Genomic DNA, 56,817 nt, shown 5'->3' on the forward strand with positions numbered 1-56,817 from the left:
AACACTTTTACACAAAAATATGGACTTGACTGGATAAGTGACTTTGTTTGGGCAAAATCGAGAAAGGAAGTCACCCAAATCAGGATAAGTGACTTTGTTTGGGCAAAACTCGGAAAGGAAGTCACTCAACTCAGGATAAGTGACTTTGTTTGGGTCAAACCCGGAAAGGAAGTCACTCATATCAGGATAAGTGACTTTGTTTGGGTCAAACCCGGAAAGGAAGTCACTCATATCAGGATAAGTGACTTTGTTTGGGTCAAACCCGGAAAGGAAGTCACTCATATCAGGATAAGTGACTTTGTTTGGGTCAAACCCGGAAAGGAAGTCACTCATATCAGGATAAGTGACTTTGTTTGGGTCAAACCCGGAAAGGAAGTCACTCATATCAGGATAAGTGACTTTGTTTGGGCAAAACTCGGAAAGGAAGTCACTCAAATCAGGATAAGTGACTTTGTTTAAGCGAAAACCGGAATTGAAGTCACTCAAATCAAGATGAGTGACTTTGTTTTGGGTAAAACCAGTTTGGTTGGCACATAAAGCCTGAAACGAATATAATAAAAAAACTGCGGTACCAATCAGGTACCGCAGCCACTCTTAAACTATTTTTTTCCGCCGACTTCCTTCCAGCCAGTTACAAATTTCGCAGCCTGGTCAGTGAACTCAGTACGTTTATTTCTTCCGAAAATATTTTCCCCGATGCCGTTGGTAATGACTCCCATTAAAGCAGTAATTCCAACTACCAAAACAGTGACAATAGCTAAATCAGTTAAGTATCCTGCCATGTATGCTTCTCCTGCCCCTCTCTTCGGAAACACTTATTAACTTGCCTTATAGTTCTATTTTAAAAGAAACAACCAGAGATTAAAAGGAAAAGAATCGACATTCTGGCAAACAATCGGAAAATATTTGTGTTTTTCATTTACAAAAAATTAAATGAGAATCCAAAAAATTTAAAAAAATATGTTTAACTCTCTCCGGTGGCGGGTATATGATTGTATGTTTTAATTTTTTCCAGATGACGTACATAAAATAACTACGACCTACGAAAATTATAATAGTTTTAGGAGGCTGAGTAATTATAAAAATCAATTATTTTATAAATTCTGTGAAACTTTTTCGTTTATGATTCGTCTTATATTACGTATGGCAGAAAAGAGAGCCTTTTTTTACAAAATATTATTTTCAAAAAGTGATACCGCTTTTATCGATACTACTGTATAATTAATAATAGATATTCCTTAATTGTAGTTATTTTAATTTATACTATTGAAATCGTATTTCTCATTTAAACCATATAGATGGCCTTTATTTTTAGAAGGAGTGTGAAAACCTATGGTAACGCTATACACTTCACCAAGCTGCACATCATGCAGAAAAGCTAAAGCATGGTTGGAGGAGCATGAAATTCCATACACAGAACGGAATATCTTTTCCGAACCGCTTTCCATTGATGAAATCAAGGAAATTCTGAGGATGACCGAAGATGGGACGGATGAAATCATTTCGACCCGCTCGAAAACGTTCCAGAAGCTTGAAGTAAATCTGGAAACGATGCCATTGCAAAACCTTTTTGAACTAATCAAGGATAACCCAGGACTTTTGCGCCGCCCAATCATCCTCGATGAGAAGAGGTTACAGGTCGGCTACAACGAGGATGAAATCCGCCGCTTCCTTCCAAGGAAGGTACGTACATTCCAGCTTCGCGAAGCACAACGCATGGTCAACTAAACAAACATCGGGACCTCCAGAGCTTGGGGGTCCTTTACAATCCCTTGATTCCTTGCAGCATTTCCCCCGCCACCTGCCCTTACTTTTCCCAGTAAAAAATGGTTGTTAACAGGACGAGCCTTTGTTAAACTATAATGTAACCCTTCATTCGGATTGCATATCCGATTTTGGAAACTGAATCCTTAGTGTCTCGCCACGCTTGTAAATTAAGCCTGAGGCATTTGCTCATTTTTATTGAAAATGGTATGTTTTGTTTCCCTAAATGCCTGCTTTATCATAAAATAAAGGTACAAGGCGCCAGCCGGAATAAACAGCCCGGATAAGGGTAATAGATAAGTAATATCATCTGCATGGGGGTAAACAGTCCCTTCACTCTTGCTACCGGAAGGGAGAGTTAAAGATGGAGATAGAACGGATTAATGAGAATACTGTTAAGTTTTACATCTCGTATATTGATATAGAAGAAAGAGGCTTTGATCGGGAGGAAATATGGTATAACCGCGAACGGAGCGAAGAGCTTTTCTGGGAGATGATGGACGAAATCCATCAGGAAGAGGAATTCACGGTGGAAGGGCCGCTCTGGATTCAGGTGCAGGCGCTCGACAAAGGCCTTGAGGTTCTCGTAACTAAGGCGCAGCTCTCCAAGGACGGACAGAAGTTCGAACTGCCAATCCCGAATGACAAGCTAAAGGACATTCCTGTGGATGAGCAAATTGAAGATATGCTCGACCAGCATTTCGGGCATGGAATCGAGGAAAATACCGAGGATGAGGAAATACTTGATTTCCTTCTCTCCTTCAATGACTTCGAGGACTTGATACAGCTTTCAAAGCGTTTCGGGCTTGACGGGATCGCAACCAGGCTGTTCCACTGGGAAAATAAATATTATCTCTATACCGAGTTTCCTGAAGATGTCTTCACTGAGGATCAAGTCGATGACTTGCTAAGCATCCTTCTTGAATACGGAAATGAAAGCCAGGTTACCATCCATCGCTTGGAGGAATACGGAAAGGAAATACTTTCACACGATGTCTTCTCCGAACTGAGGAAGCACTTTTAAAAAATGAGCCGATTTCAAATCAAATGCGATTTTGAAATTGGCTTTTTTTTGTGTAAAGCCACATTTGCTGGGAAAAATCTGATTTTTGTGGCATGATGGAGGGGAAGCTCTAACATAGCAGACCGGAAGTCTTGAACAGAAAAAAGTACTCCGGTCATTTCGTTGTATTGTAGGACATTGGCAGGTGAAATGGTTGAAAAACACAGTGCGGGTTTTATTATTTTTATTGATTTTGGCTGGGGCTGTTTTCCTCTTTAGGGAAAACCTTGAGTCGGATATATTTCGGATTTTCAGCTTGTTGATTACGTTTTCTGTATTTTTTATCAGCCTTGTCATCTTCCTTGAAAATCGGCATCCAACCCAGACAATTACCTGGCTTGTCGTACTTGGAAGCTTTCCGCTTCTTGGGTTTATTTTTTACATATTATTCGGGAGGAATTATAAAAAAGAGCGGATTTACCGTAAAAAATACTTTCTTGATAAGCAGACATTTTTAACGATAGAGGGTGAAGGAAACGCCCTTCCAAGAAAATATGAAGGTATGCAAAAGCTAGTCACGCTTGCACAGCGTCTTGGGAACACCCCAATTTCATTTTCTACGGAAACAAAAACGCTGACCAATGGTTTGGAAACCTTCGAACATATCCTGCACGAACTGAAAAAGGCTAAACACCATATTCATCTTGAATATTATATTGTCCGGGATGATGGAATTGGAAGAGAAATCAAGACCATTCTCGCCAAAAAGGCCCGGGAAGGGGTGCAGGTCCGGTTTTTGTTTGATGACGTTGGTTCGTGGCAGCTTTCAAAAAAGTATATTACTGACTTGAGGAAGGCAGGGGCTGAGGTAGTGCCGTTCGGGCCTGTCAAGCTGCCTTTCCTCAATAATAAATTCAACTTTCGGAACCACCGGAAAATCATTGTCATTGATGGAACGATTGGCTTTGTCGGAGGCTTGAATATTGGGGACGAATATTTGGGCAGGAGCAAGAAAATCGGCTTCTGGCGAGACACCCACCTGATGCTGAAGGGCGAGGCTGTCCGTTCGCTACAGCTGATTTTCCTGCAGGATTGGTATTATATGACCAACAATAGCCTTTTAACAGAGGAGTACTTGCCGAATCCGCAGCAGGGAAGGAACCATGGAGGAGTCCAGCTTATCGCCGGCGGCCCCGATAATGAGTGGACTGCAATCAAAAACATTTTTTTTGCCATGATTACCTCGGCTGAAAAGTCGGTTTGGATTGCGTCTCCTTACTTCATCCCGGATGAGGACATTTTCTCGGCAATTAAGGTAGCAGCGCTAAGCGGCATCGATGTAAGGCTTCTCGTACCGAACAAGCCGGACAAACGGATTGTTTTCCATGCATCCCGGTCGTACTTTCCCGACCTTCTTGAGGCGGGGGTAAAAATATATGAGTACCAGAGAGGTTTCATGCACAGCAAAATCGTTATCGTCGATGGCCAGCTGGCATCGATAGGCACATCAAATATGGATATGAGAAGCTTCCATCTCAATTTCGAGGTAAACGCGTTCCTTTATAGAACCGAAAGCACCCGGAAGCTCGTGAAAGAGTATGTAAACGATCTAAAGCATGCGAAAAAGCTGGAGCTCGAGAGCTTTCAGAAGCGCCACATTGGATACAGGCTGCTCGAATCCACTTCACGGCTCATGTCGCCGCTTCTATAATCTTTAACCGGCCCGGATTTCCAGGCCGGTTCTTTTTCGTAAAAATAAAGGCATCGGACGAACTTTCTAAAAAGTATTTTTCACTGTTTAAAAATGTTTCTCCCCTAGAAGGAGTTCTTCTCCCGGTAAGCGAATGTATTCTTTGAACAAGATAGGTTTTTTAAAAAAAACTAAAAATGAATTGGAGGAGATTGCAAGTGTTGACTGCCACAACAAAAAATGGTGCCAGGGTTTGCCTTGCGGATGGCTATAGCCGGCAGACGTTGGAAAATTGGCGGAGCAGCGAGGAATACTTTTGTCCGATTTGCAGGGGGAGGTTGATTCTGAAACTCGGCGAGAGGAAGATTTTCCACTTTGCCCATATGAAGGACGCCTGTGAAGAAAGTAATTTTGAAAGGGAGTCCGATTATCACCTATCCGGAAAGCTGGCCCTCTTTCATTGGCTGAAGCGCCAGGGTATCGAGCCCGGCTTGGAATATTACATCCCCGCTATCCGCCAGCGCCCCGATATAGCCTTCCACTTTCAAGGCCGATGTTACGCTCTTGAATTCCAGTGCAGCACCATTCCCGATCATGTATTCATAAAAAGAACAAAAAACTATATCTCCGCAGGGTATACCCCATTTTGGATTCTCGGAGCAAGCCACTTCTCCCGTAAACCGGGCAACTCGATTGCGTTATCCGGCTTTGAATACCTCTTTCTTCGTACTTCTCCGGGACATCCAGGCCTCATCCCTTATTTTTGCCCCGAACAAGGCATTTTCCGCATCGTCCATTCCATTTTTCCTTATTCACCTACAAGGGCATTTGCCCAAATTCAAGCAAAAAGGCAGGAAGCTCTCACTATACAGGGTCTTGTTTCTCCAGCGCCGCCGTCCATGCCCTGCCTCCCATTTTGGCAGGATAAGCTGGTCCGGAGCAAGCTTTCAATTGGAGCCAATCCGAAAACCCCATATAGGCCATTTTTAAAAGAATTATACGAGGCTGGTTTGAATGTATTTCTTTTTCCACCGGAAATCGGTCTTCCGGGGTTTAAATCGGCTGCCATCTCAACGTATCCGGTTATTTGGCAAGCGTATATCGTTCTCGATGTCCTTTTGGGCAGGGAGGAGGGTAGCATTGTGACAGCAAGGGAGGCAGCCGCGAGACTTTCCTGGCGGGCGGGGAAGGGGGAAATAAGGATAAGGCCCCTGCCCATGGCTGCCGGAATTACGCTTGAGAGTGCGGCGTCCGAATATTTGTCCCTGCTTTCACTGAGCGGCGTGCTTATCCCAAGGGGGGAAGGGGTATTTGTGATTGGAAAACGGCTCACAATTCCCAACACAATTGCTGAGCAGATGAAGGCCGAGTCGGTTTTCTATAAAGCATTTCCCGCCTCTCCTTAAATGAAATATTTTAATGGCGGGTGGTCATTTTCACGGGGAAAAGGGAAGGATAAATTGAAAGGTTTTTAACGGAATGGGAAGGAATTTTTACACAAAAGGAGAATAGTATTAAAGGTATTGCTTCGTAAATCGAAATGTCGAATGGAGGATGAAAATGGCGAACGAAACAGCAGTAAAAAAATTGCCTGCTAGAAGCGAGGTGCCTGTTGAAGAGACATGGCGCCTGGAAGATATTTTTGCGACAGATGATGATTGGGAGAAGGAATTCCAGGAAGTAAAAGCGCTTATTCCTGGTATGGGAGGCCACCGTGAAAAGCTGGGTGAAAGTGCCGACAGCCTTTATACTGCCCTTCAGGAGCAGGACCAGCTGCTTCAGCGGATTGGCCGGCTTTATACATATTCCCATATGAGGTATGACCAGGATACAGGAAATTCGTTTTACCAGGGGCTTGATAGCAGGATGAAGGCACTTTATTCCCAGGCTGCGAGCCATCTCGCCTTTATCGTGCCGGAAATCCTTTCAATCGATGAAGAGAAAATCAAAGGATTTTTGGAGGAAAAGCCGGAGTTAAAGCTGTATGAGCACGCTCTTGAAGAAATCAACCTGCAAAGGCCGCACGTTTTGTCAGCCGAGCAGGAAGCCCTCCTTGCCGAAGCAGGCGAAGTGATGGCTGCTTCTTCAACGACATTCGGAATGCTGAATAACGCCGATCTTGAGTTCCCTTCCATCAAGGATGAAAATGGCGAAGAAGTCGAGGTTACCCATGGCCGCTATTCCAGGTTCCTGGAGAGCTCGGATCCCCGTGTCCGCCGCGATGCATTCAAGGCTGTTTATGATACGTATGGCAAGTTCAAAAATACATTTGCAAGCACCTTGGGCGGGCAGGTCAAAAAGGACAACTTCAATGCACGCGTCCGTAACTACAAGTCTGCCCGCGCGGCCGCACTTGCAGGAAACAACATCCCGGAAAGCGTGTATGATAACCTTGTCAATACAATTAACAACAACCTGAACCTGTTGCATCGTTACGTTAAGCTGCGCAAGAAAGTGCTTGGCGTCAATGAACTCCATATGTACGACTTGTACGCGCCGCTTGTAAAGGATGTCAAAATGGAAGTCTCGTATGACGAAGCACGTGAGCTTGTCCTGAAGGGCCTTGCGCCACTGGGGGAAGAATATCAAAGCATCCTGAAGGAAGGCTTTGACAACCGTTGGGTTGACGTACATGAAAACAAAGGGAAGCGGAGCGGGGCATACTCCTCAGGCGCGTACGGCACAAATCCGTATATCCTGATGAACTGGCAGAACAACGTAAACAATCTGTTTACGCTTGCCCATGAATTCGGCCATTCCGTCCATAGTTATTACACTAGGAAGACACAGCCATTTCCTTACGGCAGCTACAGCATTTTTGTAGCGGAAGTTGCATCGACGTGCAATGAAGCGCTGCTGAATGATTATTTGCTCAAAACAATTGACGATGAGCAAAAGCGCCTCTACTTGCTCAACCATTTCCTTGAAGGCTTCAGGGCGACTGTATTCCGCCAGACGATGTTCGCGGAGTTCGAGCACCAAATCCATGTGAAGGGGCAGAACAACGAGCCGCTTACGGCGGAATCGCTGACAAAGGATTATTATGAGCTGAACAAAAAGTACTTTGGCGGCAAGGATATCATTATTGATGAAGAAATCGGCCTTGAGTGGTCAAGGATCCCGCATTTCTACTACAATTACTATGTCTACCAGTATGCGACTGGCTACAGCGCAGCTACCGCATTGAGCAGGCAAATCCTCGAGGAAGGCCAGCCGGCGGTCAGCCGCTACATTGACTTCCTGAAATCCGGAAGCTCAGATTTTCCAATCGAAGTGCTCAAAAAAGCAGGCGTCGACATGACCAGCCCGGAACCGGTCGAGAACGCATGCAAAGCCTTCGAACAAGCGTTGAACCAAATCGAACAGATTCTTAGCTAAAAACAAAATGCGCAAGCGCCTTCGCGACAAGCAAAAACCGCTTGTCCCTGCGATGATTATTCTCAGGAGCTTTCCTTAGTGCTTAGCCCCGACAAGCGCTGGAGGGCCTGAAGGAGAAGTCGCTCTTTGACTTCACCTGAAGGACCGAAGCGACCTCGAGGGGCTAGGCGCTCCTCGGAAAAGAAAAACACTTTTCCTTCGTGCGATGCTATGCTGCCGTAGCTTTCCTTGTGGAGCTGGATTAATATAACTTAATTCGAGTTATCCAAATGTTCGATTAAAGATTTCCTAAGCAATGATCAAGGGCCAGGCACCGTCCTTTTTGGATAGTGCCTGGCCCTATTTTAGTGTAATCAGAATCCCCTAAACCGGTTTCGCTGATTGAGCGAAGAAAAAATAAGAAAAATGGAAAGGAATAAAAGGGGAGAACTGAAAATGAGGGGAAAGATTTTCATTAAACCGAGCAAATTTAAAAAGAGCGAAAAGATAAGAAGAAGGGCCAGAATCGGAAACTGTGCACTTTTCATTTTTTACGCCTCCGGATTTAATAGTCCTTACAACTAATTTATTGCTTAAAGGTAGTTTTAGAATGGGTAATCCCATCTTCCATAAAAAGACCTTCTTAATTTGCTTTCAAGAGGGAAAAAATAAATATGACAATATTGTGAAATAAAGCACAAAGTAGTTGAAATGCAATTTGAAACCATGTTATATTCTATATGTGAAGTTGTTCACAACAAACATATACCCCTTTGTTTGAAACCGTGAAAAATTTCTCCCATCCCCTTTGTTCGTATTTATAGAAAAATGCCCCGCCGGAACGGGGCATTTTTCATTTTTATGGACTTTTATGACAAAACAATGCCTAGTCAGAAAAAAATCCGGCGTGAATTTTAACATAGCCAACAAAACAAAAGTGGTATTCTTGAATAATATTGAGATTCAATTGTCGAAATATTTGACTTGTACAAAATAATACATAGAATTAAGATGTATATAGATAATCTGTATATATTTTGTGTCCCGTTTTTGAAGGGGAGGAAACCCAATTGAAAATCAAGCTGAAAAAGAACGGAAAAGCCATTATTGGGACTGTTGCTATCCTCGTGTTACTGTCGCTATTCAGCCCTTATAATCTCCTGCTGAAGCTGACGGAAGAAAACATTGTTCATGATCAGGGTATTGCTGCTTTGCTAAACATAAAGGAAATTGAAGATGTAAATTACATAGGCAGCAACGCCTATATCATAACAACTTTTGATAAACAATTTGTGGCTGTTAAGGAGTATTATTCAGTGATGAATTACAAATGGGTTCTTTACGAAAAAACGAAGCAATGGGGATAAAAGATATATACCAACGAAAAGCCACTCCGACAGGTTCCGGAGTGGCTTAATGCTTAATTGATATACCTCCAAAAAGTACCGTATTTCGCAGGAATCTGCTCGACTTTTTGCTTTAGGAGAAGTTTTTTCATCTCCCGGTTTACCTGGGGGATGGAAAGGTCATAAACAACCGCGATTTCTTTAGAGGCGACAAGCTGAAAAAATTTCAGGAACGCTTCAAGTGATGGAGGGGACGATTGCTTTGGTTCCATCGGAAGCATTTCCTGAAGAACCTGGACATATACCTCGTACGGATAATAGCCGGCAATCTTGATGCCCTCTTCTTCCGCATTCTCGTTGAAAAAAACGAGTGTCGGGATTTCATCCACTTCCATTTCGGCTGTTATTTTCAAATCTTGCTGGAACGCTTTGGCGGCTGATTCCGAGTGGATATCGGTAATGAACTCCTCAACATCGAGGCCGACTGCCCTTGCGCAGTCCTTTAGCACCTCGAAATTCGAGATATTTTTCTTTTCCAAAAAGAGCATCTCCTGCAGGCGCCTCAGAAAGCGCGTCCCGCGTTTTCTTCCCTGAAGCTCCGCTGCCTTAACAGCTATGGAAGCAATGTAGGGGGAGATGACCGGATTTTCCTCCCAGAGGGATGCATCGCACGACATACCCGAACGGCTCGCCGTCTTTTCCCACATTTCGGCAATATTCTCAAACCGCTTCTTTTTTCCCATATTCAACATGGTCAGCTTGCCGCTTAAAACCGGCTTCATCGAAAAATAACGTCCGTATTCAATCTGAAGCTTTTTCATGATTGGCTCGAGGGCCCAGCATTCCGGACAAAGCGGATCTATAAAGATGTAAATTTCAATCGGTTTTTTCTCGGTGCCGTGGCAATGATGCGCAAACAGCCTTTTTTCCTGCTCCATCATTCGTCTTCACCTGTAAATTCGCCATCTTCCGGCGTATTGATCATATGCTGGGCGGTCAAATGGAGCCTTGCGTAAAATTCGTCCCGCAGCGGCCCTTCAAGGCCAATGGCATCCATTGCCTGGCTCATGCAGAAAAGCCAAGCTTTTGCCCGGGAAGGCGTAATCGGAAAGGGGAGATGCCTCGCGCGCATCATTGGGTGGCCGTGCTCCTCTGTATAAAGGGGAGGACCGCCAAGATATTGGGTAAGAAATTGCTTCTGCTTTCTGGCAATTTCGGATAAATCATTTGGAAAAAGGGGAGAAAGTTCAGGATGCTGTCCAACCAGTCCATAAAACGCATCGACAAGCCGATGCAATGTTTCTTTCCCGAGGGCCTCATAAGGCGTAGGCATTTTCCCGGTCATGTTGACAACTCCTTTAAGTGTATTGTTTTTATTTTAGCAATGCACTATTTATATCTCAAATAAATCGCCTTGTGAACGGAAATGCCTCCACTGCCCGAAAGACCCATCGTCCCGGATATTTTGCGCGGAAAAAGCCCAGGCCATACTTTTCATGCTTCCTGTTTTGTTCAGCCACGTGTAATGTTAAGCTTTCGCTTGTAAAAACGGTGGACTTTGCTGGGCGTTTCCCGTACAGGAATCCCAAGCCTTCCAAGGAGGGTACGGAAAGCATCTTGCCCTTCATCAAAGTCACTGGATTCGAATTCCAGTTCGAAATCCTCAGTATCGAGGTAGCTGCTGTGGTCGAGGACAAGCACGCCGTTGTGAAAATTAGCCTCCGCCCTCAAGGTGGCGAGAGTTCCAAAATAGGTAAGCTCATTGAATTGAATTCCCATTTTTTCTACTTCGCCGGCAACCCCGCCAAGCGGGAGCGGACCATTGCCAACCGCTGTTACTGTATCTTCCGCTGAAATCAGCTGGTCTGTTTCAAGCAGGCCGATTTCCTGTGGCTGCTTAAGCGTTAGGACATAGTTCCCTCCCTTTTCGCGGATACGGAGGGCGGCTCCTTTTTCCTTAAGGGAAAACGATGGGGTATCGAAATAATGGTTCACTTGGCTCTGGAATGATTCCGGTTCGAGGCCGAACTCCTTTGCAATCCGTTCAAACTCTTCTTTTTTCAAAAGGTTCTTAAATTCAATTTCAAGGTTTTGTTCCAATCGGTCACCAACTTCCGGTTTTTCTAATGAATCCATTATGCTTTGTTTTGTTTTGTGTTGCAATTTTTGGGGGAAAAGGCCCTGATATGCTAAAATAGGTAAGTGAATGCGGGAGGTTGATTCAATGAAAAAGAAACTAATTGTATCCGGCTCGGACATACAGGAGGGCCAGCTAATTTTAAAAACAGAGGAACCGGTTGGAGGTTTGGTGCCGAAAGGCCAAATGCTAGTCGACTCTGATAATCTTTCTTTTGTGTACTTGATGGAAAGGGAAGAGGAATATACATATGTACTATTGCCCGAACTTGTTTGGGCGGATTTAAAAAAAGGGCTGGACCAAAGCTTGCCTGTGTATTTGAAGGCTGATGGAGGAAAAGTGGAGCTAACCGGTTTCCATGGCGAACTCGAATACCTCGCCGAAAATATTAAAGGCAACGGAAACTATGGGGAAGCCATGGTATCCAGTGTGGAAAGCATTTTTTAAAGAAACGCAATGAATAACGAATTGTTTAGTTGCTATTGCCAGTCCCAGAAGGATAATCGGCCTGATTGCCGGATATCCGCATCAATTCCCTTTCCAAAAGGGCAATGCCGGGGCTGGAACGAGCACTTACGCTTTTCCAATTGGCCGGGGGTGTACAAATACAATGAAGAATTGGGATCAATTTCTCGCGCCGTACAGACAGGCGGTCGAAGAATTGAAAGTGAAATTAAAAGGGATGAGGGGCCAGTTTGAACTGGATTCAAGCCCTTCCCCGATTGAATTTGTAACAGGAAGGGTTAAGCCGATTCCAAGTATTTTGGACAAAGCCCAGCAAAAAGGCATTCCGCTCGACAGGCTTGAGGAAGAAATGCAGGATATCGCAGGACTTCGGCTTATGTGCCAGTTTGTCGATGATATCAGGAAAGTCGTCAAGCTGTTGAGGAATCGGAATGATTTTGAAATAGTGGAAGAGCGCGATTACATATCACATAAAAAGACAAGCGGCTACCGGTCGTATCATGTTGTGATTCGCTATCCTGTCCAGACAATTCATGGAGAGAAGAAAATCCTCGCAGAAATCCAAATCAGGACGCTTGCAATGAATTTCTGGGCGACGATTGAGCACTCGCTTAACTACAAATATAAGGGGCAGTTCCCTGAAACAATCAACACACGCTTGCAGCGCGCCGCCGAAGCAGCTTTCCGCCTGGATGAGGAGATGTCGACAATCCGGCATGAAATCCAGGAGGCGCAGGCCTTTTTTACGAGAAAGAAGGAAACAAAGCAGGATCGGGAATAATGCAATATAAATGGCACTGAAGCACATGGGAGGAGCGCGGCCTATGAAATTTTCGATTACAACAAAGGGTGACCAAAAATCGAATACATTGATGCATAAGATGAGAACGTATCTTCTTGATTTTGATCTCGTATATGACGAAGACCGACCCGATATCGTCATTTCGATTGGCGGAGACGGGACGCTGCTTTATGCGTTTCACCGTTACAGCAGCCGCCTTGACAAGACCGCGTTTGTCGGCGTCCATACAGGCCATCTTGGGTTTTACGCTGACTGGGTGCCGGAAGAAATCGAAAAGCTGGTGATCGCGATCGCGAAAACGCCTTATCAGGTTATTGAATACCCGCTTCTTGAAGTCATTATCCGGTACCAGCATGCAGGGAAGGAATCGCGTTACCTGGCGCTTAACGAGTCAACCGTAAAGGGGCTCGAGGGAACGCTTGTCATGGATGTCGATATCCGTGGACAGCATTTCGAGCGCTTCCGCGGCGATGGGCTGTGCGTCTCGACTCCTTCCGGGAGCACCGCGTACAACAAGGCACTTGGCGGGGCAATCATCCATCCTTCAATTGAAGCGATCCAGCTTGCGGAAATGGCTTCGATCAACAACCGGGTATTCAGGACAGTCGGTTCACCGCTCATCCTGCCAGCGCATCATACCTGTATGCTAAGGCCGGTCAACCGTTCGGATTTCCAGGTGACCATTGACCATTTGACGATGCTTCATAAGGAAGTGAAGTCAATCCAGTTTCGGGTGCCGGAGGAGAAAGTCAGGTTTGCGCGGTTTAGGCCATTCCCATTCTGGAAGCGGGTCCACGATTCCTTTATCTCGGATTCTGATTGATTGTAGGTCGAACGGAGTGATTGTAAAAGGCAAACGCCGAGGGAAAAATCACTTTCGAGCTCGCTATCATTTAGAAGAGAAGTAACCCAACCTGTCTATTCGGTAAATTATAACCGGATTCCGGAACGGACAGTAAATAAGCAAGAAGGTTATGGAATTACAGAAAAACGAGGTTTTGCACATGGCTTCTTATAGCCGTTTTACATTGCAGTGGAAAGCCGGCACGACCGATTCCGGCAAATTGATGCGGGAGTTCCTGAAGGAAAAGGAAATCAGCTCAACTGCATTGACCGATATAAAATTCAAAGGCGGGAGCATCGAGGCGAATGGCCGGGAAGTAACCGTACGCTATGTTTTATCGGATGGGGACCTCGTTTCGGTGGCTTTTCCTCTGGAGGAGCTATCGGAAGGGTTAAAAGGGGAGGATATCCCGCTCGTTATTGTCTACGAGGATGACTATTTGATTGTCCTCAACAAGCCGGCGGCGATGAACACCATCCCGTCACGCGAGCATCCGTCGGGCAGCCTTGCGAATGGCCTTGTCGGTTATTATGAAAAGACCGGCCTCAAGGCAACTTCCCATATCGTCACCCGCCTTGATCGCGATACATCGGGGCTTGTGCTTGTAGCAAAGCATCGCCATGTCCATCATCTTTTAAGCAAACAGCAAAAAAGCGGCGGGGTAAACCGCGCATACGAGGCGTTTGTTGAAGGGGAGTTTACGGAAGGGGTGGGGACGATCGAGCAGCCGATTGGAAGGAAAGCGGACAGCATCATAGAACGTGAAGTGCGCCCTGATGGCCAGTATGCCTGTACCCGATACCACGTGATAGGGGTATGCAGAGGATTGTTTTCCCGCGTCAGGCTGCGCCTTGAAACAGGAAGGACCCACCAAATACGGGTCCACCTTGCTTATATCGGCCATCCTTTGCTCGGTGACGACTTGTATGGCGGGGATGTTACGCTTATTCAGCGCCAGGCTCTCCATTGCAGGTCGCTTAGCTTTTACCATCCATTTCTTATGAAGGAAGTGTCCTTCGAGGCTCCGCTCCCCGGGGATATGGCGGCTCTTTTGGAGGAGTATTGCAATTGAAGGTTGAGGGGGCAGGGATTAATGCCCGCCAATTAACGGAATCGGGACACAAGAAGGCCAAAAACGCGAGTCCAAGTCCCGAGTATAGGAAAATAATACAGTATCCAACTCTTGAGCCCGAGTAAATGAAGTCATAGTCCTAACGGGCGTTAACAAATAAAAAATCGGCGGCCCCCCATGGACAGCCGTTTTTTTTGCCTAATAGCCAGCAGCATCCCTAGGGAAACTCCCGGAACTTTTCCACAACAAACGGCATCGAAGACGGGACCGATACGAGCTCCATTTCAGGGTAACGGAGAGCGGTCAGTTTTCCGCCAAAGACGGCGCCAGTGTCGATATTGTAGGTATTATTCACAACTCTGGGCTCCTTTACAGGGGTGTGCCCATAGACAATGATTGGTTTCCCTGGGTGCTTAAGCGCCCAATCCCTTCTGACCGGAGTGCCATCAGGGTTTGTTTTGCCTGTTATGTCCCCGTAGAGAACGAAGGTTTTTACCTTAGAAGAATGCTTGCCAATATAATCCTTCCTGATTCCTGCATGGGCAATGACGAGCAAGCCGCCATCATGGACTTGGTAGAGGGGGGCCCACTCATAAAGCTGGATAAATCGTTCTTTTACAAGCTGCCGTCCCGCCTGGTCCAGCTCCTCGTATTCCGCGGCTGTCGTTTCAAGGCCATGCGAAATTTGTACTTTATTGCCGAGGAAATACCTATAGAGCTTATTGCAATGGTTCCCCGGTGAATAGAATGCCAGTTCCCTTTTGACTACTAGCTCCCACACAACCTGGACTGTCCTTAATGATTCGGGCCCGCGGTCAGTCAAATCACCAAGAAAAGCTAGGTTCCTGCCGTCAGGGTGAAGGGGAATGCCATCTCCCCAATCGTAGCCAAGTTCTTTTGTGAGATTTTCAAATTCGCTAAAGCATCCGTGAATATCGCCAATAATATCAAGTTTCATCCCTGGCCTCCAAAAAACGAAAGATTTCAAAAGCAATAATGGAACAAGAGGGAGGTAGAACTTCCCAATCGAACCAAACCCCTCAACGTCTCTATATTTACCCTTCTCTCATTTATTTTAGCTGACTTTGGTTCATTAAATCCGTAAATGGACAAAATAAGAACACGTCGTTTTACACTGCGAGGATAGTATATATGACATTTGTCATGTACAATGCTTTTCTTTTAAAATGAAATAGTGTACAATTAGTACCAACTACTAATAACTTGTATTAAACAGGGGGATCTCACGAATGAGTTTTTCTTTAAAAGGCAAAACATATGTTGTAATGGGAGTTGCGAATAAAAGGAGCATTGCCTGGGGCATTGCAAGATCGCTCCATACTGCAGGCGCGCGCCTTATTTTTACATACGCGGGTGAACGCTTGGGCGATTCAGTCCGTGAACTGGCGGCATCCCTTGAAGCGGAAGACACCCTTGTCCTTCCGTGCGATATTTCATCCGATGAAGAAATTAAAGAATGCTTCGCAAAAATCAAAGAAGCTGCCGGTACAATCAATGGTGTCGCCCACTGCATCGCATTTGCCAACAAGGAAGAGCTGAGCGGCGAATACATGAACACTACCCGCGAAGGCTTCCTGCTTGCACACAACATCTCCTCGTATTCACTGACCGCGGTCGCAAAAGAAGCACGTGGCTTGATGACTGAAGGAGGCAGCATCGTCACCATGACTTATCTTGGCGGCGAGCGTGCAGTCCCTAACTACAACGTAATGGGCGTTGCAAAGGCTTCTCTTGATGCGAGCGTCCGTTACCTAGCGGCTGACCTTGGAAAGGATAACATCCGTGTCAACTCCATCTCTGCCGGCCCGATCCGCACGCTTTCAGCAAAAGGCGTCAGCGACTTCAACGATATCCTTAAGGTTATTGAGGAAAAAGCTCCGCTTCGCCGTGCGACAACGACCGAAGAAGTCGGCGACACAGCTGTATTCCTGTTCAGCGACATGTCCCGCGGTATTACTGGAGAAAACATCCACGTTGACTCCGGATACCACATTCTTTAATAAAACGTTTATCCCGCTTTCTGAGGAAGGCGGGATTTTATTTTGCCAAAATTCCTGGCAGCCAGACTGGGCTTGAGTATACAGGGTCTTGCTTAACCACTTCTTCCAAACATGCATATTAATAATAAGTAGCGATTGCTTATAAAATGAAATGAGGGATGAGGATGGATAAACAAAGAAATGCCCCAAAACCAACGCTCTATATCACGCAACCGGAAGTGAGTAAAGGACCGCCCATGCAGGATCATTTTATTTGGAGAAAGAAAAAGGAGGTGCCCAAAGCCCAGACCTTCAGTGAATTGATGGATGAAAAAGAAGTGGAAACGATAGAAAATCCCGTGGAAAACCGTTTGGATCCTTCCGGGGATGCCACTATTGGAACCGAGCCAATTGGCGATAGCCATTTTAAAGAAACGGGAGCACCTGAAGCGGTTGGGGAAAGCCTTGTTGAAGATACGGGAACCCCTAACGCAGTTGATGATGGCCATTTTGAAGATAAGGGAACACTTAGGGCAGTCGGCATCATAAATGAAACACCAACCGATTCAGATTCGGCTTCACCAGCAGCGTTGGAAGCCGATGCCGTTCCAACTACAAGTGAGGATGATCCTGGAGAAGAGCAGCCTATATCGGATGCAGGAACACATGAGCAAGCTGCCAATCAACGGAAACCCGAAAAGCAGTCTGCGCTTGTCCAATACTTTCTACAGCAAATGAAGGATAGGGAAATCCAACGGGCTGAACCGGTATCAACGGCTTTCGGCAAACCCGAAGATTCACCGGAAGGACCCGCAGAACGGCCAAAACCAAATGAATATACTAAGAAGATTCGGCGCATGGTCACAACGCTTGCCCGTTACCCAAAATTCCTCGAACCTCCTCAAGTCAACGCGGTCGTGAACGGTAAACCACTCACTTTCCAAATTGACAGCAAACGGGGGGACAAAATCCGGGTCAAAATCGGCAACGAACTAAGAATTATCAAAATCGACGATATTTCGGAAATGAAAATTCAATAAAGATGCTCAAAAGAGGCTTTCTGGCGACAGGAAGCTCCTTTTTTTTCATGCCAGCAACCGCTTCCCATGGCAGAAAACAATTCTTTAGGAAAAATATCGCCCCAAATGCATATGTATGGAACGAGGCACTGAAACGAAACACAAAAGGTGATTGGAAATGTTTATTCGCCACTATAAAAAAACAAAAAAAAAGACTGTTTCAAGTTTAATGAAACAGTCTGACAGTTCATCAGAGTAAGTTTTGTGGGAATATGCAGGAAACGCCGCAGAAGCAGTTGAGGTCAACGGTTATGCAGACGCCGGAGCGAACGAGGGCTGTTGCATTATTAAGATTTTCTACACAGCCAAAGCCGTTATTCTGGTTTGGTCCCTCACATAGAGTGAAATCGGCATTTGACCCTTGGCCTGTTCGGATGCCCAAAATTTCAAGGGTTGCGCAGCATGTTTCTGGATCTACATCAATAACCCTGAAAACGCAGCCGCAAACGACTTCAAAAGGTGTTTGCGGAGATTGGGTATCTCTCCTAACTCCAGTTGCCTGGAACGGTGCGCACGTGCTTTTGCAAATCAGGATGACCGGAATTGTATCGTTACCCGTCGCGGTAGTACCGCCGACCAGCTCCTGGATTGCCCTGCTGCATCCAAATGAACACTCATCCGTAATTGGGTTTATTTTATCTTGGGCTTCCACGATCGCGAGCAACGTATCACAGACGCAATTGCTCGTGAAGAAATCTGAACCACAACTCATGGATTCTCCTCCTTTTAGGTAAATAGTATTTGCATTATCAGACTATGTTTGGAAAGAGAAGGTGGGATAGGCAAACGCCCATTTTTAGTTATTTTCATCAGGGATACGAGCCTTCTTTTATCAAAAGACAGGAGTGGCGAAAATGGAAAACTTCCCAATCGAGCTTTTGGTTCTTATCGGCCTTGCTTCCTTCAGGCTGACCCGCGTAATCGTTTATGATAAAATTGCCGAATTTATCCGCTCACCTTTTCTTGATGAAATAATCGAAGACGGGGAAATTTACATCACTCCAAAAGGAAAAGGGCTCCGGAAATGGATTGGCGAATTGATCAGCTGCTACTGGTGCACAGGCGTCTGGGTAAGTGCGGGGCTCCTTGGCGCGTACTTCTTTTTTCCGGAAATCGGAATCCCGGTTATCCTCATCTTCGCAGTAGCCGCCATCGCCAGCATCCTTGAAACAATAATCGGGCGGCTTATAGGCGACTGAAGTGAACATGCTCCTCCTTGGCACCATATACTAAAGGGCAGGGAACTTGAAAGAAAGGAGCATGGAAATGGAGAAGAAACGGAAACGCCCCGTATACACAGCCAGCCCCGAACTAATCACCAAAGCCCAGCCGGACGATAAGGCCGAAGCCCCTAAGAAGAAAAAAGGCTGTGGCTGCGGCGGGAACAAAAAACGCGCGAATTAAGAATAAAAGCTGCCTTCCCGGGACAGCTTTTTTGTTTTTTTGGAAAAATGGGCCCATACTGCAGGCCGGCGCCATAAGCCGATACACACCGCATAGCGGATAGAATTTCAACACAAAAGGCATAAAATCACCAACCCTGAGAAAAATAAAAATCAAATGGATTCAGGCAGGAAGGGTTGGATTATGAAAAAAATGTTAGTAGTTACAACAGTAGTTTTCGCCATGCTCGCAGGTACAGCCTGCCAGGGCAGGGATGACACAACTAGCACGAGGCTTGCCCTTATGAAAACAACCAATCCCGAGCCTATACGTACCTTGGACAGCAACACCAAGGCATCTGAGAATGACGTCAAAAAGGAAGTCGCCTCCATGCCTGAACTTTATGATGTTGCAGTCATAAAAGGGAAAAAGGACATTTTGGTCGCCTACAAGGTTAAGCATATGTACCGTTTCAGGATGAAGGCGATCGAGAAAAAGCTGACAAAAAAGCTGGAGAAAAAATACCCGGATGCCAATTTCACCGTTTCAAGCGATTATAAAATATTTCTCGAAGCCTCAAGGCTAAAGGATGAGGTAAAGAGAGGAAAAATATCCGGCAAAGAAGCGGAGGACCGCCTTCAGCAAATCATTAAATTGCAGCAGGAGAAAACTTAAGGAGGCTTGGACGATGGGCGGCTCAAATCAAAAAACTGCCGAGCAGGAAAAGTATGAACAACTTCAAAAAAAACATGAATTGAAGCGGCCTGTGGCAAAAAACTGCCTGAGGGCCTTTTGGGTAGGAGGAGCTATCTGTCTTGTGGGACAGGCCGTCAGCTACTTTTACATTTACTTTTTTAATTTTACCGAGCAGACAGCGGGGAATCCTACTGTCGCCACAATGGTGTTTTTCTCGATGCTGCTGACGGGCTTTGGGATTTACGATCATCTTGGCCAATACGCGGGTGCGGGGAGTGCGGTTCCTGTTACTGGTTTCGGAAACGCAGTCATATCGGCCGCAATCGAGCACAGGACGGAGGGCTTCGTACTCGGAGTAGGCGGAAATATGTTTAAGCTGGCCGGTTCGGTTATTCTTTTTGGAGTGTTTTCCGCGTTTGTCGTTGCCCTTATTAAAACATTGCTCATTATGTGGGGGGTTATTTAATGCTAAAGGGGGGCCAGACCTGGATATTCGACAGCCGGCCGGAGATTCTGTCGACCGGCGTAACCGGCGGGCCGTTCGAGGCGGCCGGCAATCTTGCGGACGAATTTGATGTCCTCCACGATGATTTGTGGATGGGAGAGGACACATACGAAAAGGCGCATCGCCTCCTTATCGATAAAGCGGTCGAAACGGCCATGAAGAAGGGGGGCGTAACCGGTAAGGACATTCAATTTTTTTTGGCCGGCGACTTGATCAATCAGATTACCCCAACAAGCTTTGCGGCCAGAAAGGCGGAAATTCCCTATTTCGGTTTGTTCGGCGCCTGTTCAACGTCAATGGAAGGGTTGGCTCTGTCGGCCTTTATCCTTAATTACGGAGGCGCTCGCTATATCCTGACCGGTGCGTCGAGCCACAATGCCGCTGTCGAAAAGCAATTCAGGTATCCGACGGAGTACGGCGGGCAGAAACCGCCGACGGCACAGTGGACCGCAACAGGCGCAGGCGTGGCCCTTCTGCAAAAAAACAATGGTTCCGGCACGCTGCCGTATATAACGTCAGCGACAATCGGAAAGGTAATCGATATGGGGCTGACCGACCCGTTCAATATGGGTGGGGCTATGGCGCCTGCTGCGGCGGACACGATTGCAGCCCATTTCAGCGATACTGGCAGGGACCCATCGTATTACGATTTAATTGTAACTGGTGACCTTGCAAGAGTTGGCAGCAGCGCCGCCTTTGAACTTCTTACCAATAAGGGGCTGAAAATCCGGCAGGACCAATTCCGTGATTGCGGAATGATGCTTTTTAAAGAGAACCAGCCCGTCCAGGCGGGAGCTAGCGGGGCAGGCTGCTCCGCCATCGTCCTTTATGGTCATTTATTGAACGAAATGAAAAAAGGGACGTACAAGCGCATCCTTGCTGTAGCAACTGGGGCACTCCTATCCCCGCTTTCGTTCCAGCAGGGTGAAAGCATACCTTGTATCGCCCACGCGGTTTCAATTGAAATGGACGGGAGGCAATAAAATGCTGGCAATGTTTTTTTGGGCGTTTGTCACTGGCGGGCTAATTTGCGTGATAGGCCAGCTCCTCCTTGATATCGGCAAACTGACCCCGGGCCATATGCTTAGTCTGATGGTCGTCATAGGGGCGGTTCTCGATGGGTTTGGCCTTTATGAACCATTCATGGATTTCGCCGGGGCAGGGGCTACTGTCCCAATCACTAGCTTCGGGAACTCACTCGTCCACGGAGCGCTCCAGGAGGCGGAACAGCACGGGCTTGTCGGGGTTTTGACCGGAATGTTCGAGGTAACCAGCTCCGGTATTTCAGCGGCAATCATTTTTGGTTTTATCGGGGCGCTCCTTTTCAGGCCGAAAGGATAAACTTTTTCCAAAAGGAATCACAATGCGTATGGGATGAGGCCTATACACTTTGTCTGCTCTTCACATACTGTAGTAGTGAAAGTAGAAAAGTGAGGTGACTATCTATGTGGGGTGGCTGCGGATACGGCTATGGCGGCGGTTATGGCTACGGCGGCGGTTATGGTTCAACATTTGTTTTGATTGTGGTGTTGTTCATCCTGTTGATTATCGTAGGCGCAAGCTTCTATTAATACAGGAATAAAGCCCTGCTGGACATCCAGCCGGGCTTTTATTAACTATCAGCGTACTTTTTAATGGGGAACACTTTCCTTTCACATAATCGCGCGGCCTTCATACTATAAAGTAGCCTATGAAGGAGCGTGACGACAAATGGATAACGGCTTTTTCAAGAACATTGAAAAAAAGACCGGCGTCAATATGAAGGATATCTTTGACCTTGCCGCGTCTTTGCAAAATGCGAATTTTAAAGATGAAAAAACCGTACGGGGTGTCATCCAGCGGGTATCCCAGATTGCGCGGAAGCCAGTGGCGAAGGACGTTGAGGATCAAATTGTCCAGTCCATCATCAAAGATGGAAAATCGCTTGATTTTAATACAATCGCAAATATGCTGAACAAAAAATAACAAAGGTCCGGCCGTTTCAACATGTGGCCGGACCTTTGTTTTGATAATGAATGGAACTAAAGCACTGCCTTTTTAAGATGCTAGTATGTCCCGCCTTTAGTAGGCTCTTCCTTTTCATAGGCAATGACGACAAGATTCTTGTTCGCCTGTCCGCTCAGGGATTTTTCGAAGGATTTAATTTCATGTACCAATTGCTCGGATAAATCTGCGGCGGTATATGTTTTTTCTTCCATCACTCTCACCTCTTCTATATCATTGACAGTACAGGAAACGAATATTCAATAAAGGGGGATGAGGGATGGATATTAAAATCAGGCGGCCAACCGGAGGCGATGCCACTGAACTGCACCGTTTTTTTCGGACAGTCATTTCGGATACATACAGAAAAGAAGGCATTGGCGACCAGGTGGACGACTTGGAGGATGAGATAAAAACCAAAGAGGCCTACCTGGCCAAAGACCTGGAGAGCAATGGCCGCGACAGGTACTTCTTAGTCGCCGACACAGGGGAAAGGATCGTCGGTTCAATTGAAATTGGCCCCGCAAGCAGCCTCATCCGGGAATGCACGGATGGAGAGTTAAGCGGCCTGCTGGAGGTTGGGACCGTATTCGTCCATCCCGAATTCCAGCAAAAAGGGATTGGCAATTTGTTATTGGCATCGATTTTTGGGGTGCTTAAGGACAGGGGAATTAATGAATGCTGCCTCGACAGCGGGTATAGAAGCGCCCAGCAAATCTGGAAGAAGAAATTCGGCGTACCCGATTATGTGTTAAAGGATTATTGGGGTATAGGGTTTGACCATATGATTTGGAAGATCGAAGTTTGATAACGGACCTGAAAACAGAAAACAGGGCACTCTGCCATTTCGGCAGCCGTGCCCTATTTATTTTTAAGAGAAATGAATCCAGGTATGGCTAGCGCTTTAAATCCTTCCTTACAGGAGTGAGGAACCGCGTCGGGTTGGCCGCTCGGTTGCGGCGCATCGACGGGACGGAAATGTACAACCGTTCCATTGCCCTGGTGATGGCGACATAAAAGAGCCTGCGTTCCTCCTCAAGCGGGGCTGAATCCCCGTTCCGAAGGCTTTCAAGCGCATAATCATGCGGCAGGCTGCCATCTACGGCCCCGAGGATATAAACGGTTTTGTATTCAAGCCCCTTTGCGCGGTGGATCGTACTAAGGGTAATGGCGCTCGTGAAATGTTTGCCGAGATTCTTGATTTCCCTGTTCATCGCGGCCATATGCGACGCATGTTCCAGCAATGCGGGAATGGCATCGAACGATTTCGCGGCGACCTTCAAATCCTTCACATCATCCGAGCCTTTCTCAAGCTTGTTCCCTTCACTGCCGCGCTTTTTCAAATAATCCAGGAATCCAAGTTCTTTTTCAATTTTCTCAATCGCGGCATACGGTGCAAGGCCCCGCATCGTTTTTATCGCGGCGACAGCCGATTTTAGCTTTTTTTGCTGGAAGGCATGGGCAGTTTTGACTTTTCCGAGCGCATCAAGGGCGGTGCAGTCGTCAAGGATGGTGGCCGCTTTTATATCGGAAAGGACTTCCTGTTTTAAAAACAATGCCGGAAGGATGGAGGCGACTGCCTGGATGTCATCCTCTTCAACAGCAAGCTTCAGGAATCCGAGGACCGTTTTCACCGTCCGGCGTTCGTAAAATGATTCTGCATCCTGTTCGATTTTGAATGGGAGGTTCGACGAGGCAAGCCGTTCGAAAATTGCCCGTGAACCGGCATGAGTCCGGTATAGGATTGCGAACTCGCCGGGATTGGCGCCAGATGCAATCTTTTCCTGAATGTCGGTCACCACCATCGTTGCCTCTTCCTCTTCGTCATACGGGAAAAACACAACTGGGGGGATGCCCGCTGTTGTTTGCGCTGCCATTTCCTTCCTGCGCCTTTTTTTGTTATAAGAAATAATTCGGTTCGCCGCAGCAACGATTTCGTTTGTTGACCGGTAATTCTGGCTTAATAAGACAAGCCTCGCATTTGGAAAATCATGCTCAAAATTCAGCAGGAACTCGGGTGAGCTGCCGCGGAATGAATAAATCGTCTGGTCGTCATCGCCGACCGCGCAGACATTTTTTGTTTTTGCCGAAAGCATTTTGATCAATTCGTATTGGACCTTGTTAATATCCTGGAACTCATCAATGAGGAAATAACGGAACCGGTCCTGGTACATTTCAAGAATGTCGGGTGAAGATTGGAACAATTCGTGGCAGCCGGTCAGCATATCGTCGAAATCAAACAGGCCTTGCTGCTGTTTATAGGCTTCATAGCGCTCATAGAGAAGGAGCGCGGTTTCCTCCCATTCGGTATCAGCCTTAACTTCCGCGGGTGACAGGAGTGAATTTTTCCAAAAACCAATTTGCTGAAGGGCAAGGTCAAACGGGAATTCCTTTTCGGACAAGCCGAGCTCCCTGCCGGCATCCTTGATAATCCGTTCGCGCTGCCATTCTTTTTTCAACAGCCTGTCCCCATTCCATCTAGCGCGGTCCGCATGCATTAGGATCCGATAGAAGATGCTGTGGAATGTCCCGGACACAAGCTTTGAGAGAAGCTCGCTTTTCATGTTCGGATAGCGGAGGAGGCGTGACTTCATTTCCTGTGCGGCTTTGGTTGTAAACGTCACAAGCATGATTTCGGAAGGGGCGATGCCGCGCACATCAAGCATGTAGGCGGTCCTTGCCGTTAGCACCCGGGTTTTCCCGCTCCCGGCGCCGGCAAGGACAAGGATCGGCCCTTCCGTTTCAGTCACGGCCGCAGCTTGGTTCCCATCGAGCGTAAAGCCTTCCGACTCAAGTAATTTTAAATAATCGTGCGGGTCTTCATGTACGGGAAGGACCGCGGTGGCTGCTCCTCCGCGGATGGCAAGCTCCTGTGCAGCCTGGAAGGATTCGCCCACCGGTTTTGCAGTCGGTACCCGGAATCCTCCGATTTCACGTGTTTCCCGGACGGCATCAGCCACATCAGGGCATTTTTTTTTAGAATCATAAAGATGGAAAAAATGCGGCTCTTGTTCAATCCCCAAATAAAGGCGGACGGGCTCAAGGCACGCGGGGCATGAAAGTTCCCCATTCCGGCCCGCCAAATAAATCTTTTGATAACGCTCCCGGCTTAATGTATGTAAATGAATCGTTCCGTTTTGAAAAATTGCTGATTTCATTCTACTATCCCCATATCTAACAGTCATAACACGAACTCTATGATAACAGACAATGAGCGTTCCCGGAAGTTTCGATTGTCCCGTTTTTTTGCACAGGCGGCAGAAGCTTGATGGTTTAAGCCGTTCGAGTATCGGGTAAAGGAGTGTCGATTTAGATCATGATGAAACGAGGCGTGGCAATGAAGAAGACCGTCGTATACAGCCTGGTGCTGCTGATGGGGACGGCAATCACATGTATTTTGCTTGAGTATTACCGATTGGGATCCCTTTTAGGATTTATGTTCATAGCATCATCCGTCACTGCCGGGCTAATGTATTCGGCTATGAACCAGGATTTTGGCGCCGAAGATAGGACAGGTGACTTTTACCTATAAAAAAGCTCTTGCCAGTTAGTCAGGCAAGAGCTTTTCAGCTTATCTAGGAAATTATACAATTGAACCTTGTGAATAACTCGAAATAAGGTATTGTAATCCAGCTCCAGCGCCTAGCCCCTCGAGGTCATAAGCCGGTTCCCTCCGGAGGGCAGGCCCGTCCTCGGAAATGCTAGCATTTCCTTCGTGCGTGGGCGAATTCAGGGATGACATTCAGTGTCCTGCGGGCCCCGTCTTATGCTTGTCGGGGCTGACCACTAAGGAAAGCTACTTAGAATAATCATCGCAGGGACAAGCGGTTTTTGCTTGTCGCGAAGGCGCTTGCGCATTTTGTTTCTATATAGATTTCACCATCGTTTTATGCGGAATTCCCGCGTCAAGGAATTCATCGGAAACAACTTCGTAACCCAGTCCCTCATAGAAGGGAATCGCATGGACCTGGGCATTCAGTTTAAGTTTCTGTGCTCCCTGCTCCTTGGCGTATTCCTCAATTTTGTTCATGATGGCCTTGCCTGCGCCCGTACCGCGGGCTTCCTTCAGGACGCAGATCCGTTCCACTTTCCCGTACCCATCGACAAAGCGGAAGCGGCCCGCGCCCTGCGGCTCAGTCCCGTTGTAAAGGACAAAGTGGGCGCAATCATCTTCGTATTGATCTATCTCTTCTTCTTCCGGCACTTGCTGTTCAATAACAAATACCGTCATTCTGACTGAAAAGGCATCCTGTTTTTCTCTCTCGGTTGTGGCTAAAACAACATCCATAAAATTACTCTGCTTCCTTCCCAAGACGGAATGTTTCATATACCGTCCACTGCCCGTTCTCAAGCTGATAGAGGAGGTGGAAGCGGTCGATTTCTTCTTCGTGGTCAATCCCTTGCATTTTGAGTGTCCCGTAAACATCGAAATGCTCATCGTCGGACAGTTTTTGGCCAATCGTAATATGCGGGACAAATTTGTATGCTTGCTCGGGGCTGTTGACAATGTCATTCAACTCTTTATGAAGGGCAATGATTTCCTCGCCTGGCTCGACCTTCAAATAGATGACATTGTTTACAGGATGAAAGGAGCTAATCTTGGATGTTCTTAAACTGAAAGGTTCATGTTTTTCTGCTGCATCACGAAGCTTTTTTGCTAGTGTTTCAGCTTCTTCTTCGGATGATTCAAATGCATTGACCAGCGTAAGGTGCGGTGCTATCAGGGCATAATGTGGATCATACCGTTTTCGGTAAGAATTCACCCAGTCCTGAAGCTGTTTTGTTGGGAAAAGCGCAACTCCGAATCTCATACGACCTACCTCCAAGAGTCCAAATTTGCTGTATGTTATTATACAGCAGATGGTTTTTGTCCTTCAAAATATTATAGCAAATTTGTTTCCAAAAATATATTGTTGGCAAGGCAGATTGAAAAATATAGATAAAAAGTCTGTCGAATAAAGTGATTTAAGTACTGTAAATAATTTTGTAATGAGAAAAAAGCTTTATTGAAAAAAGAATTTCATGTCGGATGCCTTGCCGAGCTTCCAGACAGTTATCTAAAAAATAACTCCTTAAGCGCTGCCCGAAGGTCCGGCTGCCAATAGGTCCAAGCATGGCCGCCTTCAAATTCCCGGTACTGGCAGCTAATCGGTTTTTTTGAGAAAAGGGAGTTCAGTTCCCTGTTTGGTGAGAGAAAATCCGCGATTTTCCCATTAACCAGTTCAGCCTTATCTTCCTTGTTCCCGACCGAATGGTAAATATGGAGGGGGGGATTCCCGCTGTATTTTTTTACTACATCCAAAAGGGCATCATTGATATAAGGCGATTGGGCCAGCACTTTTCCGAAAGTGTTCGGATAAAGGAGCGCCGCATGCAGAGCAACTGTTCCGGCTAGAGAATCTCCGGCAAGCGCGCGGGTGGAACCCATCTGGTATGTCGGGTATTCCCTGTCAAGCCACGGAACGAGTTCATGGGCGAGGAAGCGGAGGTACGCAACATGCTTATCCCCATCAGGATGGTACTTGCTGCGCCTGTCATCCGTGTCCTTATATGGGATGCCGACAATGATTAAATTCTCAATTTCCTTTTTTGTTAAAAGTTCATCTGTAAGCGTTCCGATTCGGCCAAGCCTGAAATAATCCTGTCCATCCTGTGCGATAAGGATTGAATATTTATAAAGAGGCGAAAAAGTTGCGGGCAGATGGACCAATAATTCGACCGCCTCTCCCAAGGCAACGCTTTCAAATTGTACTTCCTGGACAGTTCCACGCTGGTATTCCATTGCATTTCCTCCGGCTCGTTTAGATTGTCAAAAAAATTTTACCATAACAGGTGCGGAAAAGCTTTTCGGAAAGGAAAGGGAGTAGCGATTCATCGAAAATTGCTTTCAAAATTGTGGACAGTTGGGGGATTTGCGGGGCAAGGGGAGATCTCCAGAAGTACAGGAAGAATTCCAGAGGGCAAAACTTTAGGATAATTACAAAAACCCCCGGATAAACGCACAAAACTTCAGGGGATCGATAGTTCAGTGCTTACAAAGAGATAGCAGGCTTTCCACTAAAACAGCTGCAAAGTCTCTTTTTCTGGTAAAATGGATATACTATTAATAGTACATGGAGGGGGTTTCGATGAGAGAGGTTGATTTTATCAAACTGACGGAAAAAATAGCAGAACGGAAGCCGGCTGTAGAAAGGGAACTTTTACTAGGGAAGAATGAAGACCGGCTTTTCCGGAAGCGGCCCCGGGATCCGCATGAAGCTGAAGTACTTGACCGATTGAGCGTCGAGAAATGGAAACGATATGTCAAAGAGGGGAAAATAAAGTACCTGGGGAAGAGGGAATGGTACTATGACCCAAGTTGAAAAGGGAAAACTTGACCTGAAACAGTTAGCGAATAAAACGCAGTTTGAAAAGATGGTCGGTGTGGTTGCGATATTGACTAAGATTTTTCAGGAGCAAAACCTTAAACCGATAATTGTTGGGGGACTCGCAGTTGAAATCTATACACATAGCGACTATACAACAGTCGATATTGATATCGTCTTCAGCCAGTGGACACTTGCGAAAGACGTCCTCTCCAAATTAGGTTTCAAGCAATATGGCAGGCATTTTTTTCACGAAGAGCTTCATGTCAGCATTGAAGTCCCGGGAGATATGCTTGAAGATTCCGATGAGGATAAAGTCATAAAAATGAACCTTCCCAATGGGGACTTCGTGTATGTAATAGGGATAGAGGATATTATCCTAGACCGCCTAAGAGCTTGCAAACACTGGAAATCAACATCGGATTGTGAATGGGCAAAGCGGCTTTACCTCATCCACAGCGAAACAATCGACAAAGATTATTTGATCCAATGCGCGAAACGCGACCAGACTAATGAACTTTTATTGGAATGGAAACTTTAATAAACATTTTTCAAACCACGGATTTTGGCTGTTGCATTAAATTGCCATCCTCATTATAATAAATCCAACCTAATCGAATACAGGCGTTGAAGAGGAAAAGTAGAATGAAGTTATTTTTCACAGAGAGCTTCGGGTGCTGAAAAGAAGCAAAAATACTCATTTGAAAAATGGCCTCTGAGCCCCGTACTGAAAGCGCGGAATCGTGCGAGTAGGCTGCGGCGAGTGCGGGCCCTCGTTACCAAAGCCACAGTATAAGAGCAGTCTGGCTGCTCCGTACTTGCAGAGACTGGCTGTGCGAGCAGCTGGTGAATGAAGGTGGTACCACGAGACAATAGCCTCGTCCTTATCTAGTTTTTAGATGAGGGCGGGGCTTTTTTGTTTTTTAAAAAAGGAGGAGATTGGAATGGCAGTTTTTATTGGAGGGGCATGGCCGTATGCGAATGGATCACTACATCTTGGCCACATCGCAAGCCTGCTTCCGGGTGATATCCTGGCCCGGTATTACCGGCAGAAAGGGGAAAAGGTACTCTATGTTTCAGGAAGCGACTGCAACGGGACGCCGATTGCGATAAGGGCGAAACAGGAGGGTATCTCACCCGATAAAGTAGCGGACCGCTATCACAAAGAGTTTGAGGATACGTTTAGGAAACTTTGCTTTTCCTACGATTGCTACACCCGGACGGACTCCCGGCACCACCACGAAACCGTCCAGCAGCTTTTCCTGACAATTTTGGGGAACGGACATATTTATAAAAAAGAAATCGAGCAAACGTACTGCGAAACATGCGTGCAGTTTCTGCCAGATCGCTATGTTGAAGGGAACTGCCCTCATTGTGGGCAGCACTCGCGCGGAGACCAGTGCGACCATTGCTCAGCGATTCTCGACCCGCTCGATTTGTTGGAAAGGAAATGCAAGCTTTGCGGCACCCCGCCAACTGTCAGGAGCACCGAACATTTTTATTTTTCCCTTAGTAATTTCCAAGAGCGAATCGGAGAATATGTGGGTGAGGCGAAAAATTCGTCAGCCTGGCGGGAAAATGCCATTCAGTTAAGCGAGCGTTATTTGCGAGAGGGACTGCAGGACAGGGCGGTATCAAGGGATATGGACAGGGGCATAAGCATTCCTGTAAAGGGATATGAAGAGAAGAAAATATATGTCTGGATTGAAGCTGTGTCAGGCTATTACTCAGCGGGGAAATTGTGGGCGGAGCAAACTGGCGCAGATGATTCGGAGTATTGGAGTGATAAGGTAAAAGCGTATTATGTGCATGGAAAAGACAATATTCCGTTCCATAGCATTATTTGGCCGGCAATCCTGCTTGCCGCGGGAATTCCAGCTTTGCCATCCCATATTGTTTCGAATGAATACCTCACTCTTGAAAAGAAAAAGATTTCCACGAGCCGCAACTGGGCCGTCTGGCTGCCGGATATTACAAAGGAATATGATCCCGATTCAATCCGTTATTTTCTCACCATTAACGCTCCGGAAAGCAGGGATACCGATTTCTCGTGGCGGGAGTTCATTTACAGCCACAATTCCGAATTGCTCGGAGGATACGGGAATTTGGTGAATAGGACACTGAAGTTTATTGAAAAATATTATGGCGGTGAAGTTCCGGAGGCTGAACTGGATCCTGAAGTCGCCCAGGAGGTTACTCGAGTTTACAAGTCGGCGGGGCGGCTAATTGAAGAGGGCCATTTTAAAAAGCCCTTGGAGGAAGTTTTCGAGCTTGTAAGGTTCGCGAATAAATATTTCGATGATCAAAAGCCTTGGAAACAGGTTGTGGAAGACCAGGATGGATGCCACCGGACGCTGTTTAACTGTGTTGTTGTCCTCACGAATCTGGCGAGGCTCCTTGCGCCGTTTCTTCCGTATTCAAGCGGGAAGCTGAACGCAATGCTTGGCGTTGATGAGGGTTCCTGGGAACCAGTTTTGGCTTTTTCCGGGGGGATAAGGGAGGTCGAGCCTCTTTTTGAACGAATTGACTTGGGGAAGATTGAGGAAGAAGTTGAGAAGTTAAGAAGAAGCGAGAGGTAGCTAGTTTTGAGTTGCGAAATTTATCCGGTGGAGTGGCGGAATTTGCGGATAGAGCAGGCAAATTTCCAAGAGAAACCGGGAACTTCAGGATAAACCGGGAAAACATGAGGGTAAACAAGAAGAATCTCAGGATAAAACCGTAAAATCTCAGGGAATCGATAGCAAAGTCCTAGCAAGATGATAGTGAAACAAACAAAAAAGAGGTGGCTGAACGAGTCAGCCACCTTTCCTATTCTGTGAGAACGTCCCGATACTCATCCTTCCGTTCGAGCACTTTTTTTGCAAAGGAACAGGCGGGTATGATGAGTTTCTGCTCTTCCTTGGCAAAATCCCCAATGCGGTAGACAAGTTTTTTTCCTAGTCCGCGTCCATTCTGATCCTCATCGACCAGCGTGTGGGTGACGGTAATGATTTCTTTGCCATCCTTCCCGGCGCCGCCTGGAACATACTGAATCCGCCCGATTACTTTGCCGTTCTCCTCAATGTAGAACTCATTGTTTCCATGTTTGATTTCTGCCATCTAACCAGCTCCTATCGAAATCTTTCATCCTCCATCATTTTCCCCAAAAAGAAAAGAATAATCGATAAGGTGAAAAAATTGATTATTCATGTGTACTACATGTGTACTATAGGTAGTAAAAAATGTTTCCTGGGGAGGATTGAAAATGAGAATAAGAAAATTGGAATTGGGCGAGCGGCCGCCGATGGAATTATTGCTGCTGGCCGATCCTTCAGAGGATCTTATAAAAGAGTATGCTAGGATAGGAGACTGTTATGTTGCGGAAATTGACGATGAGTCGATTGGTGCGTATGTACTCATGCCTTCCGGAACCGGAACAGTGGAGTTGAAAAATATTACCGTTGCCGAACATTTGCATGGCAGAGGAATTGGGAAAGGGCTCGTCCTTGATGCCATCAGGACGGCAAAATCGCATGGATATAAACGGATTGAGGTTGGGACCGGCAATTCGAGCATCGGCCAGCTGGCACTCTATCAAAAATGCGGATTCAGGATCGAACGAGTTGAACGGGATTTTTTTATAAAGAATTACAAGGAAGAGATTTTTGAAAACGGCATCCGTTGCATCGATATGATCCGCTTGTCCCAAACGCTATAAAAAGAAAAAAAGAACCATTTTCGGTGAAAGGTTCTTTTTTATCTATATTAACTTACGCGCCTTGGCTTGTATGGCCTTGCCGAGAGGATGTTTTCCAGCTTGAATGTGCGCATTTTGTTCCTGAGCAGGCAAAACGCATAGACATCGTTTCCCTTCACGCCGCGAATAATCATTTTGCGCTGGGAAAGCTCGTTTTTCTTTGACAAATAAATGACTTCAAGAGGCATGTTTTCTTCCATTGAACGGAGAAGCATTCCATTCATTTCAACACCTTCTTTCTATTCCTATTATACGCGAACGTTTGTTCTTTATTCATGTATTTTGCCTGGAAATTAAGGAATTTTTATAAAAAGGCGGGTCGTGTAAAAGATAGTAAATTATGTTGCTCGTAGCCGGTTTTCGCGACCTTACGGATTACTTAGTCAGGCTCTTGTCAAAAGCCATTTTTACGAAATAAGAATAGCAAAGGCATAAATAACCAAAAAAACGCATTGAATTCTGAACTGCCGGATTCAATGCGTTTTTCTATTTGGAAAATATCTACTGGGATATTTGGGGAATTGTCCCTGTTTTTATTTTTGTCAAGCATGCTGAGTACCCAAATGGAATGTTTAAAAAAATGGAGGTAGGACTTTAGATGGAGTCCCTCTTGAGTGTATTTATACCTACATTTTTTAATATCTTTTTTACAGTTGCTTTTTTGTTCAAATGAACTTTCTGTAAAAGACCTATTTTTACTTTTGACCCCCATTATAAAACTCTCGGATATTTTCCTTTTCTTTTCTTTTAACTAGATATTTTTTCATGCAGTTCTTTGTATATTTTTAAAAATCAGGTACTTATGCCTAGTCGTGTAAAGAAAGTAACATATTTTTAATGTTTATCCCCAACTTTATCCCCGAATCTTTAATGGGGTGAATTTACCTAGGGGTGTAAATAATCCCTTATTCACTTTTAACGAATAAAAAACTAGGTTTCAATTAAGAGGTGGACAAAAATCGCCACAATTCAGCAAATTTTTCATTTACTAAAATGTCGGAATAAGTGGAGGAATTATGGAAGAAACAATCAGCTTAAGAGAATTGATACAGACGTTAAAGAAACATCTTGTCCTTATTTTAACACTTGCCATTTTAGCAGTTGGGATAACCGGGGTTGTAAGCTACTCCTTTTTAACCCCAGTGTATCAATCATCTACACAAATCCTTGTAAACCAGGCAAAGGATGAGAAGGCGGTCTATAGTACCGCGGATGTTCAAACCAATCTGCAGCTCATCAATACATATAATGTCATTATTAAAAGCCCGGCGATTCTGGATTTGGTCATAAGGGAGCTGGATTTGGATCTATCTTTTCAGGAGTTGAATGGAAAAATCCGTGTGGCGAGCGAAAAAGATTCGCAAGTTGTAACAATTTCGGTGCAGGATGAGAATCCTGAAATGGCAGCAAAGATTGCCAATACGACAGCGACAGTTTTTCAGCAGGAAATTGCAACTATTATGAATGTCGACAATGTCAGCATTTTGGCCACTGCACAAGTGTCGGAAGGGCAAGCACCGGTTAAACCAAGGCCTCTCTTGAACATGATGGTCGCACTTGTTGCCAGCTTGATAGCAGGGGTAGGTTTGGCATTTCTAATCGAGTATTTTGACAATACAATTAAGACCGAAAAAGATGTTGAAAGGGTTCTTGGCCTGCCTGTCCTTGGCATCGTACCTGTAATTGAAGATGCAAAATTGCAGACGATGAATGCGCCTCGGTCCGTAAAGCCATTGGAAACAAGGGGTGAAACAGTTGGTTCTTAAAAATAAAAAGAATAAAGGCTTTTCCAATAGGAGAAAGCTTATCGCGTCGCTCGATCCCAAATCGGTAGTATCCGAGCAATATCGGACAATCAGGACAAACATTCAGTTTTCCTCTGTAGACGAAGATATTCAGGCAATTATGGTGACGTCTGCAGGGCCTGGGGAAGGAAAATCGACAACTGCAGCGAATTTGGCGGTCGTTATGGCCCAACAGGAAAAGAATGTCCTTCTTGTCGATGCCGATCTCCGCAAGCCGACGGTGCACTATACGTTTGAATTGGTAAATCAGTATGGACTAACTAGTGTACTTGCAAAAAGCAAATCATTGGAGCAAGCAATACGTTCAACAGATATTCCTTTTCTATCTGTTTTAACGAGCGGCCCAATTCCTCCTAATCCAGCTGAGCTTTTAGGTTCAAAATCAATGAAGGAAATACTGGAGGAAGCAAAAGAAAGGTTTGATGTGATTATTTTTGATACGCCGCCAACACTGGCGGTCACAGATGCCCAAATACTGGCAAACCTTTGTGACGGGGTTCTCCTGGTCCTATACAGTGGAAAATCTGAGAAAGAACAGGCAATCAAGACAAAGGACCTGTTAGTTGCCGCCAATGGGAGGATTCTTGGCGTCGTTCTTAACCAGAAAAAAATAAAGAATGATAGTTATTCTTATTATTACGGAACTTAATCAGCAGTTTGTTTTAGTTGAAGGAAGGGATTTCACGATGATTGATATTCACTGTCACATTCTTCCCGGCGTCGATGATGGGGCAAAAACGATGGAAGAAAGTGTGGAAATGGCGCGGGAAGCTGTAAAGGAAGGCATCCATGCAATCATCGCGACGCCCCATCATAATCGTTTTTACGAAAATCCAAAAGAGGCCGTCAATCAGAAGGTAGCTGAATTGAACAACAGGCTTAAAGAGGAAAATGTCCCTCTTTCGATTTTGCCAGGGCAGGAGCCGGCTATCAGTGGGGACTTTCTCGAAGAGTATCAAAAAGGGAATATCCTGACGTTAAATGGTACTCAATATGCATTTATGGAACTTCCGTCGGGCCATGTGCCGAGATACACATCACAGATTTTGTTCGATTTGCAAAATTTCGGGGTCATCCCAATCATTGTCCATCCCGAACGAAACCAGGGAATCATTGAGCGGCCGGACATCCTTTATGAGCTAATTAGAAATGGGGCTTTGGCGCAGCTTACAGCTTCGAGCATTTGCGGGGTGTTCGGGAAGAATATTAAGAATTTTTCCCAGCGGTTAGTCGAGGCTAACCTTGTCCATTTTATCGCTTCGGATGCGCATAACATCCATAGCCGGATTTTTCATATGCAGAGGGCTTTTGAAGAAATTGAAACGAGATACGGTAACGACTTTGCCTTCTTTTTTAGGGAGAATGCCGAACGGTTAATTGAAGGTAAAAACGTCTACAAAGACGAGCCGCAAAAGGTGAAAAGGAAAAAGCTTCTCGGGATTTTCTGATGAGGCCTTTGGAACTGGCAATTTTCCATTTATTAATCTTAGTAAATCAATAAGTTTAATCAGTTTGAAGGATCCCAAAAATTCTCCTTGCCGCTTCTTTGGCCATATCCTTGGAGGAATCAATATAGTTAGCACTCTACAGCTTACAGGATTTTCAAAAAAAAGGAGGATTTAGATGAGTTTCCACAAACGATTTCTGTTGTTGGCAGTTCTGGACTCGGTACTGGTGTTGGCCGCTGCGGTTATTAGCTATATCCAATTTCAGCCGCTACTGGGATCAGTCCCTGATCAAGAGCTCTTGCTTAATTCTCTTATCTTGCTAATTAGCTATTATATATTCGCAAATAGTTTCCTTTTGTATAACAAATCATGGGAATATGCAAGTGTCATGGAGCTGAAAAGCATTTTCAAGGCTGTCACACTTACAATCATTACTACTGCGGCCTTCCAGCTGTTTACTTCATCGAATTTTTATCCAAGGATGCTGCTTTCTGTATGGATGATGACGATGTTTTTAGTTGGAGGCTCGAGGTTTTCCTGGCGCTTGTATTTGGACCATTGCCTTAAGCCCAAAAAGGACATGAAAAAAGTCCTTATCATAGGAGCCGGCCAGGCAGGAACTCTAGTGGCCCGGCAGCTCATAAACAATCCCGAATTGAGGCTGGTACCCGCCGCTTTCATTGATGATGACCCAGGAAAGTTGAAATTACATATACTAGGCATCCCCGTGGCAGGGACAACCGAAGATATTGTGGAGACCGTAGAAAAATACGGAATTAATAAAATCGTCATTGCCATTCCTTCATTAAAGAAATTTGAGATGAACAAGATTTATCTTGAATGCTCAAAGACGAAAGTGAAGACGCAGGTGATGCCGAAGATTGAAGATGTCATGCTCGGGAAAGTCGCCGTCAGCCAATTTCGCGATGTGGGAGTCGAGGATTTGCTCGGCCGCGAACCGGTAGAGCTGGATATCGAAGGCATATCTGAATACGTATCGTCCAAAACAGTCCTTGTAACAGGGGCGGGAGGATCGATTGGTTCTGAAATCTGCCGGCAAATTTGTAAATTCTCACCCGAAAAAATTGTTTTGCTTGGCCATGGAGAGAACAGTATATATCAGATTGACATGGAACTTCGCAACAAGTACGGGGATACGATTGAAATTGTACCGGCAATTGGCGATATCCAGGACCGTGAACGGATGATGGAAGTAATGGCAGAACATCAACCGGATGTCGTCTACCATGCAGCCGCGCATAAGCATGTTCCTCTTATGGAATACAATCCAAGGGAAGCTGTGAAAAACAATGTATTGGGAACAAAAAATGTTGCTGAAGCAGCCCATCGATATCATGTTGGCACGTTCGTTCTCATTTCTTCCGATAAAGCTGTAAATCCGACGAATGTGATGGGAGCGACGAAAAGGATTGCCGAAATGGTCATTCAGCATCTTGACCAGCAAAGCGAGACCAAGTTTGTTGCTGTCCGATTTGGGAATGTGCTTGGCAGCAGGGGCAGTGTCATTCCACTTTTTAAAAAGCAAATCAAGGCTGGCGGGCCAGTGACAGTGACCCATCCCGATATGACCCGATATTTCATGACCATTCCTGAGGCATCCCGACTGGTTATCCAGGCTGGTTCCCTCGCCAGGGGCGGTGAAGTGTTTGTCCTTGACATGGGTGAGCCGGTCAAGATTGTTGACCTGGCCAAAAACCTTATTGAATTATCAGGGTTTTCGCTTGATGAAATTTCAATTAAATACTCCGGCATCCGGCCTGGGGAAAAAATGTTCGAAGAGCTTCTTAATGAAAATGAAGTGAATGATGTCCCAATCTATCCTAAGATTCTTGTCGGCAAAGCGTCGCCAAGCAATTATGAGATGATATCGAATCTTATCCAAAATTTCTATTCCTTTAACGAAAGGGAACTTAAAAAATATGTTTTGAATCTAGTAAACAAAAAAGAAAAGAAATTGTCCGCAATCAAGTAAGAAGGAATACAAACAAAAAAGGCACGCGCTGCCCAAGGAGGCGTTCCTATTATGAATTTTGCAATAATCGGCTGTGGGTATATGGCAAAGAGCCATGCAGCTGCAATCGACCGGATTCCGGAGGCAAAATTGGCCGCCGTCTGCGACAAAGATGAATCAGCCATGGAGCAGTACAAAGAGTACGGCGCGAAGGCTTATACAAATTACAATGCGATGCTTGCGGATGATGAAGTTGACGCAGTTTGCATCTGTACCCCTGCCAGTTATCACACAGTACTTGTGGAGCAGGCAGCCGCGGCAAAAAAACATATTGTCCTTGAGCAGCCAATGGCGTTGGCGCTCGATGAAACAGAACGGATCGTGGAGGTTTGCCGGGAGAATGCTGTGAAGCTTACAATTGTCCATCCATACCGTTTCCGCCCTGTAGTGAAGGAACTGAGAAAAATCATCGATGCAGGAATGCTCGGGAAAATCAGTCATGCAAGTACCAGAATCAACTTGAACAGGAACCGGGATTTTTGCGCAGAGGCCATGTCGCGGGGAACAAAACTGCATGAAGCCGGAGGTTTAATGGGCCAGGCAATTGATTATCTAGATCTGTTTCTTTGGTTCCTCGGGGAGCCGGAGCAAGTATTCAGCATTGCGGAAACAGGAATCAGCAATATAGAAGCTGATGCGGTTGCGGCGGGGATAATCCGGTTTGAATCAGGGGCGTTAGGTACGATCGAAATGTCGACCGCCGTTTATTACCGTAATTTTGAGGAGTCAATTACCATCTTTGGAGAAAAGGGAACTGTTAAAATTGGCGGCCCGAACGCCCTTTCGTTCGAACATTTTGATGTTCAACATTTGTCTGAAACAGAAACTGAACGGATTTTGGAAATTGTTAAATCAGACCCGTGGGGAATTCCGGGCCATGAGCAAACGATTTCCGATCTCATTCAATCTGTAAAAGACAACCGGGAACCTCTAGTATCAGGCGAAGATGGCAAGAGAGCGCTCGAGTTGGTCCTGGCATTTTATGAATCAGCCAGAAATAACTCACCAATCGGAATGAGAAGAGGAGTTTTACTATGATTACTGAAGTGAAAGAAAATAAATTGGCCGATGAACTGATTGAAAAGCTTCGAATGAAAACCGCGACAATCGGCGTTGTGGGGCTTGGCTATGTAGGTTTGCCGCTCGCGGTTGAAAAAGCGAAAGCTGGTTTTAATGTCATTGGTTTTGATGTCCAGGAGGAAAAAGTCCGGGCTGTCAATAAAGGAAAAAATTATATCGGTGATGTTATACCTGCCGACCTGAAAACACTTGTTGCAGAAGGGAAGCTGATGGCGACATCCGACTACAACTTTATTGGTGAAGTAGACGCGGTAGCGATTTGTGTGCCAACACCATTGGATATTTATAAGCAGCCAAATATGAAATATGTAGAAAGCTCCGCCAAGGCGATTGCCCAGCACGTAACAAAGGGGACGCTCGTGGTCCTCGAAAGTACAACGTATCCAGGTACAACTGAGGAATTGATAAAGCCGATCCTGGAGCAATCGGGCCTTGTCTGTGGCGAAGACTTCTTCCTGGCCTATTCACCTGAGAGAGTGGATCCGGGAAACAAAAGCTTTAATACGAAAAATACCCCGAAAGTAGTCGGCGGAATGACGCCAGCTTGCACAAAGGTAGCGGCTGCCATGTACCGCTCCGTATTGGAAGGGGAAGTACATGAGGTTTCCAGCCCGGCGGTAGCAGAAATGGAAAAAATCCTTGAGAACACATTCCGGAATATCAATATCGCCCTTGCAAACGAAATGGCGATTCTTTGCAATAAGATGGGCATCGATGTGTGGGAAGTGATTGATGCGGCGGCAACGAAACCGTACGGATTCATGCCATTCTATCCGGGTCCGGGCCTTGGCGGGCACTGCATTCCAATCGATCCATGGTACTTGACATGGAAAGCGCGTGAGTATAACTACCATACGCGGCTGATCGAAACGGCTGGCGAAATCAATGACAGCATGCCTGATTTTGTTGTACAGCGCTGTGCTGAAATGCTGAATGATCAAGGCAAAGCAATCAACGGATCCAAAGTCGTTGTCCTTGGCGTAGCCTACAAAAAGGACATTGATGACTACCGTGAATCACCAACGCTGCCAATATTGGAAAGGCTATCCAAGGCGGGAGCAGATTGGATTGCGGTCGATCCCCACGTGAAGGAGTTCAGCCTAAATGGAAAGCAGGTTGTATGTAAGGAGTTACACAAGGATCTGCTGATAGACGCCGATCTTGTATTAATTACGACCAATCATAGCTGCTTTGACCATGAAATGCTGCGCAACAATGCAAATCTTATTCTGGACACACGGAATACATTTGAATCACAGGTAGAATTCTCGGGAATCTACCAAAAAATCTAATATAGAAACAGTGATGGAGTGCCAAGCTTGTCAACTAAAAAACAATCATTCAACCGGTCGGTGTTCATTGTACTGGGCGGGAACGTACTGTCACAGGGGCTGATTTTCGCATCATCCCCTCTTCTTACAAGGCTGTATTCTCCAGAGGCCTTTGGCCAGTTGGCTGTATTCATCTCCGTCGTGGCGATGATCAATGTTTTTACAAGCCTGAAATACGAACTTGCCCTGCCGATTGAACGAGACCAAAAGAAGTTTTTAAATCTGGTTGTGCTGTGCCTGGGTGTCCTGGCCATCACAACAATTATTTGCACGGCGGCTGTTTTGATACTTGGTTCCTTTTTCTTTGAAAAACAGTTTGCCGAGTTTCTTTTTTGGCTGCTGCCACTCGCTTTTTTAGGAGAAGGCATTACAGCAATAACGAATTATTACGGGATTCATAAAAGCAAGTACAAAGACCTGGCTATCCTGAAAGTCAACAAGGCACTTTTTACGGTCGGTGGGCAAGCTGGATTGTATTCCCTTCAGTCAGTGGGTATGGTTGCCGGCGATGTGATGGGCCGGATTCTCGGCGGCTTTAAGCTGATGTTGAAAATGTTCATGGAAATCCGGAAATCAGCCAGTCTAATCAGCCTCAATGAAATAAAGGAAGTAGCCGGGAAATACCGAAAATTCCCGCTTATTTCAAGCTACTCGTCATTTATAAACAGCGCAGGCCTTCAGATGGCCCCGATCCTGCTGAGTGCGATGTACAGCCAGGCGGAGGTGGGACTGTTCGCGCTAGCCCAGCGGGTTATTGTTTCGCCTTTGTCCATTATTGGGCGGGCGGTGGCTGATGTGTTCTACGGGATGGCGGCGAAAATCGAAACTCCCGGCGAACTGCAAAGGATGTTTATAAAGACATCCTTCAAATTGTTAATGGTCGGGATTATTCCAATTGGGATTCTTTATTTTGCCGGAGAGAGCCTGTTCGGACTTATCTTCGGAAAAGCTTGGAAGGAAACTGGAACAATCATTCAGATCCTGTCCCTGATGTATCTTGCTCAGTTTATCGTCAGCCCTCTGTCCCAGACATTGAATATTTTAAACAGGCAGGACTTGCAGCTTGTCTGGGATATTGTAAGGCTCATCCTTACAGCTTTGCCTTTTCTTGCCGGCTTCTTATTCCAATATGACTTCTATCAGCTGATCAGGATTTTTGGAATATCCTCAGCCGCAAGCTATGTCCTATTGTACGCGATGATCTTCAGGGTGCTGAAAAAACAAATGTAGGAGCATTAAAACAGCATGGGCAATAAAAAAAACTATACACTTATTCTTTTATTAGCTTTTCTTTACAAATTCATTCTTGATTATGCGTACAAGACATTTCTTGTGGGGAATTTTGCCTATTCGGGCTTTGTAATCAAGGAAAATTATTTTAAATATGCTGAGTCTTGGCTTTTATTATTCCTGTTGATTTCCGGGGTTGTTCTTTACACAAAAGGAATGGAGAAGCCGAGTAAAGTGATTCTGTATATTATTTTGCTCAACCTTCTAGTCCCGCTATTAACGTTTTATTCGATGCAGGACGGAGCCAGAATTTATTTGTACAGTATTCTTTTTGGATTCATGCTCACCGTTTGGATAGTCAAAAAATTGAAGGACTTCCGAGTCATCATGATTGAAGACAGCGTCAAGCCGGTCTTTTTCCTCCTGGCCGTGATCACCCTGTATGTATACGGCTATTTAATCGCGACAGGGGGGCTTTCGCGGCTGAGCTTCAACCTTCTTGCCGTTTATGACGTCAGGAGTGTTTACCAGCAGAATAATTCCGGCCTCATGAATTATCTTGTCACCTGGCAGGCTTATGCCATCAATATGTCGATGCTCATCTATACGCTGGAGGGAAGGAAAAAGCAATTGTTTTTCCTTTTCCTATTCCTGCAGCTCCTGCTTTTTGGCATGACAGGATTAAAAAGCTTCCTGTTCGCGCCAGTCGTCGTGATTGGTTTGTACTATATTTTGAAAAATGTCAAATTAAAAAACCTTGTTCTTGAAATGATGACAGTCGGCGTGCTTTTCATCGTTTCCTTGTCGGTGCTGCTTTACAGTGTCTTTGACAATATCAATGCCGCATCAATTTTTGTCAGGCGGTTGCTGCTTGTTCCCGCCCAGCTACATTTTGTCTATTTTGACTTCTTTTCGACCCATGAAACGATGAAACTGTCACATTCCTTTTTATCCTTTTTATTTGAAAATCCCTACAATAGCCCAACCCCGGTAGATGTTATAGCCAGTGTGGTTTTTAACAATGAAAACTTCAACCCGAATGTCGGATATTTGGGTGATGCGTTTTCCAACTTCGGCTTCATGGGGATTATTGTCTACTCGATAACCCTCGGAGTGGTTTTGAAGATGCTGGACAGTGTCGCCAGGCATGTACCGATTTATTTTTCGGCGCCATTAATCGTCATACCGTCTATGGCCTTAATCAATTCCGCGCTGCCCACAAGCTTGGTGACCCACGGAATCTTGTTTGAGATAACGGCTATATGGCTGTTTTCACAAATTTTCAAGAAAACTAAAGCAGAAGGAGTACCATCGTGAAAATCTGTCATTTGACATCTGTTCACCCATATACCGATATAAGAATCAACCTGAAGCAATGTGTATCCCTTGCCAGGGCTGGACATGAGGTTTATTTACTCGCACCGAATGCCCCAGAGAAAACAATAAACGGGGTCCATCTCCAGCCACTTAGAGTTCATAATAAAAACCGTTTTGAACGGATATTAAAAAATAAACGATTTATTTTGGGTCAGGCAATCGCAATCGATGCGGACGTGTACCACTTCCATGACCCTGAATTGATTTTTGTTGGCAGGGAGCTTAAAAAGCTGGGCAAGAAAGTAGTCTACGATGTCCATGAAGATTTGCCGATGCAGATTTTCCGCAAACCTTACATTCCGAATTTCCTAAAGAAGCCTTTGTCCATAGGAATTCAAATCGTGGAGAAGAATGCTTCCAGGAACTTTGATTTAATATGCGCGGCGACTCCCCATATTAGCGAAAAGTTTGAAAAATACAACCCACGAAGGATTGATGTGAAGAACTATCCGAAACTGGGGAAACAGGCAAGCGTCCCGAAAAGCCAGCCCCAGGAAGAAAAGTATGTTTGCTATATTGGGGGGCTGGCAGGGGACAGGGGCTTATATGTAATGGAAGAAGCCATTCGCAAGTCCAGCTGCAGCCTGTACCTTGCAGGCAATTTCCATAATCCAGCAGACAAAGCCAGGATTGAAAAGATGGAAAATGACAAAGTGAACTATCTTGGCTTTTTGGATAAGGAGGGCGTTGCCGGTTTACTGGGAAATTCATTGGCAGGCCTTGTGGTCCTTGAGGAAAATGAACCTTTTAAATATTCACTTCCTGTCAAAATGTTTGAATATATGTCCGCCGGTATTCCTGTTATCTGCTCCGATTTCCCCTTATGGCGCGAAATCGTCGAAAAGCATAATTGCGGTATTTGTGTTAACCCTGCTGATCCAAACGAACTAAGCGAGGCGATTGATTTCCTTTTGGAAAATCCCGATTTGGCAAAAAAGATGGGTGAGAACGGGCGCAGGGCAGTGGAGACCGAGTATAACTGGGAAACAGAAAGCAACAAACTAATTGAAGCGTACGAACAATTGGCTAACCAAAATTATTCAGAAGAGGTATATGTACATGAAAATTCAAATGCTCGATCTATCTGAACAATATCTATCAATGAGGGAAGAAGTTCTTCAAAAGATTGATGAAGTCATGTCTTCCTCCCGTTTTATTTTGGGGGAAAATGTAAAGAAACTTGAGGCGGATGTAGCAAGGTACAGTGGTGCAGGCTACGGAATCGGAGTCGGCAATGGCAGCGATGCAATCCATATTGCTCTCCAGGCTGCGGGTGTCAAAGAAGGGGATGAGGTCATTACTACCGCGTTTACGTTCTTTGCGACAGGCGGGGCAATTGTGCGGGCGGGCGCAACTCCGGTTTATGTCGATATTGACCCGGTTACCTTTAACATCGACCCTTCCAAAATTGAAGCGGCGATTACCGACAAAACAAAAGCAATTATCCCGGTCCATTTATATGGACAAATGGCCGATATGGACAAAATCAAAGAAATAGCCGACAGGCATCAACTGGCAGTGATTGAAGATGCAGCCCAGGCAATCGGAGCCAAATACAAGGGCCATAATGTTGGCGAACTTGGGACAGCGGCTACCTACAGCTTTTTCCCGACAAAGAATCTTGGAGCTTATGGGGACGGCGGCATGATTATTACGAGCAATGAGGATCTCGCTGAAAAAATGCGTGTCATCCGTGTCCATGGAAGCAAGCCGAAATATTACCACCATGTGCTGGGCTACAATAGCCGGCTTGATGAAATGCAGGCCGCAATCCTGAATGTGAAATTCCCTCATCTCGATAAGTGGTCGGATGCCCGCCGTGCAAGGGCTGCCTATTATACCGAAAAACTGAATGAGCAATTGGCCGACGTTATCCAGACACCAATTGAAAAGGAAGGAAATTACCACGTTTTCCACCAGTACACGCTAAGGGTTTCGCGTAGGGATGAGCTCCAGAACTACTTGAAAGAAGCGGGTATTGCAACAATGATTTATTATCCACTGCCATTGCATGTCCAGCCTGTATTTAAAGACCTTGGCTACAAGGAAGGCGACCTGCCGGAAACGGAAAAAGCCGCTAAAGAAGCCTTGTCGCTCCCAATGTATCCTGAATTGGAGCAGGAAGCGCAAGATTATGTGATTGAAAAAATCGTAGAATTCTATACGAATCACCAGAATGGTAACCAACAAGAAACCACTGTACATGGGGAACTTAAAGCGATTGGTTAGTAGACTCAAAAGTAGAAATGAGGTGCCTGAGTGAATATCTGGATATTTAACCATTATGCGACTGCACCTACTCATGTAGGCGGAACAAGGCACTACGATTTAGCCAAGCATCTCACTGATAAAGGATACAATGTTACAATCTTTGCTTCCTCTTTTAATCATTTTTCAAAAAAAGAGATGGTTTTCAAAGGGGAGAAGAGCGAATACAAATCAGAAATGATTGATGGAGTAAAGTATGTATGGATCCATACTCCTCCCTATGAAACGATCTCGGGAAGAGTCAAAAACATCATAAGCTACACGTGGAGAAGCCATAAAATCGGGAGAGCGGCTTGCAGCGAAAGCAAACCTGACATTGTTGTCGGCTCGAGTGTCCACCCACTGGCAGCGATAGTGGGCTATCTGATTGCCAAGAAAGCCGGGTGCAAGTTCTATTTTGAAGAGCGGGACTTATGGCCTCAAACATTTGTCGACTTTGGAAAGCTGTCGCCAGGAAATCCTGTAGCAGTCGCGCTGTACAGGCTGGAAAGCTTTTTATATAAAAAGGCTGACCGCATCATCGTCCTATTTGATAAAGCAAAGTACTACATACAAGCGAGAGGGATAAACCCGAACAAGGTCATCTACTTGCCGAATGGCGTGGACCTCTCAAAATACGATCAATTGGAAAAGTCAGTGGAGATAGACATCCTGTTCAGTAAGTTAAAAAACAAATTTGTGATTGTCTATGCCGGCTCACACGGTGTCGCAAATCACCTTGAACCGATTATCGAACTGTTCGCCAAGCTAAAGAACAATCCGGACTTGCATTTGCTCCTTGTCGGCAATGGGCCGGAAAAAAGCAGGCTTATGGAAAAAGCTGAACAGGAAGGGATTCGGAATATTACATTTCACGATGCCATTCCGAAAACAGAAATTCCTTACTTGTTGAGCAAGGCTCAGATGGGAATCCTCTCCATCATGGACTCGCCTCTTTATTATTGGGGTTTCAGCATGAACAAGATATATGACTATATGGCTGCCGGCCTTCCCATTATTATGATTACTGATCCTGATTTAATCGGATCGTTAAGCGACCAGACCGGTATTTATGCGAATAACGATTTAGAGGAAACCGCACGTTGGCTCGCGGGGCATTACCGGAACCCTAAGCTATTGGAGCGGGAAGGAAGCCAGCTTAAAAAATACGCGGAACAGAATTATTGCTGGGGGAAGCTCGCTGACAGCCTTGAAACATTTATCGTAAATGATGTAAGTGGTGTGAAATAGCATGAAACGATTCGTTGATTTTACTTGCGCACTCATTGGATTAGCCATTCTTTGGCCGGTGCTCCTGCTGACAGCTTTCCTAGTGAGGGTAAAGCTTGGATCCCCGGTGCTCTTCAAACAGCAGCGTCCGGGCCTGCATGGCAAGCCCTTTTATGTCTATAAATTCCGGACGATGACAGATGAGCGGGATGAAGAGGGGGCACTGCTCCCGGATGATGTACGGCTAACGGGATTTGGAAAAGTGCTGCGAAAATCGAGCCTCGATGAATTGCCGCAGCTGTTGAATGTATTGAAGGGCGATTTAAGCCTTGTAGGGCCTCGTCCATTACTGATGGAATACCTCGAACTCTATACAGACGACCAGGCGCGCCGCCATGAGGTCCGCCCCGGAATCACTGGCTGGGCCCAGGTAAACGGGCGGAATGATATTTCCTGGGAGGAAAAGTTCGCGCTTGATGTCTGGTATGTGGACAACCAGTCGTTTTGGCTGGATATGAAAATTTTATTCATGACGTTTCATAAGGTCATTAAATCGGAAGGGATTAGCCAGAAGGGCATTGCTACCGTTGAAAAATTCACCGGATCATCGCGAACGGGGGTAAAACATTGATAAAACTATGCATCATTGGCCAAGGCGGCCATAGCAAAGTGGTTGAAGATATTGCTCTCTCGTTAGATGAATATACAATCGCGGCACGCCTTGATGACAAATTCAAGTGTGTGGAAGAAAAAGATGGGGTGCTATATGGCCCGATTATCCTGGCGAAGGAACTTTCGTTAAATGACAAGAGCATGAAGTTTGTGCTTGCTGTAGGCAATAATGAAGCCCGGAAAAAGATTTCCGGGGAACTTTCATTGCCCCTGGAACGGTATGCCGTCCTGGCACATCCGACCGCTGTGGTCAGCATGTCGGCAAAGATAGGGAACGGGACGGTCATCATGCCCAATTGCATCGTTAATGCAGCGGCTACAGTTGGCAATCATGCCATTTTAAATACCGGTTCCGTGATCGAACACGACACAATTCTAGGAGATTACACCCATGTAAGCCCGAACGCCGCTTTAACAGGAGGGGTTGGAGTTGGGGAAGGAACGCAGATTGGAGTCGGCGCAACTGTCATTCCAGGCATCCAGATTGGTGACTGGTGCATGGTAGGTGCCGGGGCAACTGTCATCAATCCAGTAAACAACTTTGAAACCGTAGCAGGAACACCGGCAAAACCAATCACGAAAGTAAGGGTGTGAATCTGAATGATCGTTAAAGAAAAACAAAAAAGGATCTATCTATCTTCCCCACACATGAGCGGGCGGGAGCAATCCTATATACAAGAGGCTTTTGAAACGAACTGGATTGCCCCTTTGGGCCCAAATGTCAATGCATTTGAAGAAGAGATTGCCGCATATGCCGGCGTGAATGGCGCGGCAGCGGTCAGTTCGGGTACAGCAGCGATTCATTTGGCGCTGGAGCTCTTGGAGATTGGCAGAGGCGACCGGGTATTTTGTTCCTCGTTGACCTTTATGGCCAGCGCCAACCCGATTCTGTATCAGGGAGGAGAGCCTGTTTTCATTGACTCGGAGCCCGATACGTGGAATATGTGCCCACTGGCATTGAAGCGGGCTTTTAAAGAAGCGGCCCAAACAAATAAGCTTCCGAAAGCGGTAATCGTCGTCAACCTTTATGGGCAAAGCGCAAAGATGGATGAAATTTCGGCAATTTGCAATGAATACGAAGTGCCGTTCATTGAAGATGCGGCTGAATCCCTTGGATCCGAATACAAAGGAAGAAAAAGCGGCAGCTTTGGAAAATTTGGCATCTATTCGTTTAACGGAAATAAAATCATCACAACTTCAGGAGGGGGCATGCTTGTTTCCGATGATGTAGCGGCTTTGGAAAAAGCAAGGTTTTTGGCTACTCAGGCGCGTGACCCAGCACCTTATTACCAGCACAGCACGATAGGCTTCAACTATCGGATGAGCAATATCCTCGCCGGGGTCGGACGTGCCCAGCTCGAGGTCCTTGATGACCGGGTTAAGGCTAGAAGGGCCATATTCAATAGGTATGCTGAAGCACTTGGATGCATCCCTGGAATAAACTTTATGCCTGAACTGGAAATGACGCTATCAAATCGGTGGTTGACGACATTTACACTCGACAAAAACGTCACATGCGTTTCACCGATGGATCTAATCAACCGTCTTGCCGAAGAAAATATTGAAGCCCGTCCCGTCTGGAAACCGCTCCATATGCAGCCGGTTTTCGATGGAGTCAACTATTACCCACATGAGCCAGGGAATTGCGTGTCATCTGCTTTATTTGCCAATGGTGTTTGCCTTCCGTCGGGATCCAATATGACCTTAGATGAACAGGAACGAGTTATAGAGGCGGTTAAGGATGCGTTTAATTGACCACTTAAAATAAGGAGGCCGGGGTATAGGCCTCCTTTTGTCATTCAGAACCAAACTTCTAATTAGCTTTCCATTTAGGCTGAATCAAAGACTTTAAATTCTTAGGTAACTTGTATGGACCTGCTGTTTGGCGGAAGAAAAAGCCATGCACCTTAGAGTCCAGGGGCATGGCTTTTTTAAAATTCAAGTTTTGCGGTTTTTCCCGTGTGGTTCAATTAGATTCAGCTTTTGCGGTTTTCGTGATCGGTTCAATTTTCAAGTGTTCATTAAGCATCTGTGAGAGCTTTTCCCGCTCTTCATCAGGTACTTCAAAATAATAGACTCCATCCTTTTTCAAATTGTTTCCGCTTATTTGGATTCGTTCAAGGTTATTTCTCGTCTTTGAATAGTTTTCTTGGAGTTTTTTCATCTCGTTAAATGTTAAATTCGTTTTCATGTTGTTTCCGATAACCTCTAAAATACTTCGGTAGTTTGCCAGTGTTTTAACAGTTGCAGCTTCCTTAATAAATGCCTGGATGACTTTTTGTTGCCGTTCCTGGCGGCCGAAATCGCCCTTTGGGTCTAAATGGCGCATTTGCGTGAATTTAAGGGCTTCCGCTCCATTCAAATGCAACTGGCCTACAGGAAAGTGAAATTTGCCATATGAAAAATCCAGAGTGTTATTTACTGTTACGCCGCCAACGGCATCTACGAGTTCCTGAAAACCATTTGTGTTAACCGCGATGAAGTAATCGATTGGGACATTGAGGAAATGTTCAATCGTTTTAATGCTCATATCCACTCCACCGTATGTGTAGGCATGATTGATTTTATCCTCTACCCCTTTTCCGATGATTTTGGCATATGTATCACGGGGAATGCTCACAATTTTTATCGATTCTTCATCAGGGTTAACCGTTAGCAGCATGAGGGAATCGGGGCGTCCACGGTCTCCTTCACGCTGGTCTACCCCTAATAATAAGACCGAGAAGGGATCTTGTTTTGCTAAATCAATCTGCCGTTGATCATTTTTGGGCCTATCCAGGGGTTCATGTGTGTTTTTTAGTGTGGTGGCAATCGATTGATAGACAGAATACCCGTAGACGGCTGCTCCTGCGAATAACAGGAGAATGAGAATAAGCGTAATTCGAAAACCCTTTTTTCTTTTGTTCGTTTTTAGTGACTTGTTTTCTTTTTCCATTCTTACACTTCCTTTGATGCACTCTAGGTTCATTGTATCATTGGGGCCAACTTAACGTTATTCGACTAAATGACTAGTTCAACCCCAACATACCGAGAGTACCAACATTTCTAGGAAAATATCCCTGGGATAGAGGTCCTTTACATGATTAAAAATTTTTCCACTATATTAATTGCTTGTTAACTAATTGTTACGAAAGGATGATTCTTTTTTAAAAAGAGGTCTTTGGATCGGGGAAATGGTGTTTTTAGGGAATGAAAAGCTGATTAAACAAGGGAAGACAAGAGGTGTGTTACATAAGTACCAGTTTTGTTTTTTCAATAGAAATAAGTTGATTATTTTTGGGTCCTTTTGCCGAGCTGCTCTACCGTCATAATTAAAAATGAATAAATCAGCATATATCAAAGGATTGAACCCCAGTGGTACGGTTGATATGGCTAGAACGGAAAGCGAAGAATTGAGCAAAATGGAAAAATGACTTGAGGCAGGTAAATAAATGAAGAAAAGATTTCAATTTAAAAAGGATATAAATAGGAACATGGATGTAACTGGTGAACAAGGCGAGAAAGATTTCATTTTTAAGAGTGAATCAAGTAAACGCTGGAATGTCATGGTCTTTTTCTGTGCTTCCTTTGCCGCCCTGTTCGCGCTTGCGGTCTTTTTTTCCGGCCTTGGCCTTTATTTTAATCCAGTGATGCCAAAGCTGGAAACAAAGGTAGCCGATGAATTTAATGTTATTGCACCATCGGAAACAATGACGGCCACACAGCCTGTTTCAGCCAAACAAGATGTCAGTTTTTATCAAAACAAAGTCTCGTATAACAAAGATGTGTACGCCTTTTATGTGAATTGGGACAGCAACAGTGAACAATCGCTAAAGGATCATAGTGAAGAAATTGATGTATTAGTCCCGCAATGGCTAAGCCTGAATGAAGACCTTGGGGTGGAGAGCGATATCGATCCGGATATCGTAAAGCTTGCGAGGGAAAAGGGTATGAAAATTACCCCGTTGATTCATAACATACAGAATGGAAAATGGAACCGGGAAACGGTAACTACCCTGTTGAATTCGCCAGGGGAACGGGCGAAATTGATAAAAAACCTGCATGGCCTTATTAAAGAAAATGGATTTGATGGCATCAACATTGACTTTGAAAATTTGGATAGAAAAACCCGCGATCAATTGACCCAGTTTATGAAGGAACTGTACGAGGCATTCCATGCGGACGGGCTAACCGTCTCGATGGATGTCCCAGCTGCGAATCCAGCGTATGATTACCAGCAGCTTGAGAACCATGTGGACCAGTTGATTGTGATGGCCTACGATGAGAATGTCAACTCACCTGGCCCAATTGCTTCCACATCCTGGTTTCAAAGCGTTCTTGCAAAATTGCCTAAGGACAAGCTTATTGTAGCCCTGGGCAATTACGGCTATGACTGGGAGTGGGAAAGCCAGGAGCCGGGTGAAGCAGTTTCATTTGATGATATTACGAGGCTTGCTGGAAAAGCAGGCTTGACCATCCAGTGGGATGATATTAGCCAAAACCCGTACGTGAAATATACAAAAAGCGGTAAACTGCATGAAATATGGTTTCTTGACAGCGCAACCTTCTACAATCAGCTGAAACTATCCGAAGAGGCCGGTGCAAAAGGAGTCGCACTCTGGAGGCTCGGGGCAGAAGACCCCTCAGTGTGGGATATCCTTAAAGGAAACAAACTCCAAGAAATGCAAACGGTCAAAAATGGCGGGAATATTTTTAGCAAGGGAGATGGGAATGTATTCAGGGCCTCGGAGAGCAGGGAGGAAGGCAAGCGCAGCTTTTTGTTTAATGAGGCAGGTTTCATTACACATGAATCGTATATTTCCAATCCGAAGGCATATGAGTTTGAACGTTTAAGCAAAGCGGAAGGAAAGGAAATCGTTTTGACGTTTGATGATGGGCCTACCCCTGAATATACGGGGGAAATTCTGAGAATCTTGAAGGAACAAGGAATCCCGGCTACGTTCTTTTTGATTGGCAAAAATGCCGCCCTTCATCAGGACATCGTGAAACAAATGGTAAAGGATGGCCATGAGGTTGGCAGCCATACGTTTACACATCCAAACACAAAGGATTTATCCGAGGAAAAGCTGACTTTCGAGTTAAACAGCACCCAGCGAGTGATCCAGGGGATTACCGGCCATACTACCATGCTCTACCGTTCTCCTTTGGGAGATGAAGAGGCAAAGTATTTTCCTGATCATTTTGAACTGATGAAGAAAGCAACGGAATTGGGCTATATAACGGTTAACTATGATGTGGATTCAAGGGATTGGGAGCTACGGGACAGGGATGCGATTGTGGAGAATGTCCTGAAGCAGGCTTCCGGAGGCGACATCATTTTGCTTCATGACGGCGGCGGGGATAGGCAGGCGACGGTTGAAGCCCTGCCAATCATCATTGAACAATTGAAGGCAAAGGGATATACGTTTACAACAGTCAGTGAGTTGATGAGCCAAAATCAAAATAATGTCATGCCCGCTGTGGCGGATGTGGAAAAGCCGATTGTCCATAGCTCCAAACTCGTGCTTTTGGGTATAGCCCATTTTAAAACTGTAACAGTGGGGTTGCTAATCGGGATAATGCTTGTTCTCGCTCTTAGGCTTTTGATCTTAGGCTTTTTGGCTATAAAACATAAAAAGCAGGTACGGCGGGCTGGCTTTCATCAGGGAGGACCTTTCAATCCATTAGTGAGTGTTGTCATTCCCGCATTTAACGAAGAAAGAGTGATAAAGAAGACGATTGAGTCGATTATGAAAAGCGACTATCCCAATCTCGAAATTATAGTAGTCGATGACGGCTCAAAGGATAAAACATCCCTTACAGTTAGCGAGAATTTCTCCGAACATGAAAATGTCCATTTGGTACATAAAAAGAATGGCGGAAAAGCATCGGCCCTCAATGAAGGAGCGAAGACGGCGAAGGGGGAGATCCTGATCGCCGTGGATGCTGATACAAATGTCACCCCTGAAGCAATTTCATTCCTGGTGCGCCACTTTGAGGAAGGACAGATAGCGGCGGTATCAGGAAATGTTCGTGTCGGAAACAGGAGGAATTTGCTAACCATCTGGCAGCACATTGAATATGTCACCGGATTTAATATTGAAAAACGTGCTTTTGCCACGCAAAATTGTCTCACAGTTGTGCCAGGAGCCATTGGTGCCTGGAGGAAACAGGTGGTTGAAAAGCTTGGCTATTTTTCCGATGATACACTGGCTGAAGATACGGACATGACCTTGAAAATTCTTCGCGAAGGCTATAAAGTAACGGTTGAAGAAAAAGCGGTAGCCTACACCGAAGCGCCTAAAACGTTGCGTGATTTCCTTAAACAGCGTTTCAGGTGGACATTCGGGACATTGCAATGCTTCTGGAAGCATAAGAAAGCTTTTGCGGGAAGAAAACATAAATCGCTCGGATTCCTTGCAATGCCGAATATGCTGCTGTTCCAGTTTATTGTCCCATTTTTTGCACCAGTTATTGATGTGTTGTTTATCTGGAAACTCGCAACTGGCGAAGTAGGGGCATCCCTGCTTATTTTTGGGACGTATTTCTTAATCGACTTGATTGTCAGTTTAATTGCCTTTAAACTCGAGAAATTAAGTGCGAAACCGTTACTTAGCATGATTCTTCAAAGAATAGTTTATCGCTATTTATTGCTGTGGGTCACATGGAAAGCCCTGATGGTTGCGCTTAAAGGAACCCGGGTTGGCTGGGGGAAATTAAAGCGAAGCGGAGATTTGGCGCCTGAACGCGGGTTGTTTGGATGAGCAGGGAATGCCACTGTCGAAACGTTTAAAGACAAGACTATTAAATTTGCATATTTAAAGATTAAGACCGTTTCTCTAATTTGAAACGGTCTTAATCCGTTTAGAGGGGTAAGGCTGTTTTGATAGGGAATTTAAGTTCAGCTGATCTGGATGGCCGTGCTAAAAACCGAGTGCCTATCTGTGAAACAAAAACTGTGAAACAAGATTTTTCGGGTGGTGCCAGGCACTGTTCGTATAAAGTTGCATTTGTAATTTGGGGATTGGGTGTGCAAGAATAAGGTAAGGACATTGATTTTGGGAGCTGAATGATTTTGGATAAACAGACTGCTGAGTATTGGATTTCCCGCTTGGGGCTTGAGCCGCACGCAGAGGGTGGCTATTATAAGCAGACGTACATGTCGATGGAAGATGTGCCGGGGAAGGAGCGGGTGCTTTATACGAGCATTTACTTTTTGCTGCGAGACGGAGAGGTGTCGCATTTTCATCGGCTGAAGTCAGATGAGCTTTGGTATTTCCATGCCGGGGATTCGCTTTCGGTCCATATGATTCATGAGAATGGCGAGTATGAGGAAGTGCTGCTCGGCCTGGATTTGGAGAAAGGGGAGGTTCCCCAGCTGCTCGTTCCGAAGAATACGATTTTTGGATCGTCTGTTTCGCCGGAAGGAAATTATGCGCTTGTCGGCTGCATGGTATCTCCTGGATTTGAATACACGGACTTCGAGCTTTTCACCCAGGAGGAATTGGTGAAGGATTATCCGCAGCATCGGGAGATTATTGGGAAAATGGCGTATGAAACACTTCCTGAATAGGAGCAGCTGCGTTTTTTGGACTTGATTTATCGTGCGAAATATGCCCATTGATACTTCTTTAAGAATTTATAAAAACAACATTGTTGATAACTCAAAAATTAGTTATTGTAATCCAGCTCCAGCGCCTAGCCCCTCGAGGTCTTAAGCCGGTTCCCTCCGGAGGGCAGGCCCGTCCTGCGGGCCCCGTCTTAAGCTTGTCGGGGCTGAACAAGGCGCTTGCGCATCTTGTTCTTAAAAAAACTACAATAGAAAACGTGAGAGGATGAAGAGAATGGTGAATAGAAGGGAAGAAATTATCGGTTGGGGAAAAGCCATTTTGATTGCGATATTGTTAGCATTTTTGACTCGTACTTTTCTCCTGACGCCGATTGAGGTCGAGGGCGCTTCGATGGAACCGACCTTGCAGACCCATGAACGGATGATTGTCACGAAGATTGGTGAGCTAAAGCGGTTTGATATCGTGGTTTTCCATGCGAATGAGCGGGAAGATTACATAAAGCGGATCATTGGGCTGCCTGGGGACAGGATCGAGTATAAGAATGATAAGCTGTATGTGAATGGCAAGGCGTATGATGAGCCGTACCTTGACGAGTTCAAAAAGGAGATTGCGGGTGGTACGCTGACTGATTCGTTCAAGCTAGAGGAAACGGCTGTTGGCGAATCGATCGTTCCAAAGGGCCATTTATTCGTTTTGGGTGATAACAGGAGATACAGCAAGGATAGCCGCCATATCGGGGCGATTCCGGTTGAAGATGTGGTCGGAACCACGAAGGTTGTGTACTGGCCGTTAAAGGAAATCAGGATTATCAAGGAATAATTGCATGTTTAAAGCTGCCGGTTTGGCGGCTTTTTTATTTGGACCTTGCGTGTGGTCTGAAACGGGGAGCACGCTTTTATGTTTGGATAGTCCCTTGTTTGCTTGGAGGTTGGGAAAATTTTGAGCGGGTTGGCCCGTTGCTTTGTTTGCCCTTTGAAAAATCTTTTTAAAATTTTCGGAAAAATGATATTATGGGGGAAATTGGAAGGAAAAAGGTGAGCTAATGGGTTCTTGGAGAAACCCGATTCTGTTGTTGACAGGGATAGGCATTTCGTATTTGGGCAGCTGGCTATATCTTGTCGCGCTGAATATTTCTATCCTTGATTTAACGGGGTCGGCCGCAGCGGTCGCTGGCTTGTATATTATCAGGCCAATTGCGGTATTAATTACGAATACTTGGTCGGGAAGTGTAATCGACCGGGCAAATAAACGAAAGCTGATGATTGCGACCGATGTCATTCGGGGATTGCTTGTATTCATTATCCCTTTTACAGATTCGCTCTGGCTGATATATTTTATCATGCTTCTGATCAATATCGCCGGGGCATTCTTCGGGCCAAGTTCAACTGTGTATATTACAAAATTGGTTCCTGAAGAAAACCGGAAACGGTTCAATTCGATTATGAGCATGACCGCTTCAGGCGCGTTTTTGCTCGGGCCGGCCATCGCAGGAATGCTTATTATGGTGGCGGGTACGGAAATTTGCATCATCATCAACGCGATTTCGTTCATTATTTGCGCATTCTTTATTTACCTGCTCCCGAATGTTGATAAGGCAAGTGCGGAGGGAAGGGAGCCAATCCGCCTGAAAACCTTGGTGGAGGATTGGAAAGCGGTCCGGAATTTTGTTGTTGGTGCCAAATTCTTTATTGTCGTATATTTGCTTTACCAGAGTGCGACATTGATTGGGTTCGCCCTCGACCCGCAGGAAGTAACGTTTATTAAAAAAATCCTTGGCTTGTCGACCAGGGATTACGGGTTAATTGTAAGCATTACAGGAATTGGGGCGCTGGCAGGCTCGTCTGTCGCCGCGATGGTATCGAAGAAAATCCCTCTGAAATTTTATCTCGGCGGTGGAATGCTTCTTTCGTCGGTAGGCTATTTGGCTTTCTACTCATCATTTAATTTTCTGACCGCTACTGCAGCTTTCGTTTTTCTCGGATTTTTCATGGCGTTCGCGACAACCGGCTATGCAACCTTTTTCCAGAACAAGGTGCCGGTCGAGCTGATGGGAAGGTTTGCGAGCGTGGCGGAAATGGCGCAGGGAGTCATTCAAATTGGGTTGACGCTGCTAGTCGGCTTTTTCGCGGAATGGTTCAGCCTCCAGTTTGTGTGCATCGTGTTCTCGATTGCCGGACTATTTTTATCGGCAAGCCTGTTTTCGGCCATTATTCTGCCTTCGAGGGCGGGCTATTTTAAAGAAAAGGCCCAGGGAGTTCCGAGTTAGGAGCAGCTATTTGTAAAAAAGAAATGAAGTGTGAAATAAAAAAAGTAGTGCACGCCGGCGTGGCAGCACTACTTTTTTAATTTTACAAAGAAGCGCCTTTATCCTTGTGCAAATAGTGCGAGACATCCGCGGCTTTGACGTTTTTGAAAACATTGATGACGAAGAGCAGGACGGCGAGGACTAGGATGTTCGGGAAGATTTGCAGCAGGATGATGAGTGATTCGTTTCCAAGAAGCAGGAAGGACAGGCCAAGCATGAATAAAGGCAATGAGATGTTATAAAGCCAGAAATGAAGTTTCGCCAGCTGTGTCTCGCCAGCTTT

At 45.5% G+C, this 56,817-nt stretch carries 60 protein-coding genes and 1 other annotated feature (1 of these 61 only partly in view); of the genes, 45 read left to right on the forward strand and 15 right to left on the reverse strand.

From position 1 onward, the window contains the following. A partial coding sequence (locus tag RB160_RS17200) for a hypothetical protein (RefSeq protein WP_316571662.1) occupies positions 1–459 on the forward strand: 459 nt, incomplete at its 5' end. A 140-nt stretch (positions 460–599) separates the two neighbouring features. Here the strand turns inward: RB160_RS17200 and RB160_RS17205 are convergent. Then, on the reverse strand, positions 600–782 hold the full coding sequence (locus tag RB160_RS17205) for a hypothetical protein (protein ID WP_316571663.1): 183 nt from the start codon (positions 780–782) through the stop codon (positions 600–602). Between the two features lie 550 nt (positions 783–1,332). Here RB160_RS17205 and spxA point away from each other — a divergent pair. The 6 genes from spxA to RB160_RS17235 all read left to right on the forward strand — a co-directional run bounded on the left by spxA (position 1,333) and on the right by RB160_RS17235 (position 9,181). Next, on the forward strand, positions 1,333–1,728 hold the full coding sequence (spxA, locus tag RB160_RS17210) for a transcriptional regulator SpxA (protein ID WP_316571664.1): 396 nt from the start codon (positions 1,333–1,335) through the stop codon (positions 1,726–1,728). A 400-nt stretch (positions 1,729–2,128) separates the two neighbouring features. Further along, on the forward strand, positions 2,129–2,788 hold the full coding sequence (gene mecA / locus RB160_RS17215; protein WP_316571665.1) for an adaptor protein MecA: 660 nt from the start codon (positions 2,129–2,131) through the stop codon (positions 2,786–2,788). 193 nt (positions 2,789–2,981) lie between these two features. Further along, positions 2,982–4,478 (forward strand): cardiolipin synthase, encoded by a 1,497-nt coding sequence (cls, locus tag RB160_RS17220; protein ID WP_316571666.1) that lies wholly within the window; start codon positions 2,982–2,984, stop codon positions 4,476–4,478. Between the two features lie 200 nt (positions 4,479–4,678). Next, positions 4,679–5,863, forward strand: a complete 1,185-nt coding sequence (locus tag RB160_RS17225) for a competence protein CoiA (RefSeq protein ID WP_316571667.1) — start codon at positions 4,679–4,681, stop codon at positions 5,861–5,863. Between the two features lie 154 nt (positions 5,864–6,017). Continuing rightward, positions 6,018–7,835, forward strand: a complete 1,818-nt coding sequence (pepF, locus tag RB160_RS17230; RefSeq protein WP_316571668.1) for an oligoendopeptidase F — start codon at positions 6,018–6,020, stop codon at positions 7,833–7,835. Positions 7,836–8,884: 1,049 nt separating this feature from the next. After that, positions 8,885–9,181, forward strand: coding sequence for a hypothetical protein (locus RB160_RS17235; RefSeq protein WP_316571669.1), 297 nt, complete (start codon positions 8,885–8,887; stop codon positions 9,179–9,181). Positions 9,182–9,234: 53 nt separating this feature from the next. On the opposite strand, the gene RB160_RS17240 is transcribed toward RB160_RS17235, so the two are convergent. From RB160_RS17240 to RB160_RS17250, 3 genes are all read right to left on the reverse strand, one after another. After that, on the reverse strand, positions 9,235–10,101 hold the full coding sequence (locus RB160_RS17240) for a ClpXP adapter SpxH family protein (protein ID WP_316571670.1): 867 nt from the start codon (positions 10,099–10,101) through the stop codon (positions 9,235–9,237). Further along, positions 10,098–10,505 (reverse strand): globin domain-containing protein, encoded by a 408-nt coding sequence (locus RB160_RS17245; RefSeq protein WP_316571671.1) that lies wholly within the window; start codon positions 10,503–10,505, stop codon positions 10,098–10,100. Before RB160_RS17245 ends, RB160_RS17240 begins: the two co-directional genes overlap by 4 nt. Positions 10,506–10,672: 167 nt before the next feature. After that, on the reverse strand, positions 10,673–11,260 hold the full coding sequence (locus tag RB160_RS17250; RefSeq protein WP_316571817.1) for a CYTH domain-containing protein: 588 nt from the start codon (positions 11,258–11,260) through the stop codon (positions 10,673–10,675). Positions 11,261–11,384: 124 nt separating this feature from the next. Between RB160_RS17250 and RB160_RS17255 the strand changes: the two genes are divergently transcribed. The 4 genes from RB160_RS17255 (at position 11,385) to RB160_RS17270 (ending at position 14,480) form a co-directional block, all read left to right on the forward strand. Further along, complete coding sequence (locus tag RB160_RS17255) at positions 11,385–11,744, forward strand: UPF0738 family protein (protein WP_316571672.1); 360 nt, start codon at positions 11,385–11,387, stop codon at positions 11,742–11,744. 163 nt (positions 11,745–11,907) lie between these two features. After that, a complete protein-coding gene (gene yjbM, locus RB160_RS17260) occupies positions 11,908–12,543 on the forward strand; it encodes a GTP diphosphokinase (protein ID WP_316571673.1) in 636 nt (211 codons plus the stop codon). 43 nt (positions 12,544–12,586) lie between these two features. Then, the gene (locus tag RB160_RS17265; protein ID WP_316571674.1) at positions 12,587–13,387 is read left to right on the forward strand and encodes an NAD kinase; all 801 of its coding nucleotides are present in this window, start codon (positions 12,587–12,589) and stop codon (positions 13,385–13,387) included. A gap of 181 nt (positions 13,388–13,568) precedes the next feature. Next, entirely contained in the window at positions 13,569–14,480 is a 912-nt protein-coding gene (locus RB160_RS17270; RefSeq protein WP_316571675.1) for an RluA family pseudouridine synthase, read from the forward strand. 217 nt (positions 14,481–14,697) lie between these two features. Here RB160_RS17270 and prpE read toward each other — a convergent pair whose 3' ends face one another. Beyond that, entirely contained in the window at positions 14,698–15,438 is a 741-nt protein-coding gene (gene prpE / locus RB160_RS17275) for a bis(5'-nucleosyl)-tetraphosphatase PrpE (protein ID WP_316571676.1), read from the reverse strand. A 292-nt stretch (positions 15,439–15,730) separates the two neighbouring features. On the opposite strand from prpE, the gene fabI reads away from it, so the two are divergent. Together fabI and RB160_RS17285 are read left to right on the forward strand one after the other, a co-directional pair. Beyond that, complete coding sequence (gene fabI / locus RB160_RS17280; protein ID WP_316571677.1) at positions 15,731–16,501, forward strand: enoyl-ACP reductase FabI; 771 nt, start codon at positions 15,731–15,733, stop codon at positions 16,499–16,501. A 164-nt stretch (positions 16,502–16,665) separates the two neighbouring features. Continuing rightward, complete coding sequence (locus RB160_RS17285) at positions 16,666–17,520, forward strand: hypothetical protein (RefSeq protein ID WP_316571678.1); 855 nt, start codon at positions 16,666–16,668, stop codon at positions 17,518–17,520. A 229-nt stretch (positions 17,521–17,749) separates the two neighbouring features. On the opposite strand, the gene RB160_RS17290 is transcribed toward RB160_RS17285, so the two are convergent. Next, positions 17,750–18,271, reverse strand: coding sequence for a CotY/CotZ family spore coat protein (locus RB160_RS17290; RefSeq protein ID WP_316571679.1), 522 nt, complete (start codon positions 18,269–18,271; stop codon positions 17,750–17,752). Positions 18,272–18,413: 142 nt separating this feature from the next. Between RB160_RS17290 and RB160_RS17295 the strand changes: the two genes are divergently transcribed. The 8 genes from RB160_RS17295 to spoVIF all read left to right on the forward strand — a co-directional run bounded on the left by RB160_RS17295 (position 18,414) and on the right by spoVIF (position 22,108). After that, the gene (locus RB160_RS17295) at positions 18,414–18,758 is read left to right on the forward strand and encodes a DUF1360 domain-containing protein (protein WP_316571680.1); all 345 of its coding nucleotides are present in this window, start codon (positions 18,414–18,416) and stop codon (positions 18,756–18,758) included. Positions 18,759–18,825: 67 nt separating this feature from the next. Next, a complete protein-coding gene (locus tag RB160_RS17300) occupies positions 18,826–18,963 on the forward strand; it encodes a hypothetical protein (protein WP_316571681.1) in 138 nt (45 codons plus the stop codon). Positions 18,964–19,146: 183 nt separating this feature from the next. Further along, complete coding sequence (locus RB160_RS17305) at positions 19,147–19,617, forward strand: YhcN/YlaJ family sporulation lipoprotein (protein WP_316571682.1); 471 nt, start codon at positions 19,147–19,149, stop codon at positions 19,615–19,617. A gap of 13 nt (positions 19,618–19,630) precedes the next feature. Beyond that, positions 19,631–20,104: a stage V sporulation protein AC gene (spoVAC, locus tag RB160_RS17310; protein WP_316571683.1), complete on the forward strand. Its 474-nt coding sequence runs from the start codon at positions 19,631–19,633 to the stop codon at positions 20,102–20,104. Next, positions 20,104–21,126 (forward strand): stage V sporulation protein AD, encoded by a 1,023-nt coding sequence (gene spoVAD / locus RB160_RS17315; RefSeq protein WP_316571684.1) that lies wholly within the window; start codon positions 20,104–20,106, stop codon positions 21,124–21,126. The genes spoVAC and spoVAD overlap by 1 nt, the downstream gene beginning before the upstream one ends. Before the next feature lies 1 nt (position 21,127). Beyond that, complete coding sequence (gene spoVAE / locus RB160_RS17320) at positions 21,128–21,484, forward strand: stage V sporulation protein AE (protein WP_316571685.1); 357 nt, start codon at positions 21,128–21,130, stop codon at positions 21,482–21,484. A gap of 104 nt (positions 21,485–21,588) precedes the next feature. Continuing rightward, positions 21,589–21,714, forward strand: a complete 126-nt coding sequence (locus RB160_RS17325; protein ID WP_316571686.1) for a YjcZ family sporulation protein — start codon at positions 21,589–21,591, stop codon at positions 21,712–21,714. Between the two features lie 139 nt (positions 21,715–21,853). Then, positions 21,854–22,108 (forward strand): sporulation-specific transcription regulator SpoVIF, encoded by a 255-nt coding sequence (gene spoVIF / locus RB160_RS17330; protein ID WP_316571687.1) that lies wholly within the window; start codon positions 21,854–21,856, stop codon positions 22,106–22,108. 80 nt (positions 22,109–22,188) lie between these two features. On the opposite strand, the gene RB160_RS17335 is transcribed toward spoVIF, so the two are convergent. Beyond that, positions 22,189–22,341, reverse strand: coding sequence for a hypothetical protein (locus RB160_RS17335; protein ID WP_316571688.1), 153 nt, complete (start codon positions 22,339–22,341; stop codon positions 22,189–22,191). Between the two features lie 65 nt (positions 22,342–22,406). Here RB160_RS17335 and RB160_RS17340 point away from each other — a divergent pair, with 65 nt between their 5' ends. After that, on the forward strand, positions 22,407–22,934 hold the full coding sequence (locus RB160_RS17340; protein ID WP_316571689.1) for a GNAT family N-acetyltransferase: 528 nt from the start codon (positions 22,407–22,409) through the stop codon (positions 22,932–22,934). 88 nt (positions 22,935–23,022) lie between these two features. On the opposite strand, the gene RB160_RS17345 is transcribed toward RB160_RS17340, so the two are convergent. After that, the gene (locus tag RB160_RS17345; RefSeq protein WP_316571690.1) at positions 23,023–25,284 is read right to left on the reverse strand and encodes a UvrD-helicase domain-containing protein; all 2,262 of its coding nucleotides are present in this window, start codon (positions 25,282–25,284) and stop codon (positions 23,023–23,025) included. Positions 25,285–25,442: 158 nt separating this feature from the next. On the opposite strand from RB160_RS17345, the gene RB160_RS17350 reads away from it, so the two are divergent. After that, entirely contained in the window at positions 25,443–25,658 is a 216-nt protein-coding gene (locus RB160_RS17350) for a hypothetical protein (protein ID WP_316571691.1), read from the forward strand. A 333-nt stretch (positions 25,659–25,991) separates the two neighbouring features. Here RB160_RS17350 and RB160_RS17355 read toward each other — a convergent pair whose 3' ends face one another. The 3 genes from RB160_RS17355 to RB160_RS17365 all read right to left on the reverse strand — a co-directional run bounded on the left by RB160_RS17355 (position 25,992) and on the right by RB160_RS17365 (position 27,908). After that, a complete protein-coding gene (locus RB160_RS17355) occupies positions 25,992–26,414 on the reverse strand; it encodes a GNAT family N-acetyltransferase (protein WP_316571692.1) in 423 nt (140 codons plus the stop codon). A gap of 4 nt (positions 26,415–26,418) precedes the next feature. Further along, on the reverse strand, positions 26,419–26,937 hold the full coding sequence (locus RB160_RS17360) for a 2'-5' RNA ligase family protein (protein WP_316571693.1): 519 nt from the start codon (positions 26,935–26,937) through the stop codon (positions 26,419–26,421). Between the two features lie 242 nt (positions 26,938–27,179). After that, positions 27,180–27,908 carry an alpha/beta hydrolase gene (locus RB160_RS17365; RefSeq protein WP_316571694.1) on the reverse strand — a complete coding sequence of 243 codons (729 nt, stop codon included), beginning with the start codon at positions 27,906–27,908 and terminating at the stop codon, positions 27,180–27,182. A gap of 346 nt (positions 27,909–28,254) precedes the next feature. Between RB160_RS17365 and RB160_RS17370 the strand changes: the two genes are divergently transcribed. From RB160_RS17370 to metG, 3 genes are all read left to right on the forward strand, one after another. Further along, on the forward strand, positions 28,255–28,488 hold the full coding sequence (locus tag RB160_RS17370; RefSeq protein ID WP_316571695.1) for a hypothetical protein: 234 nt from the start codon (positions 28,255–28,257) through the stop codon (positions 28,486–28,488). Next, positions 28,475–29,032 carry a DUF6036 family nucleotidyltransferase gene (locus RB160_RS17375; RefSeq protein ID WP_316571696.1) on the forward strand — a complete coding sequence of 186 codons (558 nt, stop codon included), beginning with the start codon at positions 28,475–28,477 and terminating at the stop codon, positions 29,030–29,032. Before RB160_RS17370 ends, RB160_RS17375 begins: the two co-directional genes overlap by 14 nt. A 77-nt stretch (positions 29,033–29,109) precedes the next feature. Beyond that, positions 29,110–29,380: a binding site (T-box leader), on the forward strand. A gap of 55 nt (positions 29,381–29,435) precedes the next feature. Further along, positions 29,436–31,070: a methionine--tRNA ligase gene (gene metG, locus RB160_RS17380; protein WP_316571697.1), complete on the forward strand. Its 1,635-nt coding sequence runs from the start codon at positions 29,436–29,438 to the stop codon at positions 31,068–31,070. A gap of 229 nt (positions 31,071–31,299) precedes the next feature. Here the strand turns inward: metG and RB160_RS17385 are convergent, their stop codons facing one another. Further along, positions 31,300–31,590: a GNAT family N-acetyltransferase gene (locus RB160_RS17385; RefSeq protein WP_316571698.1), complete on the reverse strand. Its 291-nt coding sequence runs from the start codon at positions 31,588–31,590 to the stop codon at positions 31,300–31,302. A gap of 145 nt (positions 31,591–31,735) precedes the next feature. Between RB160_RS17385 and RB160_RS17390 the strand changes: the two genes are divergently transcribed. Further along, the gene (locus RB160_RS17390; protein WP_316571699.1) at positions 31,736–32,188 is read left to right on the forward strand and encodes a GNAT family N-acetyltransferase; all 453 of its coding nucleotides are present in this window, start codon (positions 31,736–31,738) and stop codon (positions 32,186–32,188) included. A 47-nt stretch (positions 32,189–32,235) separates the two neighbouring features. Here RB160_RS17390 and RB160_RS17395 read toward each other — a convergent pair whose 3' ends face one another. Next, the gene (locus RB160_RS17395; RefSeq protein ID WP_316571700.1) at positions 32,236–32,451 is read right to left on the reverse strand and encodes a hypothetical protein; all 216 of its coding nucleotides are present in this window, start codon (positions 32,449–32,451) and stop codon (positions 32,236–32,238) included. Between the two features lie 792 nt (positions 32,452–33,243). Here RB160_RS17395 and RB160_RS17400 point away from each other — a divergent pair. From RB160_RS17400 to RB160_RS17465, 14 genes are all read left to right on the forward strand, one after another. Beyond that, entirely contained in the window at positions 33,244–33,993 is a 750-nt protein-coding gene (locus RB160_RS17400) for a YveK family protein (RefSeq protein WP_316571701.1), read from the forward strand. Beyond that, complete coding sequence (locus tag RB160_RS17405; protein WP_316571702.1) at positions 33,983–34,681, forward strand: CpsD/CapB family tyrosine-protein kinase; 699 nt, start codon at positions 33,983–33,985, stop codon at positions 34,679–34,681. Before RB160_RS17400 ends, RB160_RS17405 begins: the two co-directional genes overlap by 11 nt. A 37-nt stretch (positions 34,682–34,718) precedes the next feature. Beyond that, positions 34,719–35,480, forward strand: a complete 762-nt coding sequence (locus RB160_RS17410; RefSeq protein WP_316571818.1) for a tyrosine-protein phosphatase — start codon at positions 34,719–34,721, stop codon at positions 35,478–35,480. A gap of 175 nt (positions 35,481–35,655) precedes the next feature. Continuing rightward, positions 35,656–37,473, forward strand: a complete 1,818-nt coding sequence (locus RB160_RS17415) for a polysaccharide biosynthesis protein (RefSeq protein WP_316571703.1) — start codon at positions 35,656–35,658, stop codon at positions 37,471–37,473. A 51-nt stretch (positions 37,474–37,524) separates the two neighbouring features. Continuing rightward, on the forward strand, positions 37,525–38,550 hold the full coding sequence (locus tag RB160_RS17420) for a Gfo/Idh/MocA family protein (RefSeq protein ID WP_316571704.1): 1,026 nt from the start codon (positions 37,525–37,527) through the stop codon (positions 38,548–38,550). Continuing rightward, on the forward strand, positions 38,547–39,884 hold the full coding sequence (locus RB160_RS17425; RefSeq protein WP_316571705.1) for a nucleotide sugar dehydrogenase: 1,338 nt from the start codon (positions 38,547–38,549) through the stop codon (positions 39,882–39,884). The genes RB160_RS17420 and RB160_RS17425 overlap by 4 nt, the downstream gene beginning before the upstream one ends. Positions 39,885–39,911: 27 nt before the next feature. Next, positions 39,912–41,153 carry a lipopolysaccharide biosynthesis protein gene (locus RB160_RS17430; RefSeq protein ID WP_316571706.1) on the forward strand — a complete coding sequence of 414 codons (1,242 nt, stop codon included), beginning with the start codon at positions 39,912–39,914 and terminating at the stop codon, positions 41,151–41,153. Positions 41,154–41,168: 15 nt separating this feature from the next. After that, a complete protein-coding gene (locus RB160_RS17435; RefSeq protein ID WP_316571707.1) occupies positions 41,169–42,470 on the forward strand; it encodes an oligosaccharide repeat unit polymerase in 1,302 nt (433 codons plus the stop codon). Then, complete coding sequence (locus tag RB160_RS17440) at positions 42,467–43,618, forward strand: glycosyltransferase family 4 protein (RefSeq protein WP_316571708.1); 1,152 nt, start codon at positions 42,467–42,469, stop codon at positions 43,616–43,618. Before RB160_RS17435 ends, RB160_RS17440 begins: the two co-directional genes overlap by 4 nt. Then, on the forward strand, positions 43,590–44,759 hold the full coding sequence (locus RB160_RS17445; RefSeq protein ID WP_316571709.1) for a DegT/DnrJ/EryC1/StrS family aminotransferase: 1,170 nt from the start codon (positions 43,590–43,592) through the stop codon (positions 44,757–44,759). The genes RB160_RS17440 and RB160_RS17445 overlap by 29 nt, the downstream gene beginning before the upstream one ends. Positions 44,760–44,789: 30 nt before the next feature. Next, on the forward strand, positions 44,790–46,028 hold the full coding sequence (locus RB160_RS17450) for a glycosyltransferase family 4 protein (RefSeq protein ID WP_316571710.1): 1,239 nt from the start codon (positions 44,790–44,792) through the stop codon (positions 46,026–46,028). 1 nt (position 46,029) lies between these two features. Then, a complete protein-coding gene (locus tag RB160_RS17455; RefSeq protein WP_316571711.1) occupies positions 46,030–46,638 on the forward strand; it encodes a sugar transferase in 609 nt (202 codons plus the stop codon). Beyond that, positions 46,638–47,273 carry an acetyltransferase gene (locus RB160_RS17460; RefSeq protein ID WP_396954741.1) on the forward strand — a complete coding sequence of 212 codons (636 nt, stop codon included), beginning with the start codon at positions 46,638–46,640 and terminating at the stop codon, positions 47,271–47,273. The genes RB160_RS17455 and RB160_RS17460 overlap by 1 nt, the downstream gene beginning before the upstream one ends. A 6-nt stretch (positions 47,274–47,279) precedes the next feature. Continuing rightward, the gene (locus RB160_RS17465; protein WP_316571713.1) at positions 47,280–48,434 is read left to right on the forward strand and encodes a DegT/DnrJ/EryC1/StrS family aminotransferase; all 1,155 of its coding nucleotides are present in this window, start codon (positions 47,280–47,282) and stop codon (positions 48,432–48,434) included. A 211-nt stretch (positions 48,435–48,645) separates the two neighbouring features. Here RB160_RS17465 and RB160_RS17470 read toward each other — a convergent pair whose 3' ends face one another. After that, positions 48,646–49,614: an LCP family glycopolymer transferase gene (locus tag RB160_RS17470; protein WP_316571714.1), complete on the reverse strand. Its 969-nt coding sequence runs from the start codon at positions 49,612–49,614 to the stop codon at positions 48,646–48,648. 496 nt (positions 49,615–50,110) lie between these two features. Here RB160_RS17470 and RB160_RS17475 point away from each other — a divergent pair, with 496 nt between their 5' ends. From RB160_RS17475 to RB160_RS17490, 4 genes are all read left to right on the forward strand, one after another. Beyond that, complete coding sequence (locus tag RB160_RS17475; RefSeq protein WP_316571715.1) at positions 50,111–53,422, forward strand: trifunctional glycoside hydrolase family 18/polysaccharide deacetylase/glycosyltransferase family 2 protein; 3,312 nt, start codon at positions 50,111–50,113, stop codon at positions 53,420–53,422. A gap of 305 nt (positions 53,423–53,727) precedes the next feature. Continuing rightward, positions 53,728–54,231: a cupin domain-containing protein gene (locus tag RB160_RS17480; protein ID WP_316571716.1), complete on the forward strand. Its 504-nt coding sequence runs from the start codon at positions 53,728–53,730 to the stop codon at positions 54,229–54,231. 271 nt (positions 54,232–54,502) lie between these two features. Beyond that, positions 54,503–55,048, forward strand: a complete 546-nt coding sequence (gene lepB, locus RB160_RS17485) for a signal peptidase I (RefSeq protein ID WP_316571717.1) — start codon at positions 54,503–54,505, stop codon at positions 55,046–55,048. 223 nt (positions 55,049–55,271) lie between these two features. After that, positions 55,272–56,495, forward strand: a complete 1,224-nt coding sequence (locus RB160_RS17490; protein ID WP_316571718.1) for an MFS transporter — start codon at positions 55,272–55,274, stop codon at positions 56,493–56,495. A gap of 82 nt (positions 56,496–56,577) precedes the next feature. Here RB160_RS17490 and RB160_RS17495 read toward each other — a convergent pair whose 3' ends face one another. After that, positions 56,578–56,817 carry the 3' portion of a cytochrome-c oxidase gene (locus RB160_RS17495; protein WP_316571719.1) on the reverse strand. It continues 177 nt past the right edge of the window, so only the last 240 of its 417 coding nucleotides appear in the window; its start codon lies off the right edge, out of view — the gene reads right to left on this strand; the stop codon is at positions 56,578–56,580.

The organism is Neobacillus sp. YIM B06451 (assembly GCF_032667185.1).
GTDB lineage: Bacteria > Bacillota > Bacilli > Bacillales > Cytobacillaceae > Bacillus_D.

Bases quoted from the DNA above. Each gene is read 5' to 3' on its own strand.
- RB160_RS17490 (WP_316571718.1), top strand. From the start codon at position 55,272: ATGGGTTCTTGGAGAAACCCGATTCTGTTGTTGACAGGGATAGGCATT.
- RB160_RS17340 (WP_316571689.1), top strand. From the start codon at position 22,407: ATGGATATTAAAATCAGGCGGCCAACCGGAGGCGATGCCACTGAACTG.
- RB160_RS17400 (WP_316571701.1), top strand. From the start codon at position 33,244: ATGGAAGAAACAATCAGCTTAAGAGAATTGATACAGACGTTAAAGAAA.
- mecA (WP_316571665.1), top strand. From the start codon at position 2,129: ATGGAGATAGAACGGATTAATGAGAATACTGTTAAGTTTTACATCTCG.
- RB160_RS17335 (WP_316571688.1), bottom strand. From the start codon at position 22,341: ATGGAAGAAAAAACATATACCGCCGCAGATTTATCCGAGCAATTGGTA.
- yjbM (WP_316571673.1), top strand. From the start codon at position 11,908: ATGAAGAATTGGGATCAATTTCTCGCGCCGTACAGACAGGCGGTCGAA.
- spoVIF (WP_316571687.1), top strand. From the start codon at position 21,854: ATGGATAACGGCTTTTTCAAGAACATTGAAAAAAAGACCGGCGTCAAT.
- spoVAD (WP_316571684.1), top strand. From the start codon at position 20,104: ATGCTAAAGGGGGGCCAGACCTGGATATTCGACAGCCGGCCGGAGATT.
- spoVAC (WP_316571683.1), top strand. From the start codon at position 19,631: ATGGGCGGCTCAAATCAAAAAACTGCCGAGCAGGAAAAGTATGAACAA.
- RB160_RS17370 (WP_316571695.1), top strand. From the start codon at position 28,255: ATGAGAGAGGTTGATTTTATCAAACTGACGGAAAAAATAGCAGAACGG.
- RB160_RS17265 (WP_316571674.1), top strand. From the start codon at position 12,587: ATGAAATTTTCGATTACAACAAAGGGTGACCAAAAATCGAATACATTG.
- RB160_RS17420 (WP_316571704.1), top strand. From the start codon at position 37,525: ATGAATTTTGCAATAATCGGCTGTGGGTATATGGCAAAGAGCCATGCA.
- pepF (WP_316571668.1), top strand. From the start codon at position 6,018: ATGGCGAACGAAACAGCAGTAAAAAAATTGCCTGCTAGAAGCGAGGTG.
- RB160_RS17365 (WP_316571694.1), bottom strand. From the start codon at position 27,908: ATGGAATACCAGCGTGGAACTGTCCAGGAAGTACAATTTGAAAGCGTT.
- RB160_RS17385 (WP_316571698.1), bottom strand. From the start codon at position 31,590: ATGGCAGAAATCAAACATGGAAACAATGAGTTCTACATTGAGGAGAAC.
- RB160_RS17270 (WP_316571675.1), top strand. From the start codon at position 13,569: ATGGCTTCTTATAGCCGTTTTACATTGCAGTGGAAAGCCGGCACGACC.
- RB160_RS17325 (WP_316571686.1), top strand. From the start codon at position 21,589: ATGTGGGGTGGCTGCGGATACGGCTATGGCGGCGGTTATGGCTACGGC.
- lepB (WP_316571717.1), top strand. From the start codon at position 54,503: ATGGTGAATAGAAGGGAAGAAATTATCGGTTGGGGAAAAGCCATTTTG.
- RB160_RS17475 (WP_316571715.1), top strand. From the start codon at position 50,111: ATGAAGAAAAGATTTCAATTTAAAAAGGATATAAATAGGAACATGGAT.
- RB160_RS17425 (WP_316571705.1), top strand. From the start codon at position 38,547: ATGATTACTGAAGTGAAAGAAAATAAATTGGCCGATGAACTGATTGAA.
- RB160_RS17245 (WP_316571671.1), bottom strand. From the start codon at position 10,505: ATGACCGGGAAAATGCCTACGCCTTATGAGGCCCTCGGGAAAGAAACA.
- fabI (WP_316571677.1), top strand. From the start codon at position 15,731: ATGAGTTTTTCTTTAAAAGGCAAAACATATGTTGTAATGGGAGTTGCG.
- RB160_RS17455 (WP_316571711.1), top strand. From the start codon at position 46,030: ATGAAACGATTCGTTGATTTTACTTGCGCACTCATTGGATTAGCCATT.
- RB160_RS17465 (WP_316571713.1), top strand. From the start codon at position 47,280: ATGATCGTTAAAGAAAAACAAAAAAGGATCTATCTATCTTCCCCACAC.
- RB160_RS17255 (WP_316571672.1), top strand. From the start codon at position 11,385: ATGAAAAAGAAACTAATTGTATCCGGCTCGGACATACAGGAGGGCCAG.
- spxA (WP_316571664.1), top strand. From the start codon at position 1,333: ATGGTAACGCTATACACTTCACCAAGCTGCACATCATGCAGAAAAGCT.
- RB160_RS17300 (WP_316571681.1), top strand. From the start codon at position 18,826: ATGGAGAAGAAACGGAAACGCCCCGTATACACAGCCAGCCCCGAACTA.
- spoVAE (WP_316571685.1), top strand. From the start codon at position 21,128: ATGCTGGCAATGTTTTTTTGGGCGTTTGTCACTGGCGGGCTAATTTGC.
- RB160_RS17305 (WP_316571682.1), top strand. From the start codon at position 19,147: ATGAAAAAAATGTTAGTAGTTACAACAGTAGTTTTCGCCATGCTCGCA.
- RB160_RS17410 (WP_316571818.1), top strand. From the start codon at position 34,719: ATGATTGATATTCACTGTCACATTCTTCCCGGCGTCGATGATGGGGCA.
- RB160_RS17390 (WP_316571699.1), top strand. From the start codon at position 31,736: ATGAGAATAAGAAAATTGGAATTGGGCGAGCGGCCGCCGATGGAATTA.
- RB160_RS17355 (WP_316571692.1), bottom strand. From the start codon at position 26,414: ATGGATGTTGTTTTAGCCACAACCGAGAGAGAAAAACAGGATGCCTTT.
- RB160_RS17285 (WP_316571678.1), top strand. From the start codon at position 16,666: ATGGATAAACAAAGAAATGCCCCAAAACCAACGCTCTATATCACGCAA.
- RB160_RS17395 (WP_316571700.1), bottom strand. From the start codon at position 32,451: ATGAATGGAATGCTTCTCCGTTCAATGGAAGAAAACATGCCTCTTGAA.
- RB160_RS17480 (WP_316571716.1), top strand. From the start codon at position 53,728: ATGATTTTGGATAAACAGACTGCTGAGTATTGGATTTCCCGCTTGGGG.
- metG (WP_316571697.1), top strand. From the start codon at position 29,436: ATGGCAGTTTTTATTGGAGGGGCATGGCCGTATGCGAATGGATCACTA.
- RB160_RS17375 (WP_316571696.1), top strand. From the start codon at position 28,475: ATGACCCAAGTTGAAAAGGGAAAACTTGACCTGAAACAGTTAGCGAAT.
- RB160_RS17470 (WP_316571714.1), bottom strand. From the start codon at position 49,614: ATGGAAAAAGAAAACAAGTCACTAAAAACGAACAAAAGAAAAAAGGGT.
- RB160_RS17205 (WP_316571663.1), bottom strand. From the start codon at position 782: ATGGCAGGATACTTAACTGATTTAGCTATTGTCACTGTTTTGGTAGTT.
- RB160_RS17240 (WP_316571670.1), bottom strand. From the start codon at position 10,101: ATGATGGAGCAGGAAAAAAGGCTGTTTGCGCATCATTGCCACGGCACC.
- RB160_RS17445 (WP_316571709.1), top strand. From the start codon at position 43,590: ATGAAAATTCAAATGCTCGATCTATCTGAACAATATCTATCAATGAGG.
- prpE (WP_316571676.1), bottom strand. From the start codon at position 15,438: ATGAAACTTGATATTATTGGCGATATTCACGGATGCTTTAGCGAATTT.
- RB160_RS17435 (WP_316571707.1), top strand. From the start codon at position 41,169: ATGGGCAATAAAAAAAACTATACACTTATTCTTTTATTAGCTTTTCTT.
- RB160_RS17345 (WP_316571690.1), bottom strand. From the start codon at position 25,284: ATGAAATCAGCAATTTTTCAAAACGGAACGATTCATTTACATACATTA.
- RB160_RS17350 (WP_316571691.1), top strand. From the start codon at position 25,443: ATGATGAAACGAGGCGTGGCAATGAAGAAGACCGTCGTATACAGCCTG.
- RB160_RS17360 (WP_316571693.1), bottom strand. From the start codon at position 26,937: ATGAGATTCGGAGTTGCGCTTTTCCCAACAAAACAGCTTCAGGACTGG.
- RB160_RS17290 (WP_316571679.1), bottom strand. From the start codon at position 18,271: ATGAGTTGTGGTTCAGATTTCTTCACGAGCAATTGCGTCTGTGATACG.
- RB160_RS17415 (WP_316571703.1), top strand. From the start codon at position 35,656: ATGAGTTTCCACAAACGATTTCTGTTGTTGGCAGTTCTGGACTCGGTA.
- RB160_RS17295 (WP_316571680.1), top strand. From the start codon at position 18,414: ATGGAAAACTTCCCAATCGAGCTTTTGGTTCTTATCGGCCTTGCTTCC.